This window comes from uncultured Shimia sp. (assembly GCF_947498095.1).
Lineage (GTDB): Bacteria > Pseudomonadota > Alphaproteobacteria > Rhodobacterales > Rhodobacteraceae > Shimia.
This window is the reverse complement of record NZ_CANMJE010000002.1, coordinates 562,281-618,813: the sequence shown is the minus strand read 5'-3', so window position 1 is coordinate 618,813 and position 56,533 is coordinate 562,281. Positions and strand designations below refer to the sequence as shown.

52 protein-coding genes (1 of these 52 running past the window's edge) are annotated in these 56,533 nt (G+C 56.4%); 24 read left to right on the top strand and 28 right to left on the bottom strand.

Features of this window, described 5'->3' with window-relative positions:
* Nucleotides 1-429 precede the first annotated feature (429 nt).
* From Q0932_RS06285 to zwf, 6 genes are all read right to left on the bottom strand, one after another.
* Complete coding sequence (locus Q0932_RS06285; RefSeq protein ID WP_299350611.1) at nucleotides 430-1,596, bottom strand: choice-of-anchor F family protein; 1,167 nt, start codon at nucleotides 1,594-1,596, stop codon at nucleotides 430-432.
* Between the two features lie 421 nt (nucleotides 1,597-2,017).
* On the bottom strand, nucleotides 2,018-2,806 hold the full coding sequence (locus tag Q0932_RS06280; RefSeq protein ID WP_299350610.1) for a thiamine pyrophosphate-dependent enzyme: 789 nt from the start codon (nucleotides 2,804-2,806) through the stop codon (nucleotides 2,018-2,020).
* A gap of 9 nt (nucleotides 2,807-2,815) precedes the next feature.
* Nucleotides 2,816-3,181: a hypothetical protein gene (locus Q0932_RS20545; RefSeq protein ID WP_366141391.1), complete on the bottom strand. Its 366-nt coding sequence runs from the start codon at nucleotides 3,179-3,181 to the stop codon at nucleotides 2,816-2,818.
* A gap of 790 nt (nucleotides 3,182-3,971) precedes the next feature.
* A complete protein-coding gene (locus Q0932_RS20540) occupies nucleotides 3,972-4,064 on the bottom strand; it encodes a hypothetical protein (RefSeq protein ID WP_366141393.1) in 93 nt (30 codons plus the stop codon).
* 252 nt (nucleotides 4,065-4,316) lie between these two features.
* Nucleotides 4,317-4,991, bottom strand: coding sequence for a 6-phosphogluconolactonase (gene pgl / locus Q0932_RS06270; protein ID WP_299350608.1), 675 nt, complete (start codon nucleotides 4,989-4,991; stop codon nucleotides 4,317-4,319).
* Entirely contained in the window at nucleotides 4,988-6,436 is a 1,449-nt protein-coding gene (zwf, locus tag Q0932_RS06265) for a glucose-6-phosphate dehydrogenase (protein ID WP_299350607.1), read from the bottom strand. The genes pgl and zwf overlap by 4 nt, the downstream gene beginning before the upstream one ends.
* Nucleotides 6,437-6,589: 153 nt before the next feature.
* Between zwf and Q0932_RS06260 the strand changes: the two genes are divergently transcribed.
* Complete coding sequence (locus tag Q0932_RS06260) at nucleotides 6,590-7,531, top strand: radical SAM protein (protein ID WP_299350605.1); 942 nt, start codon at nucleotides 6,590-6,592, stop codon at nucleotides 7,529-7,531.
* Here Q0932_RS06260 and Q0932_RS06255 read toward each other — a convergent pair.
* Nucleotides 7,528-8,592 (bottom strand): DUF2855 family protein, encoded by a 1,065-nt coding sequence (locus Q0932_RS06255; protein ID WP_299350604.1) that lies wholly within the window; start codon nucleotides 8,590-8,592, stop codon nucleotides 7,528-7,530. The genes Q0932_RS06260 and Q0932_RS06255 overlap by 4 nt on opposite strands.
* Nucleotides 8,593-8,834: 242 nt before the next feature.
* Here Q0932_RS06255 and gyrA point away from each other — a divergent pair, with 242 nt between their 5' ends.
* From gyrA to Q0932_RS06235, 4 genes are all read left to right on the top strand, one after another.
* Nucleotides 8,835-11,579: a DNA gyrase subunit A gene (gene gyrA / locus Q0932_RS06250; protein ID WP_299350602.1), complete on the top strand. Its 2,745-nt coding sequence runs from the start codon at nucleotides 8,835-8,837 to the stop codon at nucleotides 11,577-11,579.
* A 9-nt stretch (nucleotides 11,580-11,588) separates the two neighbouring features.
* On the top strand, nucleotides 11,589-12,158 hold the full coding sequence (locus Q0932_RS06245; protein ID WP_299350601.1) for a hypothetical protein: 570 nt from the start codon (nucleotides 11,589-11,591) through the stop codon (nucleotides 12,156-12,158).
* Nucleotides 12,159-12,185: 27 nt separating this feature from the next.
* Entirely contained in the window at nucleotides 12,186-12,542 is a 357-nt protein-coding gene (locus Q0932_RS06240; protein ID WP_299350600.1) for a hypothetical protein, read from the top strand.
* A 61-nt stretch (nucleotides 12,543-12,603) separates the two neighbouring features.
* Entirely contained in the window at nucleotides 12,604-13,323 is a 720-nt protein-coding gene (locus Q0932_RS06235; RefSeq protein ID WP_299350599.1) for a hypothetical protein, read from the top strand.
* 9 nt (nucleotides 13,324-13,332) lie between these two features.
* On the opposite strand, the gene Q0932_RS06230 is transcribed toward Q0932_RS06235, so the two are convergent.
* The 3 genes from Q0932_RS06230 to Q0932_RS06220 are packed head-to-tail and all read right to left on the bottom strand — an operon-like array spanning nucleotide 13,333 to nucleotide 16,767.
* Nucleotides 13,333-14,808 carry a carboxypeptidase M32 gene (locus tag Q0932_RS06230; RefSeq protein ID WP_299350597.1) on the bottom strand — a complete coding sequence of 492 codons (1,476 nt, stop codon included), beginning with the start codon at nucleotides 14,806-14,808 and terminating at the stop codon, nucleotides 13,333-13,335.
* Between the two features lie 4 nt (nucleotides 14,809-14,812).
* Nucleotides 14,813-15,961, bottom strand: coding sequence for a heme A synthase (ctaA, locus tag Q0932_RS06225; RefSeq protein ID WP_299350595.1), 1,149 nt, complete (start codon nucleotides 15,959-15,961; stop codon nucleotides 14,813-14,815).
* 59 nt (nucleotides 15,962-16,020) lie between these two features.
* Nucleotides 16,021-16,767, bottom strand: a complete 747-nt coding sequence (locus tag Q0932_RS06220; protein ID WP_299350594.1) for an RNA methyltransferase — start codon at nucleotides 16,765-16,767, stop codon at nucleotides 16,021-16,023.
* Nucleotides 16,768-16,899: 132 nt separating this feature from the next.
* Between Q0932_RS06220 and Q0932_RS06215 the strand changes: the two genes are divergently transcribed.
* From Q0932_RS06215 to Q0932_RS06190, 6 genes are all read left to right on the top strand, one after another.
* Nucleotides 16,900-17,229 carry a TfoX/Sxy family protein gene (locus Q0932_RS06215; RefSeq protein WP_299350593.1) on the top strand — a complete coding sequence of 110 codons (330 nt, stop codon included), beginning with the start codon at nucleotides 16,900-16,902 and terminating at the stop codon, nucleotides 17,227-17,229.
* A 67-nt stretch (nucleotides 17,230-17,296) separates the two neighbouring features.
* Nucleotides 17,297-17,917 (top strand): thiamine phosphate synthase, encoded by a 621-nt coding sequence (locus Q0932_RS06210; RefSeq protein WP_299350591.1) that lies wholly within the window; start codon nucleotides 17,297-17,299, stop codon nucleotides 17,915-17,917.
* A gap of 43 nt (nucleotides 17,918-17,960) precedes the next feature.
* A complete protein-coding gene (locus Q0932_RS06205; RefSeq protein ID WP_299350589.1) occupies nucleotides 17,961-18,854 on the top strand; it encodes a PfkB family carbohydrate kinase in 894 nt (297 codons plus the stop codon).
* Nucleotides 18,851-19,783, top strand: a complete 933-nt coding sequence (locus Q0932_RS06200; RefSeq protein WP_299350587.1) for a pseudouridine-5'-phosphate glycosidase — start codon at nucleotides 18,851-18,853, stop codon at nucleotides 19,781-19,783. The genes Q0932_RS06205 and Q0932_RS06200 overlap by 4 nt, the downstream gene beginning before the upstream one ends.
* Nucleotides 19,784-19,856: 73 nt before the next feature.
* Nucleotides 19,857-20,549 carry a DUF502 domain-containing protein gene (locus Q0932_RS06195; RefSeq protein ID WP_299350586.1) on the top strand — a complete coding sequence of 231 codons (693 nt, stop codon included), beginning with the start codon at nucleotides 19,857-19,859 and terminating at the stop codon, nucleotides 20,547-20,549.
* Nucleotides 20,550-20,553: 4 nt separating this feature from the next.
* On the top strand, nucleotides 20,554-21,015 hold the full coding sequence (locus Q0932_RS06190) for a hypothetical protein (protein WP_299350585.1): 462 nt from the start codon (nucleotides 20,554-20,556) through the stop codon (nucleotides 21,013-21,015).
* Here the strand turns inward: Q0932_RS06190 and Q0932_RS06185 are convergent.
* Nucleotides 21,009-22,046 (bottom strand): patatin-like phospholipase family protein, encoded by a 1,038-nt coding sequence (locus Q0932_RS06185; RefSeq protein WP_299350649.1) that lies wholly within the window; start codon nucleotides 22,044-22,046, stop codon nucleotides 21,009-21,011. The two genes, Q0932_RS06190 and Q0932_RS06185, sit on opposite strands and share 7 nt — an antisense overlap.
* Nucleotides 22,047-22,139: 93 nt before the next feature.
* The gene (locus Q0932_RS06180; protein WP_299350583.1) at nucleotides 22,140-22,913 is read right to left on the bottom strand and encodes a 3-hydroxybutyrate dehydrogenase; all 774 of its coding nucleotides are present in this window, start codon (nucleotides 22,911-22,913) and stop codon (nucleotides 22,140-22,142) included.
* Nucleotides 22,914-23,309: 396 nt separating this feature from the next.
* On the opposite strand from Q0932_RS06180, the gene Q0932_RS06175 reads away from it, so the two are divergent.
* Nucleotides 23,310-25,022, top strand: a complete 1,713-nt coding sequence (locus Q0932_RS06175; RefSeq protein WP_299350647.1) for an extracellular solute-binding protein — start codon at nucleotides 23,310-23,312, stop codon at nucleotides 25,020-25,022.
* A gap of 85 nt (nucleotides 25,023-25,107) precedes the next feature.
* Here Q0932_RS06175 and Q0932_RS06170 read toward each other — a convergent pair whose 3' ends face one another.
* The 4 genes from Q0932_RS06170 to Q0932_RS06155 all read right to left on the bottom strand — a co-directional run bounded on the left by Q0932_RS06170 (nucleotide 25,108) and on the right by Q0932_RS06155 (nucleotide 29,697).
* Nucleotides 25,108-26,070, bottom strand: coding sequence for an HAD family hydrolase (locus tag Q0932_RS06170; RefSeq protein ID WP_299350581.1), 963 nt, complete (start codon nucleotides 26,068-26,070; stop codon nucleotides 25,108-25,110).
* A gap of 196 nt (nucleotides 26,071-26,266) precedes the next feature.
* Nucleotides 26,267-27,634: a cytochrome P450 gene (locus tag Q0932_RS06165; protein ID WP_299350580.1), complete on the bottom strand. Its 1,368-nt coding sequence runs from the start codon at nucleotides 27,632-27,634 to the stop codon at nucleotides 26,267-26,269.
* A complete protein-coding gene (locus Q0932_RS06160) occupies nucleotides 27,627-28,841 on the bottom strand; it encodes a hypothetical protein (protein ID WP_299350578.1) in 1,215 nt (404 codons plus the stop codon). Before Q0932_RS06160 ends, Q0932_RS06165 begins: the two co-directional genes overlap by 8 nt.
* Nucleotides 28,842-28,944: 103 nt before the next feature.
* Nucleotides 28,945-29,697 (bottom strand): cytochrome c biogenesis protein CcdA, encoded by a 753-nt coding sequence (locus Q0932_RS06155; protein WP_299350576.1) that lies wholly within the window; start codon nucleotides 29,695-29,697, stop codon nucleotides 28,945-28,947.
* 93 nt (nucleotides 29,698-29,790) lie between these two features.
* Between Q0932_RS06155 and Q0932_RS06150 the strand changes: the two genes are divergently transcribed.
* Nucleotides 29,791-30,015 carry a sulfurtransferase TusA family protein gene (locus tag Q0932_RS06150; protein ID WP_299350575.1) on the top strand — a complete coding sequence of 75 codons (225 nt, stop codon included), beginning with the start codon at nucleotides 29,791-29,793 and terminating at the stop codon, nucleotides 30,013-30,015.
* A 164-nt stretch (nucleotides 30,016-30,179) separates the two neighbouring features.
* Here Q0932_RS06150 and Q0932_RS06145 read toward each other — a convergent pair whose 3' ends face one another.
* Nucleotides 30,180-33,104 (bottom strand): Rne/Rng family ribonuclease, encoded by a 2,925-nt coding sequence (locus Q0932_RS06145; protein WP_299350574.1) that lies wholly within the window; start codon nucleotides 33,102-33,104, stop codon nucleotides 30,180-30,182.
* Nucleotides 33,105-33,636: 532 nt separating this feature from the next.
* Between Q0932_RS06145 and Q0932_RS06140 the strand changes: the two genes are divergently transcribed.
* Entirely contained in the window at nucleotides 33,637-35,079 is a 1,443-nt protein-coding gene (locus Q0932_RS06140) for an arylsulfatase (protein ID WP_299350572.1), read from the top strand.
* Nucleotides 35,080-35,088: 9 nt separating this feature from the next.
* On the opposite strand, the gene Q0932_RS06135 is transcribed toward Q0932_RS06140, so the two are convergent.
* The 6 genes from Q0932_RS06135 to purC all read right to left on the bottom strand — a co-directional run bounded on the left by Q0932_RS06135 (nucleotide 35,089) and on the right by purC (nucleotide 41,603).
* Nucleotides 35,089-36,567: an adenylate/guanylate cyclase domain-containing protein gene (locus Q0932_RS06135; RefSeq protein ID WP_299350570.1), complete on the bottom strand. Its 1,479-nt coding sequence runs from the start codon at nucleotides 36,565-36,567 to the stop codon at nucleotides 35,089-35,091.
* 152 nt (nucleotides 36,568-36,719) lie between these two features.
* The gene (locus tag Q0932_RS06130) at nucleotides 36,720-38,054 is read right to left on the bottom strand and encodes a sigma-54 dependent transcriptional regulator (RefSeq protein WP_299350568.1); all 1,335 of its coding nucleotides are present in this window, start codon (nucleotides 38,052-38,054) and stop codon (nucleotides 36,720-36,722) included.
* A gap of 5 nt (nucleotides 38,055-38,059) precedes the next feature.
* A complete protein-coding gene (locus Q0932_RS06125) occupies nucleotides 38,060-39,823 on the bottom strand; it encodes an ATP-binding protein (protein WP_299350566.1) in 1,764 nt (587 codons plus the stop codon).
* 36 nt (nucleotides 39,824-39,859) lie between these two features.
* Nucleotides 39,860-40,528 carry a phosphoribosylformylglycinamidine synthase subunit PurQ gene (gene purQ / locus Q0932_RS06120; protein ID WP_299350564.1) on the bottom strand — a complete coding sequence of 223 codons (669 nt, stop codon included), beginning with the start codon at nucleotides 40,526-40,528 and terminating at the stop codon, nucleotides 39,860-39,862.
* Complete coding sequence (gene purS, locus Q0932_RS06115; protein WP_299350562.1) at nucleotides 40,528-40,758, bottom strand: phosphoribosylformylglycinamidine synthase subunit PurS; 231 nt, start codon at nucleotides 40,756-40,758, stop codon at nucleotides 40,528-40,530. The genes purQ and purS overlap by 1 nt, the downstream gene beginning before the upstream one ends.
* Nucleotides 40,759-40,847: 89 nt before the next feature.
* The gene (purC, locus tag Q0932_RS06110) at nucleotides 40,848-41,603 is read right to left on the bottom strand and encodes a phosphoribosylaminoimidazolesuccinocarboxamide synthase (protein ID WP_299350560.1); all 756 of its coding nucleotides are present in this window, start codon (nucleotides 41,601-41,603) and stop codon (nucleotides 40,848-40,850) included.
* Between the two features lie 157 nt (nucleotides 41,604-41,760).
* Here purC and Q0932_RS06105 point away from each other — a divergent pair, with 157 nt between their 5' ends.
* The 3 genes from Q0932_RS06105 (at nucleotide 41,761) to Q0932_RS06095 (ending at nucleotide 43,762) form a co-directional block, all read left to right on the top strand.
* Entirely contained in the window at nucleotides 41,761-42,075 is a 315-nt protein-coding gene (locus Q0932_RS06105) for a DUF1476 domain-containing protein (RefSeq protein ID WP_299350558.1), read from the top strand.
* Nucleotides 42,076-42,273: 198 nt separating this feature from the next.
* Nucleotides 42,274-43,287: a betaine--homocysteine S-methyltransferase gene (bmt, locus tag Q0932_RS06100; protein ID WP_299350556.1), complete on the top strand. Its 1,014-nt coding sequence runs from the start codon at nucleotides 42,274-42,276 to the stop codon at nucleotides 43,285-43,287.
* 211 nt (nucleotides 43,288-43,498) lie between these two features.
* Complete coding sequence (locus Q0932_RS06095) at nucleotides 43,499-43,762, top strand: hypothetical protein (protein ID WP_299350554.1); 264 nt, start codon at nucleotides 43,499-43,501, stop codon at nucleotides 43,760-43,762.
* Here Q0932_RS06095 and Q0932_RS06090 read toward each other — a convergent pair.
* On the bottom strand, nucleotides 43,759-44,841 hold the full coding sequence (locus tag Q0932_RS06090) for a PA0069 family radical SAM protein (protein WP_299350553.1): 1,083 nt from the start codon (nucleotides 44,839-44,841) through the stop codon (nucleotides 43,759-43,761). The two genes, Q0932_RS06095 and Q0932_RS06090, sit on opposite strands and share 4 nt — an antisense overlap.
* A gap of 208 nt (nucleotides 44,842-45,049) precedes the next feature.
* Here Q0932_RS06090 and Q0932_RS06085 point away from each other — a divergent pair, with 208 nt between their 5' ends.
* From Q0932_RS06085 to Q0932_RS06075, 3 genes are all read left to right on the top strand, one after another.
* Nucleotides 45,050-45,748 carry a B12-binding domain-containing protein gene (locus tag Q0932_RS06085; RefSeq protein ID WP_299350551.1) on the top strand — a complete coding sequence of 233 codons (699 nt, stop codon included), beginning with the start codon at nucleotides 45,050-45,052 and terminating at the stop codon, nucleotides 45,746-45,748.
* A 65-nt stretch (nucleotides 45,749-45,813) separates the two neighbouring features.
* Complete coding sequence (locus Q0932_RS06080; RefSeq protein WP_299350549.1) at nucleotides 45,814-46,452, top strand: DUF1638 domain-containing protein; 639 nt, start codon at nucleotides 45,814-45,816, stop codon at nucleotides 46,450-46,452.
* A gap of 132 nt (nucleotides 46,453-46,584) precedes the next feature.
* On the top strand, nucleotides 46,585-47,562 hold the full coding sequence (locus Q0932_RS06075) for an oxidoreductase (RefSeq protein WP_299350547.1): 978 nt from the start codon (nucleotides 46,585-46,587) through the stop codon (nucleotides 47,560-47,562).
* A 31-nt stretch (nucleotides 47,563-47,593) separates the two neighbouring features.
* Here Q0932_RS06075 and Q0932_RS06070 read toward each other — a convergent pair whose 3' ends face one another.
* On the bottom strand, nucleotides 47,594-48,217 hold the full coding sequence (locus Q0932_RS06070) for an XRE family transcriptional regulator (protein WP_299350545.1): 624 nt from the start codon (nucleotides 48,215-48,217) through the stop codon (nucleotides 47,594-47,596).
* Between the two features lie 66 nt (nucleotides 48,218-48,283).
* Here Q0932_RS06070 and Q0932_RS06065 point away from each other — a divergent pair, with 66 nt between their 5' ends.
* Genes Q0932_RS06065 through Q0932_RS06050 form a run of 4 tightly spaced genes read left to right on the top strand, consistent with a single transcriptional unit; the run spans nucleotide 48,284 to nucleotide 52,009 of the window.
* Nucleotides 48,284-49,807, top strand: a complete 1,524-nt coding sequence (locus Q0932_RS06065) for a class I adenylate-forming enzyme family protein (protein WP_299350543.1) — start codon at nucleotides 48,284-48,286, stop codon at nucleotides 49,805-49,807.
* On the top strand, nucleotides 49,804-50,445 hold the full coding sequence (locus tag Q0932_RS06060; RefSeq protein ID WP_299350542.1) for a DsbA family oxidoreductase: 642 nt from the start codon (nucleotides 49,804-49,806) through the stop codon (nucleotides 50,443-50,445). The genes Q0932_RS06065 and Q0932_RS06060 overlap by 4 nt, the downstream gene beginning before the upstream one ends.
* Complete coding sequence (locus Q0932_RS06055; protein WP_299350541.1) at nucleotides 50,442-50,804, top strand: potassium channel family protein; 363 nt, start codon at nucleotides 50,442-50,444, stop codon at nucleotides 50,802-50,804. The genes Q0932_RS06060 and Q0932_RS06055 overlap by 4 nt, the downstream gene beginning before the upstream one ends.
* Nucleotides 50,801-52,009 carry a multidrug effflux MFS transporter gene (locus tag Q0932_RS06050; protein WP_299350540.1) on the top strand — a complete coding sequence of 403 codons (1,209 nt, stop codon included), beginning with the start codon at nucleotides 50,801-50,803 and terminating at the stop codon, nucleotides 52,007-52,009. Before Q0932_RS06055 ends, Q0932_RS06050 begins: the two co-directional genes overlap by 4 nt.
* A 23-nt stretch (nucleotides 52,010-52,032) precedes the next feature.
* Here the strand turns inward: Q0932_RS06050 and Q0932_RS06045 are convergent, their stop codons facing one another.
* From Q0932_RS06045 to mfd, 3 genes are all read right to left on the bottom strand, one after another.
* Complete coding sequence (locus tag Q0932_RS06045) at nucleotides 52,033-53,229, bottom strand: peptidoglycan-binding domain-containing protein (RefSeq protein WP_299350539.1); 1,197 nt, start codon at nucleotides 53,227-53,229, stop codon at nucleotides 52,033-52,035.
* Nucleotides 53,230-53,239: 10 nt separating this feature from the next.
* On the bottom strand, nucleotides 53,240-53,995 hold the full coding sequence (locus Q0932_RS06040; protein WP_299350537.1) for a DUF2092 domain-containing protein: 756 nt from the start codon (nucleotides 53,993-53,995) through the stop codon (nucleotides 53,240-53,242).
* Between the two features lie 92 nt (nucleotides 53,996-54,087).
* On the bottom strand, nucleotides 54,088-56,533 hold the 3' portion of the coding sequence (mfd, locus tag Q0932_RS06035; protein ID WP_299350535.1) for a transcription-repair coupling factor. It continues 1,016 nt past the right edge of the window; only the last 2,446 of its 3,462 coding nucleotides appear in the window; its start codon lies off the right edge, out of view; its stop codon occupies nucleotides 54,088-54,090.

The window sequence follows — 56,533 nt, the reverse complement described above, 5'->3', positions numbered from 1 at the left end:
GCCATGCTACTTCTCCTATTTGCAGAAATAGGCTCAGCCTAACCTGCTGGGTGAAGCAGCCGGTACATCCCATTAGCGGACATTGCGCGGATCGTTTTGGTAGCAGTAAGATTCCTAGAGCAACACGGATCCCGCGTACGGCAAGAGTTGTTTCGAGCCTCTGCAGCGCCGAAAAGGGCGGCCGTTGGCAATTGGAGCGCTACTGCCTCTGATTAGACTCGGATTTGCCATTCACTCACTTCAGCAGTGTGGTCTTGCCATCGAGTTGGTTATCCAGTCTGTTCGGTCTTCGGGGACACCTTCCAAGTTCGAATAACGAGAGGGTGTTCTGTGTCGATCACAAAGGGCTGGGCGATATCTATGATATTGGCCCCGCACAACCCTTAGTTTCGAGTGCGGGACCATAGCTTGTCTCTGGATTGTGATCCGTTAGTTGGTACGGCGCTTGCGACGACGCCCAACCATCGCTAACAATCCAATCCCAGCCCCCAAAAGAGGCGCGGAAAGAGGAAGCGGAACTGGTGACACAGTTGTTCGTAATGTGAACGAACCACTTTCAACAGAACTCGATAGGTTAAACGCAAAGTTGAGGTTCAGGTTCGCCAAATCCTCTACATCATCGTCAAATAGAGCATAGCCTGAGCCAAAGTAATCCGAAACTTCGCTGAAACTTCCGAAATACTTAACATCCGATCCGGTTAAACTGTACGCAACACCATATTCGTCAATGTCACGGCGCATTTCCCATTGCCCCGAACTGTTGAGATAGGCCATCAACAGTGCCTCGGTTGAATCATCGAAATCATGATCCCAGAACGCCCCTTCGGGTACACCTTCGCGCGTTATCCATGATCCGAAGATGTCGTTATACGGTCCGAAAATTCCGGAGCTGGTAATCGATGTTGCCGTTTGCAAAACGTCCATGCCCGACCGTTCGGGTGCGAAGAATCCATCAAGATCAAAATTCGGGTTGGTTGATGCATCTCCAAAAAGGCCAAATGGATATTGCGTCGTGACGGATGCATTGGCTGTCGAAGGCTTCGCCATAAAATCAGTGGAAAATGTGATGCCATCACTTGCAGTCGCCTGAACGAATTCGTTTCCGACTCCAAAACCAATTTCGAGGGCAAACCCTGCAAGAGATTTACTCGTCGCGTTGATAAGACGGTAAAACATCTGATAATTGGCTTCTGCACCAGCTTGAACGTCGAACACCAAATCAAGGGGCTCTGTGCCAGTTACCTGAGTTTTCACTCGTTTACCGCTTTGGAAATCGCTCGTGCAAATAGCGCCCGGGTTTGACGTCATAATACAGCCATCAAGTGTAAGACCGCTGCCGCCAGAGCCGCCTTGAGTGTATACCTCGGGCTGAACTTTGATGCCTGGGGCGTACGCCTCTGGGGGCGTAAAAGTAATTTGGCCGTTACTCGTAGCGCCCGTATTTGACGGATTTTGATCATAAACTACGCTGGCCCCTGTGATTCCGTCCACAGGCGCTGAGTTGTCAACTACTACGTTGTCAGTGTTCCATCCAGTAATCGTGGCTGCACTGGAAAAACCGGCATTTGACAATGCCATGCCGGAGATGGCCGACATCAAAATCATTCTACTAGTTTTCATGTTACCCCCGTAACTTTTATTCAATTTCAGCCACCCGATTTCGATGGCAGTTAATGAGAATGCCGATAAGTGAAGGCTGAAAAGTACAGATAAGAATAGAAATTATAGCAACGGCATATTCACATGCACATATTAGAATATTACTTGTGAAAAGAACTTGATTTACATCAAAGTCAAGAATATCAACTTGTTTCCGTTCTGGAGACAATCGTGGATTTGGTCGGTTCTTGGCGAGGCCGTTCTGAAATCTTTGATAAAATTCCGGCTAACGAACTCTGGCGCTAACCCCAGAGAATGACCGCTCCCCCGCTTTTTCGAACGTGCTAATTGCTGCATTTGTCAGTATGGGCTCAAACCTGCCGTTTTTCTGCGTTATGAATAAATGACCCTTTCTGGCTTATGCCGGTAAAGGGCAGGCAACTTCGATCAAGGATGGACCATTGTCAGCGAGCCCAGCAGATAGTGCTTTCACAAAGCTGTCGATATCTTCTGCTCGTGTCCCGGGACCGCCATGTCCCTTGGCCAAAGACACCCAACCCAGAGTTGGGTTCTCTACGTCAAACAAAGCCTGAGCATTCTGACCAAATTGCGTAACACCTACATTGGCAAGTTCATTACGCAAAATCTGATAGCCGCGATTGGCAAACACAATCACTGTTACGTCCAAATTCTCGCGCGCCATCGTCCACAGCGATTGCAGGGTATACATCGCGGACCCATCACCTGTTAACGCGATGACCTTCCGCTCCGGGCATGCGATGGCTGCGCCCGTTGCGCAGGGTAAACACAGACCGATTGCGCCGCCGGTTCCCGCCAGCATTTCATAAGACCGCGCCGTTGCCGTAGCAGGCAGGACCTTCAATCCCGAAGTTACGGATTCATTGCACAAAATGGCGCCTTCCGGAATGAGAGCTGCCAGGGCCAAACCCACTTTTTCCAAAGTCAGCCGAGGTAGATCAAGCTGGAGAGCGTTCACCTTGGTTTTGTTTGTAACGCCGACAGCATCCGCCAGGGATTGCAGCGTCCAGTTGATGTCATCTGTCCGCGAACACAAACTTACCATCGCGCAGTCCGATGGCTCGGGAACACTTGGCTTTCCTGGGTGTGCAAAGAATGCAACCGGCCTGTCCGCGCCGACCAGGGTGATCGACGAGGTTCCGACCAGTTGCGCGATTTTTGGTGTCACCGGACATACCTATTGGTCCAGTTTTGCGGCGCCCGCGCCCCTTGATATCCGGGGTATCAACGTGTCAGCCAACAACCGGCATCCTGTTGCCGCGGCAATTTTGCCAGCCAGCTCGCGAAGCGGTCCGAAAAGAGCGGAATCACCAATCAAAAGCGCCGCCCCCGGTGTCTTCAAGCGGGCGGCGGCTGCCTCAATATCCTCGGGGGACGGCTGATGGAGCTTTGGGCTGTGCGTCAGCTGTTGCGCTGCGCCATCCGCTTCGTCCCCACCAACTACGCGGCCAAGGGCCGTTTCAGCCACTTCTCGAGGAACTTCGGTTGCATCCGCACGCCAGTCACGGAAGCTGGATCGGAAACCATGTGGCCTCTCTCCCATACCCCTACGCTCCATAAAGCGCGCCATCGTCGCGTCGGAAATAACACCCTTCGAACAGACGGAAAAAGATAGCCATCTCGGGCATTTGGCTTGGCTTCTTCAATTACTCGTTGAGCTTCTTTTTATAGCGGCACCGCGAAATCTGTAACGGTGCCCTTATCGCCCTTCATCGCTTCTGCAGGAGTGGCCCAGATGTCTCCATCGATTTGCTCAAGACGCAAGAAACGAAGAGGATGTGAACGAACTGCAGTGAGTATTAACAATTTCAAAGCTAGTTGTGTGGGTGTGCCTTCGTCGAGACTATCAAAAAAGCCGGGACCTTTTTCCAATGCAGGGCGGGAATGTGTTTCACTATGTGGCGCTGCTTCCCAAGGTGAGCTTTAGCTTTGCTAACGGCCTGCAAGTCCACATCTAGACCCAGCGCAGCTGCGTGCTTCACGCAAACACCCAATCTGTCGATGGCTTTTTGTGCTGTACTGGCCTTCTCATGCCAAATCGGGGCCAGTGTATCTCTAATGTCTCTCTGGTCGATTTGAGAAACCGGCATTTTCCCTAGTTTCGGCAACACGTGAAGTTTCAAGGGACTAAACCAGTTACCGGCCTTACCGTCTCCCTTTAATTACGCTTTTAGGCTTTCAAAAGCATCAACGGCAATATCATTCAAGATGTTCATGTTCCGCTCGGCTTCTCGCCGCAGAAGTTCACACTCTTTAATCGGGTCCACCCCCTTACGTGCGAGTGACCGCCAGCCTTCAGCTTCCTCTCGCGCCTCTTTAAGAGAGACGTCCTTTTAAGCGCCCAACCCCATTTCACGGCGCTTTCCAAAGACCGTCACACGAAGCACCCATTGGGCTCCTCCGTCGGAACGTTTGTAAAGCCACAAGCCGCCACCATCAGAGTATTTGCCCGGCGGGGCATTTCTTACCCTGGCTGCAGTAAGCTTGTTCAATGCTTTCAACTTTTAGTCCCCCTTTTCAGTCCACCTCAATATATAGTATTGGATTCTATCATTTGCGACAGAATGAAACAAGAATATCATGTGTTTATTAAGGAAAACGTGACCTGTACGATTGATTGCAACTACATGATATAGGTATTCAATTCCCGTTACCCGCTCCAGAATACACCAATCCTCTTAGGACGGCGCCCAGTGCACCGTGGCGCCGTTCAGAACGGCCGCGACCGGGGCGTCTTCGGGCTCCATGTGCAGGGCTTCTTGCAGAGCCTCGCGCTTGGCGTCGCCTGTGATCAGCAGGTGTTTGGAAATCGCCCGATCCAGAATCCGCGCCGACAGCGTGACGCGGGCCTCGGGCTGATCTTCGGGGTAAACCGGCACGAGGATGGGCGCGTCGGATGCCAACGCCTTACTCAGGCCCGGCGCATTGGGGAACAAAGAGGCGGTGTGCATATCTGCACCCATGCCCATCAGCGCAACGGCGATGGGCAGTTCCGGAACAATCATCGATTCAAGATCGGCCAAAACGTCTTCGGGGGCGTGCGCTGGAGTGAACAGCGGGATAAAGCGGGCAGCGGAGGCGCGGTGCACCAACAGTCTTTCCTTGATCAGCCGCGCGTTTGAGCGGGGATGGTCTTCGGGCACCCAGCGCTCATCGGTCAGCACCACATCAACGCGATCCCACTCAATGTCGGCCGCGCAAAGATCGTCGAATACCGGTCCCGGCGAGGTCCCTCCAGGAACCGCGAACAACACGCGATCTTCGTTGTGCAGGGCTTCGGTCAACTCGTCGGCAAGGGTGTTTGCCAGATCAATCGCGAGCATCTCTGAATCTGGATATGATTTTAGATTCAAGGGTCTATTCCTCTCCATTCACGCCCATCCCGGCGCATCAGTTGTTGGGCCGTGTCTGGCCCTGAGGTAAACGAGTCATAAGGTTTTGGCACATCACCCCGGGCTTCCCAGCCCTTGATAATCGGATCGGTCCACGCCCAGGCGGCCTCAACCTCATCATCACGCATAAACAGGGTTTGGTTGCCTCGGATCACGTCCATGATCAGGCGCTCATAGGCGCCGGGCGCATCCGCATCAGGCCCCAAGGCTTCGGCAAAACTCATGTCCAGCGGCACGTCGATCAGACGCATACCACCCTGCCCCGGTTCCTTGATGGTCACGTCCAGCGTGATGCCCTCATTCGGTTGCAGCTGGATGGTCAACTCATTGTTGTGGCGTCCGGCATCCGGGCCAAAGATCGAGTGTGGCGCATCTTTGAACACCACGGTGATCTGGCTGTCACGTCCTTTGAGGCGCTTGCCAGTGCGCAGATAAAATGGCGTGCTGGCCCACCGCCAATTCGACAGGTGGCATTTCAGAGCAATGAAACTCTCGGTTTTCGAGCGCGGATCATCGACATCCTCGCGGAACCCCTGAACACCGTCTCCTTGCGTGTACTGTCCGCGTACGATGTGGTGCGGCTCAACCGAACTTAAGGCGCGGATCACTTTCAGCTTTTCATCTCGCACTGAATCCGGTTCGAATTGTGCCGGAGGCTCCATCGCAATGAGGCACAACAGCTGCATCAGATGGTTCTGCATCATGTCGCGCATGGCGCCGGCTTTGTTGTAATAGGCCCCGCGCCCGCCGACACCGACCGTCTCTGCCACCGTGATCTGTATGTGGTCGATGTACTGCGCGTTCCAAAGCGGCTCAAACAGCATATTCCCAAAGCGCACCGCCATCAGGTTCTGAACGGTCTCTTTGCCCAAGTAGTGGTCAATCCGATAGATTTGGCCTTCTGCAAAATGTCGACACAGCACTTTGTTCAGCGCACGCGCAGTCTCAAGATCACGGCCAAAGGGTTTTTCAACGACAATTCGGCTGGCCGGGTCTACCAGACGGTATCCGTGCAGTCGTTCAGCCAGATCTTTGAACAGTCCTGGCCCAACCGAGAAATAGAAGGCCCTTATCCTGTCGTGCCCTTCGAGCAAGGTAGACAGTTCCTGCCAACCGGTGCTGCCTCGCGCGTCAATGGTCACATATTCGATCTGATTTAGAAATGCCTCGAGGGATGTGCCTTCCTCGGCCTCTCCAAACTCTTTGAGGGCCGGGCGCACAAAATCCCGGTAGTCGTCAGAGGTAAACTCGGATCGCGCGGCTCCGATCAGGCGGCTTGGACCCGGCATTTGCCCTGCACAATAGCGCTTGAACAGGGCAGGAAGAATTTTGCGACGAGCCAGATCTCCGGTACCACCGAACACAACCAGATCAAATGCTTCTACCGGAATGACACGCGACGCCATAATGCCCTCTTAGTCTTTTTGTCCCGACGAATTGCCGACTCCGCGCGCAACTCTATCACCTCAACGCCGCTTCACAACTCTGTCAGTGACCAGATCGTGGGTTTTCCCCAACACCCTGCTCGGCTAGCAAGGAAACAACACAGGAAGGCGCGTATGAAAGACCAGTCCAATATCGGTAAATTTTCGGATCCGTTTGTCACAGCTGGCGGGCAAACTCGTGCACACGTCGCGCTGAATGACCCACAAACCTTGTGGTTCAACACCGGAACACTCTGCAACATCGAATGCGAGAACTGCTATATTCTGTCGTCTCCAAAGAATGACACTTTGGTCTATATGACCGCTGATGAGGTGTCGGACTATCTAGATCAGCTTGAGGCACGGAACTGGGGTGTGCGTGAAATAGGCTTCACCGGTGGTGAGCCGTTCATGAACCCCGAAATGGTCGAGATGGCACGCCGTTCATTGGCCCGAGGTTATGAGGTTTTGGTCCTTACCAATGCGATGCAGCCGATGGTGCGTCCTTCTGTAAAACAAGGGCTTCTGGACTTACAGGCAGAGCATGGTGCGCGACTTACGCTCAGAATCTCTGTGGATCACTGGAGTGCCGCTTTGCACGACAAGGAGCGTGGTCGTGGCAGCTTTGATCGTACGGTCACAGGCATGCAGTGGCTGCGCGACAATGGCATTCGCATGACAGTTGCAGGACGTACGGTTTGGGGTGAAACCGAGGTTGATGCCCGCGAAGGATATGCCCGGTTTTACGAGGCCCATCGCTTTGACATTGACGCGATGAACCCCGGGACAACCGTGCTGTTTCCCGAGATGGACGGAACTGTTGAAGTTCCTGAAATAACAACCGCTTGCTGGGGCATCCTCAACAAATCCCCGGCCGAGGTTATGTGCTCAAACTCGCGTATGGTCGTCAAGCACAAAGGCGCCGACAAACCGTCGGTGATTGCCTGCACTCTGCTGCCCTATGAACCTGAATTTGATATGGGCCCAACCTTAGAAGACGCAGAGCGCCCCGTGCATCTAAACCACCAGCATTGCGCTAAGTTTTGCGTTCTGGGCGGCGCCAGCTGCTCTGCTTAGAGCGCGATTACATGCCCGTCACGTGGAGACGCCTGCCCCTTGGCCAGCGCTTCATACACTGGCAATGCGGCTTCTAGGCCCTCATGCTCTTTCAGATCCAGCCAGCTTTGCGCGTCGGCAGCAATGCGCTTCCATGCTGAGGTGATCTGGCGTTCAATTTCTCCCGGTCCCCATTCAGCACGGCGCTTTTCAATCTGGCTGGGGGCAAAGAAGAACTGCGGTTTGGGTCCGGCCAGGTCTTGCTTTGGCTGAAACTGATCCCAATGGCTGGTGCCCACGGCACTAGAATGATGCAGCAGATCGCCCAGATGGTTATGAAGTCGCGCTTTGACATCGGCATTGCCGGCCATATCCACATAGACAGAGGGGCGTTTCTCAAGCGCGTCCACATCGTCATATGCCACCACGGCATCGCATCCCGACTGTGCATCGACAAAGGCCTTGTTGCCGGCAGACGTCAGACCAATAATTTGCACTGGCTTTTCCGTCAGTTCGGACAGAAACTTACATAAACCCAACCCTGTTTTGGATGAGGCACTTCCAACAATCACTTGTTTTGCATCAAAAAAATTATTGTCCTGCAGCCAATCACTCAACAGGAAAGACGTGGCCAGAAGCGGCTGCAGCAACGATTGCAACCCCTCCCATTCCGGCGCCTTGGCATGCGTGCGCGTGTAGCGATTGTAGACCACAGGTAGCTTGGCTCTGTGCGGCGCTGCGTCCATGACCACCCTTTCGCCCTGTGCCTGTGGGGTCATGATGATTTCGTCAGCGAGCGGAAAGAACCCGTAGAACCGCGCGCCCACTTCTGCGTCTCCAGACCGGCTTTCGACCACTTCGGCAAAACCCCAGACAGGCACAACGCCCATCCCATCGATCCCCGAGGGGAAGAAATGCCAGTACCCAAGGACAAACCCCGTGGCGGCGTAGGTCACATTGTTGGTCGTCAGAGCAAAGCGCTTGATCCTCAGTCGCGCCTGACCGGGGAGCAAGTCAGCATTGGCGACCTCGTCCAGAGCAATTTGTGTTATGTCCTTTTGATCCACCAGCAAACGTTTCATTATTTCCTCCCGCGTTTGGTTCAGCCTATCCGTTTTTTGGTTCGACCCAGCGGAAACGTGACGTCATCTGTATCGAGGGCGTTGCCCCCTTGGTTTCGCGACATTGAGCAGGCTGAATTTCTCCCTGACCATCCAATCCTCCAAAGGCGTTCTAAATACGGAACAACCATTGCCCCAATATGCTGTGGCTGATATAACTGTGACAACAACATGAAGACCGCGCAACAGAAGCGAGCCACCACGTGAGCGACACGCCAGAAACCCCTGAAAACGAAGAAGAAACCCCGCGCGAGTATATGCAGCACGAGGGTCCTTCGGTCACCATCGAAGACGAGATGCGCACAAGCTATCTCGATTATGCCATGAGCGTGATCGTGAGCCGGGCGATTCCTGACCTGCGGGACGGTTTGAAACCGGTGCATCGCCGCATTCTTTATGCCATGCATGAGACCGGAAATGCCCACGACAAACCCTATCGCAAATCGGCGCGTCCGGTGGGTGATGTCATGGGTAAATACCACCCGCACGGTGACAGCGCGATCTATGATGCCTTGGTGCGGATGGCACAGGATTTCTCGATGTCGCTGCCTTTGCTGGATGGGCAGGGCAACTTTGGTTCGATGGACGGCGATAACCCCGCCGCGATGCGCTATACCGAAGTGCGCATGGACAAACCGGCCGCCTTTGTGCTGGCTGACATCGAAAAAGATACGGTCGATTTTCAAGACAACTATGACGGCAAAGACAAGGAACCCACGGTTTTACCGTCACGCTTCCCGAATATGCTGGTCAATGGTGCTGGTGGTATTGCGGTTGGTATGGCCACAAACATCCCGCCCCATAACCTCGGCGAAGTTGTTGATGCCACCTTGGCGCTGATTGAAGATCCGGACCTCACAAGCGAACAACTGATCGACTATGTACCCGGACCTGATTTTCCGACCGGAGGCATCATGCTGGGCCGCTCAGGCGCTCGCAAAGCCTATCTTGAGGGTCGTGGCAGTGTCATCATCCGCTCAAAAACCCGCGTCGAGGAAATCCGCAAAGACCGCTATGCCATCGTCATCGACGAGATCCCCTATCAGGTGAACAAAGCATCGATGATCGAAAAGATCGCCGAACAGGTGCGTGACAAAAAGATCGAGGGCGTGAGCCACGTTCAGGATGAATCCGACCGTAACGGTGTGCGCGTTGTTGTAGAACTCAAGCGCGATGCCACGGCCGAAGTCGTGTTGAACCAACTGTTCCGCTTCACTCCGATGCAGACCTATTTCGGCTGCAACATGCTGGCGCTGAATGGTGGCCGGCCGGAGCAATTGACCCTGCGCCGCTTCCTGACGTCGTTCATCGACTTCCGTGAAGAGGTTGTCGCCCGCCGCACCGCGTTTGAACTGCGCAAAGCCCGTGAACGCAGCCATATTCTGTGCGGTCTGGCCGTCGCCGTGACCAACATCGATGAAATCGTGACCACCATCCGTCAGTCACAGGATGCCGCCGAAGCGCGTGAAAAACTGATGACACGTCGCTGGCCTGCGCAACCGATCCTGCAATACATCGCGTTGATCGACGATCCGACCCACACCGCCAACGACGATGGCACCTATAACCTCTCTGAAACTCAAGCCCGCGCCATCTTGGAACTGCGCCTGCAGCGTCTGACCCAGATCGGGGTCAAAGAGGTTACGGACGAATTGGAAGAACTGGCCGGTAAGATCAAGGAATACCTTGAAATCCTGGGGTCGCGCGACCGCATCATGGGCATCATCACCGATGAGCTACAAGAGGTCCGCGAGAAATTTGCCGTGCCGCGCCGCACCGAGATTGTCGACTGGTCCGGTGACATGGAAGACGAAGACCTGATCGAACGCGAAGACATGGTCGTGACGGTCACATCCGGCGGCTATATCAAGCGCACGCCGCTTGCCGATTTCCGTGCTCAAAAGCGCGGTGGCAAAGGCCTGTCCGGTATGCAAACCAAAGAAGAAGACGTGGTCACCACGCTTTTCGTGGCCAACACTCACACCCAATTGTTGTTCTTCACAACAGATGGCATGGCCTACAAGCTGAAGACATGGCGCTTGCCACAAGGGGGTCGTACGGCCAAAGGCAAAGCCATCGTCAACATCCTGCCTATCCCAACCGGGGTCTCGATCGCCGCTATTATGCCGGTTGATGTGCCCGAAGATGATTGGGCAAATCTGCAGATCGTCTTTGCGACATCTGCGGGAACTGTGCGTCGTAACCGACTGTCAGACTTCACAAATGTGAAATCCAACGGCAAGATCGCCATGAAGTTCGAAGACGATCACGCCGACACGAAACTCATCAATGCGCGCATATGCTCGGAAGAGGATGACGTGATGCTCGTCACCTCCTCGGGCCGCGCAATCCGCTTCCCCACCACCGAAGTGCGCGTATTCAACAGCCGCGCCTCGGTCGGGGTTCGCGGCATCAAGCTGACGGGCAAGGACGAGGTCGTGTCAATGTCGGTCATCCGCCACTTTAAGGCCGAAGCTGAAGAACGCGCCGCCTATCTCAAGATGCGCCGTGCCGTGGCAGGTCTCGCCGATGACGCGGAAATCGATGACGAAGACGCTGACGTCCCGGCAGGTGAACTCAGCCAGGACCGTTATGCTGAGATGTCCGCGGTTGAGAACCTGATCCTGACCATCACATCAGGTGGCGCGGGCAAGCTTTCGTCCAGCCATGACTACCCTGTGCGCGGACGTGGCGGCATGGGCGTTGCAGCGATGGACAAAGCCATGCGCGGCGGCAGCCTTGTTGCTTCCTTCCCGGTCGAGCTTGACGATCAGATCATGCTCGCGACCTCCAAAGGTCAGTCGATCCGGGTACCGGTTGAAGGCATTTCCTTCCGGTCACGTAGTGCTGGCGGTGTCAAAGTCTTTAACACCGGCAAAGGCGAAGTGGTCGTGTCTGTGGCAAGGATTGCCGAACAAGGCGATGAGGATGCTGAAACCGAAGAGTGAGATGACGAAATGAAGAAGATTGGTGCGCTTGTCGCGATCGTAGTGTTTTGTTTTGGTCTTTATTATCGGTACGATGTTTATCAAAAAAATCAGCGTGTTGAGCGTCTGAATGACCGTATCGCGGTGATGAACTTCATGACGGACTTGTCCAACAAGGCGTCTTCGTATGACCAAGACTGTGTCAACTTCATCGTCAAATGGTTTGAGGAAACAGTCGCGGGCAATACCGCCAAAGCCAACTCGGCTGAGTTCTTTGCTGAAGGCTGTGGAGAACAACTGCGCGCAGTCCATGCCGAAGCCAAAGCCACCGTTAACGCCGCGCGTGAAAAGGCGCCTGACTCACAACTGAAAGAAGCTTTCATCCAGAGTGCCTTGGATTACATCGGTGCCTATGCCGACAAGGGCCGAGACCATGACGACATCTATTCCATGTTAAAAACCGCAAAGGACCGTGGAGAACCGTTTGGTCCCCTGGCCGACAAAGTCAACGAGTTGTTGGAAGATGACGTGGACCGGGTGACCGATGCTTATAACGCGATCGAAGCCGCCAAGACCGCCTATTGGAATGACCATGACTAAGGCACCTGCAGCCAGTCAGGAGATATGATGACCTACCGCGTTTCTCTGTTGACGTTGGGCCTTCTGGCCATGTCGGGTCCGACTTTGGCACAAGAGCTCAAGGGGCCAGACCTGCTCTCCACCATCAGCGGACAGCATTTCGACTGTAAAATGGGTCCGGTACCACTGGAATGGATCATTTCAGAGGTGGATCCAGAGGCAAGTGTTGTTCCCTATAATGCGATTGTGGGTGGCAAGACGGTCGAAGCAGAATACACTTTGACCGAAGACGGGAAGCTTAGCTCGGACGGATATGGCGATGCCCGCACGGTGACGCCGTCAGAAGACGGTACATTGTCTGTGGCACGATCAGACGGACGCGTCATGGTTTGCACGCAGCGTTAAGTCAGCATTTGACCTCCCAAGGTCGTCCAAAACCCTACAAAACCCAATTGGCTGCCAGCGCTTGGCCGCATCCGTGACAAATTTTCGTCAAATTTGCCGCCTATCGTTGGAATTACAACAAAGATGTGCACGCGGGGGCTGTGCCGTTCACTTCAGACTGGCAAGGGTCGAAATGGAAAGAACAGCTCCGGAGTCTCCCGCCTCCCGTAATTTCAAACTCCTCGTGATGCGGCTGCTGATAGCGGCCTATCTGATGGCCTGTAGCGTCGGTATTGCACCTGGTCCCAACCTTGTGCCGACCTTGTCACGCCTGATCCCCGAGACCTATGCCCTGGCGTTGGGCACGGCGATGATGTTCTTGCCTGCTTATACGATGATGGCTGGGATTTGGTTGCGTGGAAGCATTCATATTCTGGCAATGATGATCGCCTTAAACACCATTCTAGAATTGTTCGTCTTTAATGCTGTGCCGAAACCCGGCGTCCTACTGCAAGAAATCGTCACGCTTTGTGCCATGCTGCAATGCCTGATGCTGCTGAAAGGGCGTCATTTCCGCCACGAATCCATTGTGAAGAAAAAGGTGCCGGTGCGCCGTCTTGATCCCAGCGTCAGCGCGCCCTCAAACACCGCATCGCTCAGCACGAAGCCGGTTAAAATCGACACCAGCTTCTTGCCAGAGCCACGGTTGCGCACCCCTGGAGTGGCCTTTGGGCACTCTGCCCGACAACAAAACCGCGCCCCTGAAAAGGACGCCGATGTTGTGAATATTTTTGCGACCTGACGGCGAAGCTCAGAGCTTATAGAGATCTGTAAATTTGGCTTCGAGATAGGCCAACAGAGGCTCGGGACTGGGGGTAACCCCGGATGCATGCACGATCGTGTCATGAGGCGCACGCACCCCCCCATGTTGTTGCAGCGCATCGCGCAACCAGCCCGTCACCGCTGAGGTATCACCCTTGGCCAATTGCGCATCCAGATCAGGCACCGCAATCCGCAACGCATCGTTCAGGCATCCCGCATAAACGTTGCCCAGCGAATAGGTCGGGAAATAACCAAACAAGCCGACTGACCAATGCACATCTTGCAGACACCCGTTTGAGGGCTTGTCGACCGCATAGCCAAAATCTGCCTTGAACCTGTCGTTCCACGCAGCTTCAAGGTCACCAACGGCCAGATCGCCTTGCATTAATGCCCGTTCCAGATCAAAGCGCAGCATGATGTGCAGGTTGTATTGCACCTCATCAGCCTCGGTGCGGATATAGCCGTCATGCACACGGTTCACGGTGCGATAAAAACTCTCGGCGTCCGCGACACCAAAGTCCCCAAATGTTTCGACCATCTGACCATAAAGCCAGCCGGTAAACGCACGGCTGCGACCCAGTTGGTTTTCGTAAATACGGCTTTGGCTTTCATGAACGCCCATCGACACACCCTGCCCCAAGGGAGTCAGCAGATAGGCCTGGTCAATATTTTGCTCGTATGCGCCGTGGCCGACCTCGTGGATCGTTGAATAGAAACAGTTGAACGGATCATCCTCGCTGGTGCGGGTGGTGATGCGCACATCTTGCCCCGAGCCGGACGAGAACGGGTGAACAGCCTTGTCGACGCGGCCGTGGCTCATGTCATAGCCAAAGGTGCGGGCCAGTTCGCGAGTGAGCTGCATCTGTTTTTGTGCAGGAAAGCTGCCCGACAGAGCCTTGGGGGCCTCTACGGCCAGAACCGCGGCACGCAAGTCCACAAGTCTCGGGCGCATGGTATCAAACATGGCTGCCAGTTCAGTCGCAGTCATGTCCGGTTCGTAGTCATCAACCATGGCGTCGTAGACGTCACCGCCATCTGCCAACGCCTGTCCTTCCTGACGCTTCAGGCCGACAACCTCTTCCAGGACTGGTAAAAAAGCCGCCACATCTTCATCCGCACGCGCTTCAGCCCATTGACCCTGTGCGCGGCTGGTGACCTTGGCGATTTCGGCAGCCAGTTCGGCAGGCACTTTCATCGTCCGGGTGTAAGATCTGCGAATATGGCGCATCTGCGCCTGCCCCACGTCATCCAGTGTCGTGTCGTCGATGGCGGCCAGCCACTCGCCAACTTTTGGATCTGTTCGGCGCGCATGCAAGGTGGCCTCAATCGCGGCCATTTCTTCGGCACGCTGGGGTGCGGCCCCGCGCGGCATCATGGTTTCCTGATCCCATCCCAAACGGCCCGCAACCTGCGCCAGCGCCTGTGTGGTGTGCTGGAACGCCATCAAATCATCATATGCACTCATGAACTTAACCTTCTCGGATAGACCGGGTTAGGGGGTAATGCGCCAGGAAACGGGCGCGCAGGATCAGGGTCCAAAGCAGAATGGCCATGCCCTGATGCGTGATCGCAATATGGACCTGAGCGACGTAAAGCACGGTCACAATGCCCAAGACCACTTGTAACACGACGGCCGCAAGCACTGCGTTAAACGCAAACTGCGTGGCGCCATGTGCCGAAGCGCGTCCAGCGCGCCAGACGACAACCGCGAAGATCACCAGAAGGTATCCCCACATCCGGTGCATGAACTGCACCAGCCCGGCATTTTCAAAAAAGTTCACCCAAAGGGGCGCTTTCGAAAACGCATCAGGCGGAAAGAACTGACCGGCCATCAGCGGCCAGTCAACAAATGAGCGCCCCGCATCAATACCCGCCACAAGCGCCCCGAGAAGGATCTGAATAAAGGCCATATGCATCAGACCGGTGGCCATTGAAAAGGGTTTAGCCTCTTTGCCCCGACGTGCCTGCATCAGGTCACGCTCTTCCCGGCCCAGCAAAAGGATGTACCACGTGATGAACCCAAGGATAATAAAGGCCAGGCCCAAATGCGTTGCCAAACGGTAAGAGGCCACGGTGGTCACATCTTCGCCCGAGGTTACGCCACTGGCCACCATCCACCACCCGACAGCGCCCTGAAGCCCGCCAAGTGCCCCAATCAGGAACAATCGCCCCGTCCAGCCCGTTGGAATTTTTCGCGCCACGGCAAACCCGGCAAAACCAAGCGCCCAGATCAGACCAATCACGCGGCCAATCTGACGATGGCCCCATTCCCACCAGTAAATTGCTTTAAAATCCGCCAGTGTCATCCACTGATTATCAAGGCGCCATTGGTCAATTTCTTTGTATTTTTCGAACTCGGACTGCCATGCGGCCTCGGACATTGGCGGCATAGCTCCGGTCACAGGGCGCCATTCGGTGATCGACAGACCGCTTTCGGTCAAACGTGTCAGCCCACCGACGACAATCATCACCACAACAAGCGCAAAAAGCACCATCAGCCACGCCCGGATACCCCGGCGCGCGCCCTTGGTGCCGCTGTCGATCACACCCACCGCTTTGGGGGCCTCTTTGGGGCTGCTCTCGCCCACCTCTTCGAAAATGTTGCGCTTCTGGCTCATGGTTCGTCCTTTTCGCGTTTCACGAGAGATTAGGGCGCCCCCAACAGGGCTTCAAGCAATCAACGCCCGCGTTCTTTCCAACGCACCATTTGCCGCAGGACACCGTGCAGCATCTGCACGTCAGCGCGTGTCAGCGGCATACGGCTCCACATATTGCGCAGGTTGATCTTCATACCCTCTGCCTTGGCTTCGGGGAAAAAGAACCCAGCCTCATCCAGCCGCTCTTCGTAATGTGTGGTCAGGGCTTCCATGTCGAACTGACTGGCCCAGTCGGTCTTGGCCATATCGACTCGTTCCGCCACCACATCCGCACTGGCGCGACGCCACTCATATGCGGTCAAAAGCACGCATTGCCCAAGGTTGAGCGAGGCATAATCCGGGTTCACCGGCACATTGATAATGGCGTTGGCCCGCGCGATGTCATCATTTTCCAGACCAGACCGTTCGGGACCAAAAAGCACGGCCACCTTTTCCCCTGCCGCGATCTTTTCTGCCGCCATTTGCATGGCGCGCTCAGGCGTCACGACGGGTTTGGTCAGACCACGGGCACGCGCGGTGGTGGCAAAAACAAAGTGACAGTCTTCCAGCGCGGCGGGTGTGTCGGCACATAACACCACATCGTCCAGCACTCGCCCTGCCCCGGAGGCCATCGCCACGGCGCGCTGGTTCGGCCAGCCATCGCGGGGATCAACAATACGCATCCGGTCCAACCCAAAATTCAGCATCGCCCGCGCAGCGGCGCCTATGTTCTCACCCATCTGTGGGCGCACAAGCACAAAGGCAGGTTGTGGGGTTCCGGTTGGCATCACGCACTCCATCAAAAATCACCGCCGCTGATACCCCCGCACCCGGAAACACACAACACCCCTACTTCTTTTGGCTATAAATATCCCCGCCAGAGGCCTAGAATCCATCACACACCAAGAAAGGAACAGAGCATGGCGTATGACGAAGGACTGGCTCACATTCTGCGGGACGACCTGACCGAGGTCGCCGGCATCGAAGAGAAAAAGATGTTTGGCGGCCTCTGTTTCATGCTCAACGGCAATATCCTCTGCGGTGTACACAAAGGCGGTGGCATGTTTCGGGTTGGCAAGGACAATGAGGTGGCAGCACTTGCGATCAACGGCGTCAGTCCGCTGGCCTTCACCGGCAAGAAAATGGGCGGCATGCTGGATGTTGACGAAGACCTGATGGCCGACGACGGCCACCGCGCCCAAGTGCTTGGGTTGGCGATGAATTTCGTGGGCAATCTGCCCGCAAAGTAGCCAATCATGGCCAAACGTGGCGATCCACGCTATCACGGCGCAACGCTGACGAATCCGGAGCCCTAAAATGGCCGACCAAGAGCTGCCCCAGATCTATCTCATCACCCCACCCGAGATCGAGCTTAGCCGCTTTCCAGACCAATTGGGCCGCGTCTTGGACGCGACAGATATCTCCTGCGTCCGGCTGGCCTTGGCCACACGAGACGAAGACCGGATCAGCCGTGCTGCAGATGTGGTGCGTGAAACCTGTCATGCGCGCGACGTGGCAATCGTGATTTCCGAACATCTGGTGATGGCGGAACGGTTGGGGCTGGACGGGGTCCACCTGACCGATGGGGCGCGCTCAGTGCGCAAAACCCGCAAAGATCTCGGCGACGACGCCATTGTTGGTGCCTTTTGCTCCGCCTCGCGCCACGATGGCATGAGCGCGGGTGAACAAGGCTGTGACTACGTCAGTTTTGGCCCTGTTGGCCCGACGCCACTCGGCGATGGCACAATCGCCGAGCATGAACTGTTTGAGTGGTGGTCACAGATGATCGAAGTTCCAGTAGTGGCCGAAGGCGCGTTGGACACAGAGATCGTCCGCAGCCTTGCGCCGGTGACAGACTTCTTTGGCATTGGCGAAGAAATCTGGCACGCCGAGGATCCGGTTGCCAAACTGGCAGACCTGCAGGCCGCCATGCGCTAAGCCGCGCTTGCCAAGCCTCGGACAAAGCGCCACAACACTTTGCATGACTCGTACCCATGACATTCTTTGTATCGGCTCGGTCCTTTGGGACGTGATTGGCCGTGCACCTGTGCATATGCGACAGGGTTCGGACGTTCCGGGCCGCATCACCCGCCTGCCCGGTGGTGTCGCGCTGAACATCGCTATGACGCTGGCCCGCTTCGGCCTGCGCCCCGCATTGCTGACGGCGATCGGACAGGACGCCGAGGGAACAGAACTGATCACGGCCTGTCGCGAGCTTGGGTTGATCACCGACTATGTCTATCGCAGTGAAGATCTTCCGACAGACAGCTATATGGCCGTTGAAGGCGCCAACGGGTTGATCGCCGCTATTGCTGATGCCCATTCGCTTGAAGCCGCAGGCGACAAGATCCTGCGCCCCTTGAGCGATGGGACATTGGGGAGCACCACTGCGCCTTATGACGGGTTTATCGCGCTGGATGGCAATCTGACCCAGCGGCTGTTGGAAAACATTGCCCACAGCGACCTCTTTGCCAGCGCGGACCTGCGTGTGGCGCCCGCCAGTCCGGGCAAGGCAGAACGGCTGTTGCCGTTTCTCAACCATGATCGCGCCGTGCTCTACGTCAATCTCGAAGAGGCGGGCTTGCTATGCCAGACCAGCTTTGACAGTTCAGCGCAGGCCGCTGCCGGGTTGATTGCCCGCGGTGCGCGCCGGGCACTTGTGACCGATGGTGGCAACTCTGCCAGCGACGCGACACCAGATGGCATCCTGACCCAAACCCCGCCTGCAGTTCTGGTGACTCGTGTCACAGGTGCCGGAGATACCTTCATGGCCGCCCATATCGTGGCCGAAGCCCAGGGCTGTAACCGCGACGAAGCCCTGACCCGCGCCCTTTCAGCAGCCGCCAACTACGTTTCCGGAGGAAATGCCAAATGAGCCTTGTGACCCTGTCCCCCGAAGTGGCTGAGGCCAAGGCCAATGGCGCGCCGATCGTGGCGTTGGAAAGTACGATCATCACGCATGGTATGCCATTTCCGCAAAACGTTCAGGTCGCGCGCAAGGTTGAAGAGACTATTCGTGCAAAGGGTGCCACCCCGGCCACCATCGCCGTGATTGATGGCACGCTCTTTGTCGGGTTGACCGACGAACAGTTGGACCAATTGGCGCAAGCCGAGACTGTCGCCAAACTATCGCGCGCTGATCTGGCGGTTTGCATGTCGAAAGGCCTGACTGGTGCCACGACTGTGGCCGCGACAATGATCGCTGCAAACCTTGCCGGGATCGACGTCTTTGCCACCGGCGGCATCGGCGGGGTGCACAAGGGTGCCGAAGACACCTTTGATGTCTCTGCCGATTTGTCCGAGTTGGCGCAGACCTCGGTCACCGTTGTCGCCGCAGGCGCCAAGGCCATCCTCGATATCCCCAAAACGCTGGAAGTCTTGGAAACTAACGGCGTGCCGGTCATTGGCTATCAACAAGACAGTTTCCCGGCCTTTTGGTCCTCGCATTCGCCACTCGACGCGCCGCTGCGTATGAACAGCCCCACCCGCATTGCCCGCGCGCATATCTTGCGCGGTCAAATGGGCATATCCGGAGGTCAGTTGATCGCCAACCCCATTCCCGTGGCCGACGAAATCCCGTCCGACGTGATGGACCCCGTCATTGCACAAGCGACCTCTGAGGCCGCCGCCCAAGGGATCGCTGGTAAAGAGGTCACGCCCTTTCTGCTCGCACGGATCTTTGAGCTGACCGACGGACGTTCCCTCACCGCCAATATCGCCCTTGTGCTCAACAATGCGCGGCTGGCGGCGCAAATTGCGTCAGAAATCACCAAACTCAAGGCGCAATCTGCAAATTCAACCTAAAAGCCACCCAGCAGGCGTTGATCGTTCTCGGTCCATTCCTTAACTAGTCATCAGGACCAAAAAGTGAGCCACCATGACAACGCCCTTTGACGACGACCCTCATCCTCACCGCCGGCACGGGCGGTTCGCAGGATTGCGCGCGTCATTCCTGACGGGAATCGTGGTGATTGCACCTGTGGCCATGACCATCTGGTTGATCTGGACGTTGATTGGTTGGTTCGATGGTTTTGTGCTTCCGCTGGTGCCTGAAACCTTCCAGCCAAAACAGTATGTCGGCAACAATCTACCCGGCGTCGGCGTGGTCATATTCCTGATTTTTACCGTCGTTGTCGGTTGGATCGCCAAGGGTCTGATCGGTCGGTCGATGATCGGCTTTGCCGAAGGTCTCGTCGACCGGATGCCGATTGTGCGGTCAATCTATTCCGGCGTGAAACAAATCGCCGAAACCGTATTTGCACAATCGGACAGAAATTTTGAAAAGGCCTGCCTGATTGAATACCCGCGCAAGGACATCTGGGTTGTGGGGTTTGTCTCGACCAGTGCCAAAGGCGAAGTGGCGGACTCGGACAGTACCGGCGAAGAACTGATGGGTGTCTTTGTTCCAACCACACCCAACCCCACGTCGGGCTTTTTGCTGTTCCTGCCCAAGAAAGACATTATCGAACTGGAGATGTCCATCGAGGAAGCTGCCAAACTGGTGATTTCCGCAGGCTTGGTCTATCCGAACGCCAAAGACCCGACCGCGCCTCCCGATACAGAGGACTGATCGGATGTATTGGCTGGACGGAGCGATAAAACGTGACCCTGTCCGCCGCTGGAACCTACCTGACAGGATCTTCTTTGGGCGCGGCGCATGCCACATCCTTGCCGGAAGCTACTTGAAACAAGGGATCGGCCCACATTTCTACGCCGAGCATATCGTCCCGGCGCTCGGCTTTTCTGGCAGCCACATCTATGTCACCGACGGCCGTATAAGCTTTGATTTTCACGGCTATGCACTGCGTGAGCGCCTGCTGGCGCATCATTGGCGCGGTTGGCGCAAACGGTATCCAACATGGTCCGGTTCAGTCGAACGTGTGGCCTTTGATCTCTTGGACACCAAATCCCTCAACGCGCGCAAAATGCTGGGGCCAGATCAGTATGGCGGCAGTGCGCTGGCCCGCGCCCAAGCCTATCTCGCGCGCATTGACCATTCAAATGCCTACGCACGCACGGCACATCGCGCCTATTGATAGGTCGCCTGTAAATCCACGGTACTGCGCTGACCCAGGTCGGCCTTGTGCGTCGCGAGGAACGCTTTTGCCGCGCCCTGCCCGGCTGCAAACAGTTCTTTTAGGATATACCCCGTCGGCACCGTTTTTGTGGCCGAGGACAACTCGTTCATCAACGCATCGTCAGCAATCATATGCACTTTGACAGCCTTCATATCGCCCTCGGCAATTACGCCACGGGCAATCAGGCGTTCGACAAAGGAAATTGCCCGCAACTCGCTCAGTAACGCCGAGTTAAAGCTGATTTCGTTGATGCGACTTTGGATTTGCTGCGGCGACACGGGTTTTTCGCTGCGCTCAATCGGATTGATGTTCACAATGACCACGTCGTCGGGCAAATCCTTGTCAAACAGCGGGTACAAGGCCGGATTGCCGGTATAGCCGCCATCCCAATAGGCCTCGGTTTGGCCGGTTTCTGGGTCGTCGATCTCAACCGCCTGAAACATCGTCGGCAAACAAGCCGAGGCCAAAATCGCGTCTGTCGAGATTTCCTCGCGCGTGAAGATGCGTGCCTTGCCAGTGCGCACGTTGGTGGCACAGACAAACAGGCGCGGCCCCTCGGAAGAACAAACCGAGTCGTAGTCAAAAGCCTCAACAACCGGGCGCAACGGGTTTTGGTAAACCGGGCCATAGGCATAAGGCGACATCATGCGCGACAGGGTTTCTCCCATCGCATAGGGCAACGAGTATTCCAGTGCCCGCGCAACATTGCCGGGGCCAAGCTCTTGCAACCAGGGTTGCAGAAATGCGCTGAGGTGATCCTCGCGCATGGCGCCCATGCGCTGCCAAAGCGACTTAAGGTTTTCCAACGCTCCGGCCCGACCCGCGCGGATCATGCCCGATTTCACTGCAGCTCCGTTCAGCGCACCCGCCGACTTTCCGGTAATACCCGCAATTTCAATCTCAGGATCCTGCAACAAGACATCCAGTACCCCCCAGGTAAAGGCGCCATGCGCGCCACCACCTTGCAAGGCCAGATTGATCCGTTTCATCTCAGCCATGCGTCACGCCCATGTTTCTTTTGGCCACAAATATCCCGGGGGAGTCGCCCGTTTGGGGCGACGGGGGCAGCGCCTCCAAAAGACCTACAATGCCGTCCACCCCCCATCGACACTGATCGTCGTACCGGTGATCTGGGCCGCCGCGTCTGTACACAGGAACACAGTCGTGCTACCCAACTGCTCAACCGTGGCAAATTCTTTCGACGGCTGTCGTGTCAGCATGACATTCTTCACCACGTCTTCACGGCTCATGTTGTATTCGCGCATTGTGTCGGGGATCTGGGCCTCGACCAGAGGTGTCAGCACATAGCCCGGGCAAATCGCATTACAGGTGATGGGCTCTTGCGCCGTTTCCAACGCTACAGTCTTGGACATGCCCACAACGCCATGCTTGGCGGCAATATAGGCGGCCTTGAACGGTGACGCCGTCAGCCCGTGCGCCGAGGCGATATTCACGATCCGTCCCCAACCACGTTCGCGCATCACCGGCAAGGCTGCGGCCATCGTATGAAAGGTTGAGTTCATGTTGATCGCAATAATCGCGTCCCACTTTTCAACCGGAAACTCATCAATCGGCGCCACGTGCTGAATTCCCGCGTTGTTCACAAGGATATCACAGCCACCTGCCTGTGTTATCAGGTCCCGGCACTCATCACCTTTGGACATGTCAGCTTTGATGTAGCGCGCAGACACGCCAAATTCTGAACCGATCTCGGCGGCCAAGGCGTGATCTTCGTCGCGGTCCGTGAACGAGTTCAAGACGACATCCGCTCCGGCCCGTGCCAACTCCCGAGCGATTCCCAAACCGATGCCTGAGTTCGACCCGGTGATGATGGCGCTTTTTCCTGCAAGTGTCATGTGATGCCTCTGATCGTTATGTCCCTTGCATCATATCATGCTGCACGCGCAAAATAAGGGGTCAAAGCCGCGACACGTATTCCTACCTATGCCCATTCTCAGGCCAAAAAAAACCCCGGCCGAAGCCGGGGTATAGTCATTGAGGCAGGTTTCATACAGGCAAGAAACCTATCGAGCAGTGCCACCTTTATAAGCAATCCTGCGCCGGTCTCCAAGCTAAAAGTTTGATAAGGTTAAAAACCCTCGCTAGCTTGAGGGTCAATAAAAACAGGCACAGGCAGGATTGTCCCAATTATGCGACCAGTATGTTTCCACGCTTTGGTCCAAGGTTTTCTGGGCGCGAGCCTGTTTTCCTTGGCGTTCATGGCCCATGCCGAACCCAGCCACGGAATCGCGATGTATGGCGCGCCCGCGCTGCCTGCGGATTTTGCCGTCCTGCCCTATGCCTATCCAGACGCGCCAAAGGGGGGACGAATCGTCACCGGCAACACCGGAGGATTCGATTCACTCAACCCGTTTCAACGCAAAGGCACCGCGCCATGGCAGCTGCGATTCCTGACCCACGAATCACTGATGGGTCGAAACTGGGATGAACCCTTTTCGCTTTATGGGCTTTTGGCCTCTTCTGTTGAAACGGCTCCTGACCGGTCATGGGTTGAATTCAATTTGCGCCCCGAGGCCAGGTTCTCGGACGGCACCCCGGTCACGGTCGAAGATGTGATCTGGTCCTTTGAAACGCTCGGCACCGAAGGACACCCTCGCTATTTGGGGTTCTGGACCAAGGTTGGGCGCATCGAGGCCACGGGCGCGCGCAGCGTTCGCCTGACATTCAACACATCAGACCGGGAACTGGCGCTGATCGCCGGGCTGCGCCCCATCCTCCAAAAGGCGCAGTGGCAAGAGACACCACTGGCCGAGGCTTCGCTGCCAGACATCCCAATCGGCAGCGCACCCTATGTGGTTCAGGATTTTGAGGCAGGTCGCCAAGTCACGCTGACCCGCAACCCCGATTACTGGGGACAGGACCTGCCTCTGCGCCAAGGCATCGCGAACTTCGATGAAATCCGCATCGACTTTTACGGTGACGGCGACGTGATGTTTGAGGCCTTCAAGGCAGGTGAAATCAGTTATTACCGCGAGTTCGACGCCGAGGCTTGGGCCAGCGACTATGCGTTTCCGGCGATCACCGATGGCCGGATGGTAAAATCAGAAATCCCCCATTCCAAACCTTCAGGCATCACCGGATTTGCCATGAATACCCGCCGCGCGCCGTTTGATGACATTCGTGTCCGTGACGCACTTTTGCACGCCTTCAACTACGAGTTTATCGCAGACACATTGGTCGGAGGTCGTCAGCCCCGCATCTCATCTTATTTCTCCGGCTCATACCTTGCGATGACTGACGGTCCTGCATCAGAGAGCGTTACAGCCCTATTGGCGCCGTTTGCCGACGCCCTGCCCGATGATGCACTCGGGCATTACACCTTGCCGGCCTCGGATGGCAGCAATCGCAATCGCAAGAACATGCGTCGCGCCATGAAACTGATGTCTGAAGCCGGATACGAGGTGGTTGATGGCGTGATGACAGGGCCAGACGGCACACCGTTCAGTTTTGAAATCCTGCTGCGTCAGGGTGACACCCAAGATACGGCGATCACCGATCTCTATCGGAAGTCCCTCGAGAAGCTGGGGATTTTCGTCACCGTATCCGCAGTCGACAACGCGCAATACACGCAACGGATCAACGAGTTTGATTACGATATGACCGATACACGGCGCGCACTCACACTGAGCCCCGGCAATGAACAGGCGCTCTACTGGGGCAGTGCGGCCGCAAACCAGCCGGGATCACGCAACCTCATGGGTATTCGCAACCCTGCGATCGATGCATTGGTATCAACGCTCACAGCCTCGACCAGCGCGGAAGACTTTCGCACGACGGCTCAGGCCCTCGACCGCGTCCTGACCACCGGGCGCTATGTCATCCCGATCTGGTCCTATGCGGTTGGTCGTGTTGCCCATAATGCCAAGCTTCACTATCCCGAAACCCTGCCCCTCTACGGTGACGGTGTCGAATGGCTTCCGGGCGTGTGGTGGCACGAAGAGTAATCCAGCCTTCATTTTGGCAAAAATACTCCGGGGTGAATGGGCGCTTCCTAAAGAAGCGCCCAGAGGGGCAGAGCCCCTGCCCTGATCACTTCCAGATACGCGACCAATCGTTTTTCATATCGACCAGGACCCAGCCCCGGTCGGGACCTTCATCCAGCCCCCGGTTCAGCACACCGATATGTCCTTCTCGGTCATAGGCCCATTCCCGGTCGCCATCCGTGTGCCAGACCAAGATCCCCAACCGCGGACCTTCGCCGGACGTGACCCATTCCAGCATTTGGAAATCCCCATCCGAGTTCCCCCCGGCCAAAATCGGGCGCTTGCCGATATGATGTTGAATACCGACGGGCTTGCCTGCTTTGTCATCAACAAAGAACAACTCTTGCCCCTTCACAATGGTTGGCACACCATCGATCACCTCATAGGTCGAGGTCGTAGAGCTGCCAACAACCTGCTGCGGAGGTATTCCATAAGCGTCTTCGGCAAAGACTCTCATGAACTCAATGCCACCGCCTGAAACGATGTAGGTCAGAAATCCCTGATCCCGCAGATACCGCAAGAGTTCCAGCATCGGCTGGTACAGCATCTCATCATAAGGCTGCCCTGTCTTTGGGTGCCGTGCAGTTTCCAGCCACGCCGCGACGTCCGTCGCAAAGGTGTCCAGAGACATATTGGCATGCGAGGCTTTCAGGATCTCGACCAAGCCTTCCTTGCCGCTGGCCAACACAGCTTTCATGTCACCATCTGCCGCGGCCTTGATTGCCGGCGATGTCAGCATCGAAGGATCACTCGCTGCCATCTTGGCAACCTGATCGATGGCAAAGATCAACTGGAAATACACTGGCTGTTCGGCCCAGAGCGTGCCGTCATTGTCAAACACCGCGATCCGGTCGCTCTCGGTCACATAGTCGGGTGACGCCGGATCGGATACGGCTTCAACAAATTCGATAATACTGGTTTTGTTCGCGCCCTCAGTCCACGAGGGCAACGGGTCGGCATTCACGGTAGACGCTAGAAAAACAGCGCCTATTACCAAGCGAAATAGCATGAAATCCTCCTATTCGAAGCCAGCATAAACACGTTCAAAGACGACTGGCTTTACAAAATGCAATACGGCGCGCATGCCGCTTTCTATAGTTACCATCAGACAATCTAAGGCGCAGGTTTGGCAAGGTAATGTCGACTATTTTGCCAACCCGGCGAAAACCGGCTTGTGGGAATACGCCGGATCCGAGTGTCGAGGGTCAACGACGTGTCAGAGTCAGCCAAATCCCATCTTTCGCCCGCACGGTCAGATGCGCCTGCGGCACAGGCTCGTGCCCCTCAACCACCTCAAATCGAAACGCCCTGACCAGCAAAGACAGGATCAGCGGCCCCTCGATCATGGCAAATGCGGATCCGGGGCATACCCGTTGTCCGGCGGAAAACGGGAGATACGCCTTGCGCAGACCTTCCTTGCCGTTCTCGGTCTGGAACCTTCCGGGGTCAAATTCGTCAGGGCGCTCCCACATGCGATCATGGCGATGCAGATGCCAGGGGCTTAGCACGATCTGACTGCCCTTTGGCACCTCGCGCTCCCGAAACCGTTCTGGACAGGCTGCCTCGCGCACCATCATCGGCACCGGCGAATAGAGCCGCATGGCTTCACGAAACACATCTCGAGAGACCCGCAACTTGCTGACCGCCGAAAAGTATATCTTGCCCGGATCCATGACCTCGCGCGCCTCTTCGGCCAGTTTCTCCTGCCACTCCGGGTAACGCGCCATGAGGTAAAGCGCCCAGGCCAAGGCAGAGGCGCTGGTTTCATGCCCCGCCAAAAAGAAAATCGCGACCTGATCCACCATTTCTTCTGTATCAAATACATCGCCGGTCAGCGGGTCTGCGGTGGTCATGATCTTGGTTGCCAGATCATCCGGTGCGGTTCCGGCCTTGATCTCAGCCATCCGCTCTGCGGTTAACTGTTCGATCAACCCTCTGATCTGTTTTGCAGTCTCTTTCGTTTTGCGGCTGTGAAACCGCGGCATCCATTTTGGCAAGGGCAAAAGTGCGCCAAGATTGACGACAGGCTGTGCTATCTGATGCTCACGGAATGTCGAAAACACAGCGCCCGCAACCTCATGCTCAATGGGGATTGAAAACAAGGTGCGAAAAATCACATCTGCCGCGGCGTGGCTGGTCTGGGCCTCAATCTCAACAGGCCCCTGATCGGCAAACTTGTCCAGCCGCTCGACAGCTGCAACACCCGCATCCCACATTGCCGGGAACGTGTCGCGCAAACGACCGCCCTCAAACGCCGGATCGATAATGCGGCGCTGGCGCTTCCATGTTTCACCATTGGTGATGAATACCGAATTGCCCAAAAGCGGAAATAGCCCCTCGCGCACACGGTCTGATTTCGGAAAATCATCCGGACTCCCTTTGAGAACCAAATCTACCAACTCCGGGTCATTGCACATATAGCTGCGGAAAAACGGCGTTCGAAACTCGGCCATCCACGCGTGGTACAGCCGCGATGGCTGCGCCGACAAGATATCCTTGCGAAACAGCCGAAAGTACTTCCACAGGCTCACTTTGTCGGGCCTTGAGGCCGGTTTTGGGGGCAGATCAGGCATCAGTCACCTCAGTAAACCTATTGACCGCTTTTTCGATCCGGCTTGCCGAGGGGGATCTGCCCTCAAACCGTTCACCAAGAGTTTTTGGCCCTGCAGTGATGCGGAAATAGTCATAGTCTCCGGGAGTGTCGAAAGCGCAAAGATACTGGAAATGTAGCCTGAAAAAGCGCCAGCGCAGCTCTTTCCAGCGGTCAGGGCTGAGGGTTTGTGTAAAGGCTGCACTGAGCACCAGCGGCCAGCGTTTGCCAGCCTCCGGCGCAACACCGGTGACCGACACAGGGTCACACAGAGCAAAGGCACAGCCATCCCCCGGCGCTGTAACGTCAATCCAAGGCATGGATTGGGTCGACAGAAATTGCAGATCACCGCGCAAACGATGGGCCAATGGCAAAAACGACACCATCGGTACGACCTGCCCTAAAGACAGAAAGCTTAAGACCGGCCCCTGTTCCGGCACCCGACCGTCCCGGATTAAGTCGGCCAGGATCGATACCGCCAGATGCGCACCCGAGGAATGGCCGATGACCAGCACCTCATCTGCGTCGCCTTGCAATGCGTCGGCAATACGGACGGCAAATTCAGCCATCCGCGCCTCTAGCTCCGGCGGGTTGGCGCCTTTGGATTGCGCCGAATAGGCATAGTCGTGCATCAGATAATAGGCGAAAAACTTGTTGTCTCGCTTGCGAAACCAATTGAGCAGGAACGGCACAATCACCAGTCCACCCCAGGCGGTCCAATCCGGCAACCAGATCGCCGCCGCCTGTCCCAGCCCATAGGTCACCAACAACGACAGCAGCAATTGCACCAACAGAAACACAACCGGGTAAAGCGCTGCGATCACGGGACCTTTGCGCAACCTCATCAGCCGCCCCAGCGTCCCGCTGGCAATGTACGTCCAGGCCGTGCGCGCCAGCTGTACATATGTCGCCGTAATGCCCAACCCCATGCTGTCGCGCACAATATCAGACCAGACCAACACCTCAAAATCGGCCTGCGTCACGCCACCTTCGATCTGGCCTTCGACATGCCAACCATAGGGACCGCCAGCCTGTTTGGCCGACAGGGCAATCTCATAGTCCGATATCCCGGCCTGCGCCGCGCCCTCTTTGCGGTAAAGCTCGCGGTAACGCCTTGGGTGAATAGGGTCATAACCCGGAATGTAAAACACCCGGCGGCTTTTCACGGAAATATGTGCAGCCTCAGCCATCTGACCTCTCGAACCTGAGGATCACATTAGCCGCGCTTTCGGGCTGAAGTAAGTCTAAACAGCGACGTGAAAGATACCGATTTGCTGCGCCTTTTCAGGCCTGTTAGCCGATCTCGGCCAGTGCCGGGAAGGTTTCCAGCAACCAATAGGAAAACGCCGCGAAACCGCCGGTCAGCATCAAAAGCCCAATGGTCCACAACAAGAGGCCCATGACCCGCTCAATCTGTTGCATATGGCGCTTCATCCAAGACATCACACCGGTCATCTGCGGCAAGAAGGCTGCCACCAAAAGGAACGGAATCCCAAGTCCGATGGCGTAAACCCCCAGCAACAACGTGCCACGGGTTAGAGAGGCCTCAGATGCCGCCAGAGACAGGATCGCACCCAGTTGCGGGCCAATGCAGGGGGTCCAGCCGAAAGCAAACGCGAGCCCCAGAATATAGGCCCCAAATGCACTGCCGCCCTTTTCACCGACGTCCAAACGCGCTTCACGATCAAGAAATCCGATCCTGTAGACGCCCACGAAATGTGCCCCAAAGATCATCACCACGACACCGGCAATGGTGTTCAAAGTGCTCTGAAACTGCAGGAACATCGTGCCAATCGCCGAGGCGGTAAACCCAAGGAAAAGAAACACTGTGGACAGGCCCAGTACAAAAAACAGTGCCGCCATCACCACCTTGGACCGCTTTGCGGCCCCTTCGGACATGTCGTTCAATGACACCCCGCTCATATAGGCCAGATAAGGCGGAACAACCGGCAAAACACAGGGGCTGATGAACGAGACCCCCCCGGCCAAAAGTGCCACGAGCATCGCAGGCAGCAACCCCGCGTCGATGATTTCGATTCCAAACATATCGCCCTCTTACTGCATCGCGAAACGAAGGTCACGATGCCCTCCTGTCACATCTTTGTGGACAGGCCGCCGTGCCGCGCATATGTGACGGATATGACCCAAGATCTCGACGCCATCGGCCTCTTGTGCCCCCTGCCCGTTCTCAAACTCAGGAAGCGCTTGCAAACCTTGAAGGCTGGCGACCGAATCCGGCTGATTGCGGATGACCCTGCGGCCATCGTTGATGTTCCACATTTCTGCAACGAAAGCGGCCACAGGTTGATTGAAAGCACTGACCTAGACGGAAGGCTGGTCTTTCTGGTCGAAAAACGCAGCTGATATCTGTCACGTCCAACCTTCATTTTGGCACAAATACTCCCGCCGGAGGCTTCCAAAGTTTCCGTGAGCGATGACGTTGCCAACGGGCGAACACCGTCACCACAATTCCCAAAAGAAAAGGCCGGGGGTCGATCCCCCGGCCTTTTCTACATCTGTTCAAACAATTAACGGCCTGCAGACCACCAACCTTTGCGTTTAGGCTTGGGCGGGGCTTCCGGGATCGGCTCAGCCACAACTTCGGGCTCAGGCGCTGGCTCAGCCACGACTTCGACCTCTACAGCCTCGGGAGCCGCCACGTCTTCCACAACCGCCTCAGTGGGTTCCGCGACAATGGTCTCTGCTGGTGCAGTTTCGACAACTTCACCGTTCAGCTCAGCGCTATCTTGTGCTGCAACCTCTGCCGGTGCCGCTTCAGCGTCAGCTTCTACAGCAACGTCGTCAGTCTTTGCTTTCGAACGGCTGCGCGAGCGTGACCGACGTGAGCGGGTTTTCTTGGGCTTTTCTTCAACGCCATCTGCCGCCTCAGCCGCTTCCGCCGCCTCACCTTCCGCATCTGCGTTTACTTCTGCAGATGTCTCACTCGTGGCTTCGGCCTGAGACACGCTTACGTCACCATTCTCTGCGTTTTGCTCTTCGCCGTTTCCACCGGATTTGCGACGACGGCGACGACGACGACGGCGCTTGGGTTTACCCTCGCCATCCTCTTCAGCAGTCGACGCAACACTGGGTGCCGCGGGTGCTTCTTCTTCGTCAACTTCGTCCATGATCGACGTGTCAACCGACACCACAGGTGCGGCAACCTCAGCCACTGACCGGGTCGCAGTTTTGAACTTCTCAAGCGTAAAGTCTGGTGAAACCAGATGCGGTTCACCTTCAATCCGAACCGACAGACCATAGCGCGCTTCGATCTGCGCGACGTGCTCGCGTTTCTGGTTCATGATGTAGTTGGCAATCGCAACCGGACATTTGACCAACACTTCGCGTGACCGGCGACGAGTGCCTTCTTCTTCGATCTGGCGCAGGATCGACAGCGCTAGGTTGTCATCCGAACGGATCAGGCCAGTGCCATGACAGGCCGGGCATGGCTGTGTCGTCGCCTCGATCATACCGGGGCGCAGACGCTGGCGCGACATTTCCATCAAGCCAAAGCCCGAGATGCGACCCACCTGAATGCGGGCGCGGTCGGTCTTGAGCTTGTCTTTCATGCGCTTTTCGACGGCGGCATTGTTCTTGCGCTCGTCCATGTCGATAAAGTCGATCACGATCAATCCGGCAAGGTCACGCAGACGGAGCTGGCGGGCCACTTCTTCGGCGGCCTCGAGGTTGGTCTTGAGCGCGGTTTCTTCGATCGAGCCTTCTTTGGTGGCACGTCCTGAGTTGACGTCGATCGCCACCAGCGCCTCAGTGACACCAATCACGATGTAGCCACCGGATCGCAGTTGAACCGTCGGGTTGAACATCGATGACAGATAGCTTTCCACCTGATAACGCGCGAACAACGGCAGCCCGTCTTCGTATTTCTTCACGTTCTTGGCGTGGGACGGCATGATCATCTTCATGAAGTCTTTGGCGATGCGGTAGCCGCGTTCGCCTTCGACAAACACCTCGTCGATCTCACGATTGTAAAGGTCGCGGATCGAGCGTTTGATCAGGTCGCCTTCTTCATAAATCTTGGCCGGCGCGATAGACTTCAGTGTCAGCTCGCGGATCTGTTCCCACATGCGCTGAAGGTACTCATAGTCACGCTTGATCTCGGCCTTGGTGCGCTTGGCCCCTGCCGTGCGCACAATCAGACCAGCGCCCTGTGGCACGTCGATCTCGTTGGCGATCTCTTTCAGCTTCTTGCGGTCGACTGCGTTGGTGATCTTGCGGGAGATCCCGCCACCTCGCGCCGTGTTCGGCATGAGGACGCAGTAGCGCCCGGCCAATGACAGGTAGGTTGTGAGAGCAGCACCCTTGTTGCCACGCTCTTCCTTAACGACCTGCACCAGCAGGATCTGGCGCACTTTGACCACTTCCTGGATTTTGTAGCGACGCGGACGTGGTTTGCGCGGTGGACGAATGTCTTCGCTGTCGTCCTCATCGGCTACAGACTCAATGGTTTCGTCCTTGGACGACGCTTTCGAGCCCTTGGCTGCGGGTTCATCGTCTTCGTCGGGCGCTTCGGTGCCATCGTCGCTTTCAACAGCGTCATCGGCGGTATCCTCAGAAGCTTCGACCTCGACCTTGGCGTCGACCTCGGCAGGAGCGTCCGTTGCTTCTGTGTCGGCCTCCACGGGTTCAGCAGGCGCCTCTTCGGCGGCCGCGTCCTTGGCCTCGGCTTCGGTTTCTTCACCGGTTTCCGGATCCTTGGTCGCAACTGCGTCTTCGCCTTCGGTCTTGGCAGCAATGGTTTTGCCGCCTTTGTCCTCGGCGTCTTTGTCCTCGGCGTCTTTGTCCGTGTCACCATCAGCGTCTTCTACAACATCAGGTGTCGCGACAGTATCTTCTGACACGTCTTCAGCAACAACCACTTCCGCCTCAACAGCTTCCGCAGGTTCTTCAACAGGCGTTTCCTGCACCAATTCCATCGGCGACAGGCCTTCGGCGGTGTCATTACCCAGATCGATGGTTTCCATACCGTCAATCTGTTCCGGCGTTGCCTCCTCGGTGGACGCGTCTGTTACATCCGTCGCATCAACCGCCTCGGTTGCCTTGGTGTCTTTCTTGGTCTTCGAACGCGACCGGCTGCGCGAACGCGAGCGGGATGGTTTCTTTTTCTTGTCGTCTTCCTCGTCGTCGCGCGCCTTCATCGACTCGGCATAGGCGCGCTCTTCCTCCATGAGCGCTTCGCGATCCGCGACCGGGATCTGGTAATAATCCGGGTGAATTTCCGAGAACGCCAGGAATCCGTGCCGGTTTCCACCATAGTCCACAAAGGCCGCTTGGAGCGAAGGCTCCACTCGGGTGACTTTGGCGAGATAGATGTTTCCTGCTAGCTGACGTTTGTTTTCAGATTCAAAGTCAAATTCGTCGACCTTGTTTCCGTCGACCACCACAACGCGGGTCTCTTCCGCGTGGGTGGCATCGATGAGCATTTTCTTAGCCATGTTATCCGTTTGCACCCGCGCAATCGACCGTGCCCCGGTGGGGCATTGAGGCTGTGTTGGGCGGGGTGTCTTGTCTGGGCGAGGACAAGCGCGCGGCCAAGAGGGACGCGTACGGCCTCTGCTCGGTCTATCAAATGTATCGCGCGCTTCATCGCGTTTCTTCTCCGACGCATGGGAATAAGAATGTCCCGGCGCCTGTTACATGCCCTCCGCGGAGCGGTTCGGGCGTCTCTCTAGCCCTAGATACAAGGGCTCAATCGGTCTGAACGGGGCGTCTGGCGCTTTATCTGGCCGCGTGTCACGTTCAGCGAAACTCATGTCAGAGGCCCCAATTGGGGACTCTCTACCGTCCTAAATAAGACCACGTTGTGGATAATTACAATGGCAAAATCCCTGACCATTCGAAAACGCATGGAAATCTTACACCTTTCGCGCAGTCTTACTGGCTTGCTCTTACAAACTCAGAGGATTTGTACGATCTGGCGACGTGGGCTAACCTTCAACCTATTGAAGAAAAAAAAGGGATCTCCTCATGCGTCTAATATTGCTGTTATCGCTCATAGCGACCTTGTCGCTGTTCTCTGTCACGACCGCGGCGCATGCGGACGACAAACCCAACGTTGTTTTCATCTTTCTGGATAACTTCGGTTGGGGTGAACCCGGCTTTAATGGCGGTGGCATCATTCGCGGTACGCCCACTCCTGAAATGGACGCGCTTGCCGCCGAAGGGCTGCGCCTGACAAATTTCAATGTTGAAGCACAATGTACCCCATCGCGCGCGGCCACCATGACCGGTCGCTACGGCATCCGCAGCGGCAACCACACCGTACCCTTGGGCGGAGGTGTCTATGGCCTTACCCAATGGGAAGTCACCATGGCCGAAATGCTGAAGGATGTCGGCTATGATACTGCAATGTATGGCAAATGGCACCTTGGCTGGTCCGAAGGACGCTACCCTAGCAGCCAGGGATTTGACGAATTCTACGCGGTTGAAACCACGGATGTCACGGTATGGCCCACCCTCAGCGGCTATGCCGATCAAGGCATGGAAGAGAATGTTGTCATGCAGGGCGTCGCAGGAGAACCTGCGACAGCCGCACGCGCATATGACCTGGAGTATCGCGCAGAAATCGATGGCGATCTCACCGAAAAGGCGATCGACTTTATCAACCGCAAATCGGGCGAAGACAATCCATTCTTTGTTTATCTGGCTTACACGCAGACCCACTACCCCAACATTGCGGCCAAGGAATTTGACGGCGCAACGGGCAACGGTGTCTGGGCAGATATCCTGTTGCAGGTCGACACCTATATCGGTCGTGTGAACCAAGCCCTGGAAGACGCAGGGGTGGCAGACAATACCATCGTGATCTTTACGGCCGACAACGGCCCCGAAGCACTGCAAGTAGGCAGTTCGAATGTCTCTCCCGTTCCCGCCGTTCAAGGCATCGCCGGCCCATGGCGCGGAACTCTCTTCACCAGCCTTGAAGGCAGCATGCGCGTGCCCTTTGCGATCAAGTGGCCGGGCAAAATTCCTGCCGGATCGGCCAGCAACGGCGTCGTTCACTCGATGGATCTGTTCCCGACTCTGGCGGCTTTTGCCGGAGGCTCCGTGCCCAAAGACCGTCCCTTCGACGGCATCGACCAGTCGGCATTGTTCCTTGGTAATCAGGATTCCTCGAACCGCGAAGGTGTGATTGTTTACATGGGCTCACAGATCTTTGGCGTGAAGTGGAACGACTGGAAGGTCATGTTCAAGGAAAACTCCGGCGTCTTCGGCGCCACCGAGACCTTTGACACACCGCGCATCTACAACCTTCTGAACGACCCGCACGAGCGCGACAATGTGTTGTTCCCCTACACATGGGTCGCCGAAAGAGCGATGCCACAGCTATATGAGCACGCGGCGTCGTTCAAAGAACACCCGCCGATTCCGCCGGGCACACCGGACCCTTATGTGCCAGCAAACCAGTAAGGTTTTAAGTTAAGTCGACCGAAGCCGCGCCAGTGCTTTTTCCAGCGCCTGCGCGGCTTCTTCTTTTTGTTCTTCGGCAATCCGGTCCAGATCGATTTCCACCGCTACGCCCTCGGCGGCATGGCTCACCAGATTGCTCTCAACGCCCTCTCCATCTTGCACCCCCTTCACACTGAAGGTTTTCACCGGGCGGGGAAAGCCTTTGACCGTGATCGGCACGCCCTCTTCTGCCACAACCCAATCGCTCACCAGGGAATGTGTCTCATTGGCCAAGAGAATACCTCCAACCTCTGCTGCACTCTCCAGTCGCGCCGCGAGGTTCACCTCTGAGCCGATGATGGTGTAATCCATCCGGTCTTCGGAGCCAAAGTTGCCAACAGTGCAATAGCCAGTGTTGATCCCGATCCGCAGCTCGAACGTCCGCTCCAATCCCATATCCAGCCATTCCTGCCCCAGTGCCCGTACCCGTTTCTGCATCGCCAGCGCCATGCGCACGCATTGATAAGCATCTTCTTTCACACCCCGGCTCGCAGGATCACCGAAATACACAACGATGGCATCGCCGATAAACTTGTCGATTGTGCCGCCATGCTCCAGCGCGATCGTGGACATCTCGGTCAGATAACGGTTCAACAGCGCGGTCAGTTCTTCGGACTCCAACTGGTCCGTAATCTCTGTGAAATTTGCGATGTCCGAGAAAAACACAGTCAGTTTCTTGCGTTTTGACGAGACCTCCACCTTTTGGTCGCCACTAAAAATCGACGCATAAAGCTGGGGCGACATGTATTTGCCCAGTTCGCTTGACAATTTTTCCAGCAATTCCGCACGATCTGCCTGTGCCTGGACACTCATCAACCTCAAGCGCGTGTTCGACAGCGTGACGCGCCAGCCTTCAAGTATGAACCGCGTCACACCGAGAATTCCGGCAATGCCAACTGTCACCAGCCAGCCCGTCGATGCTACTTCGTTCAAGATAGCCGCAACAAAAATTGTCGCCATCAATGGTACAAAGAACCCCAAAGCCCCGCACGGAAGGGACACCAGTGTCAATGCTCCGGTGATGCTGATGGAAATCAGAATCATCATCAATAGCGCCGCTTTTTCCGGGCTCAAAGCCCCGATCATCAGCCAAGCCGTCACCGACCAGATCACCCCTAAGACAAGGGCAGACCCCCACAGGATGCGTATGGTGCGTGGACGCACGAACTTGGGGCGGGGCTTTCCAAGTAATAAGTGGTAGCGGTGCGCAAACGTTCCCAGAAGAATAAGCTGGCAGGCCATGGAATAGACGGCGCCAGATGAAATAACGGCTCGCCAATCCAGGCTTAGCGTGAGGAAAATAACCAGAAGATTACCACCTATGACCCCCGGCAAGGCGGCTTGGTTCTGCACAGTCTGAACGATGCGAATCTCATCGCGCACCCGCGCTTCCAATTCGGGGTCAATCATCTGCTCTGCACTTTGGCCTGAAGCGACAGTCGATGCCATGAGGCGCCCTCCTCTATCGCTGATACAAGGGCTGTCATGACCGCACAGCAGACCCCGTTGCGTCAATGCCTAGTTGAACAAAGCGCGCCGTTCAGAGGCCGCTCCAAGCGGCGAACGACACTGCCTCCGCATCTGGATCTCCCTCTCTGACCCTAGAGGTAATCCGCCCGCTGCAACCCGTACTTGGCCATCTTCTCGTTCAGCGTCCGACGCGGCAGGCACAGCTCTTCCATGACACTGGCAATCGACCCGCGATGCCGGCGCATGGTGTTATCGATCAGCATCCGCTCAAAGGCGTCGACGTATTCTTTCAAAGGCTTGCCTTCGGTCGTCATCACAGGCTGCATTTCCTCGTGATCGGACATCAACAGTGATGCGATGGTCCCTTCGCCGCGGCGGCTTTGCAGCACCGCGCGCTCTGCGAGATTGATCAGTTGGCGTACATTCCCCGGCCAAGGCGCTTGCAACAGTTGCGCGGCTTCTTGCGCAGAAACCTTTGGTGCTTCGCAACCGTAATCATCCGCAAATTGCTCGGAAAGCCGTGTGAACAGAGTAAGGATATCTTCACCACGCTGACGCAAAGGAGGCACCGTGATGCGCAATGCAGCTAGGCGGTAGAACAGATCAGAGCGCAGCGCGTCTTCGGCGGTGCGATCCTGTTCCTGCAAGTTGGAAATCGCGACGATCCGCGTTTCAGATGGGCTGCCTTGCTCGTTGATAATGTTAAGTAATTTTCCCTGAAGCGTATCTGGCAGACGTTCAATGTCTTCCAGCACCAATGTTCCGCCACGCGCTTCTTCAATCGCTGGCAGCTGGCTGTCTTCGGGTAACATGGGCCCGAACAACCGCCGCGCCAGAGCCTCTTCTTCAAAGGCACCACAGCTGACCAGCACAAATTTCTTGCCTGCACGACTGCCCACCGCGTGTAACGCATGCGCCACCAGCGTCTTGCCGGTGCCGGTCTCTCCATCGATCAGCACATGGCCGTCTGCCTGCCCAAGATCAAGGATGTCTTCTTTCAGACGGTCCATCACCGGGCTGGAGCCGATCAGCTTCTTCATCAATTGGCCACCGTCGCTCAACTCGCGTCGCAAGGCGCGGGCATCCAATGTCAGACGGCGGGCGTTGGTGGCTTTCTTGGCCAATTGGCTCATGCGGTCTGGGTTGAACGGCTTTTCAAGGAAGTCATAGGCCCCCACCCGCATCGCTTCGACCGCCATAGGAACGTCACCGTGACCGGTGATCATGATGACCGGCAGCGTGCTGTCCGAGCCCATCAATTTCTTCAGGAATTGCATTCCATTCATGCCCGGCATGCGGATGTCCGTGATCACGATCCCTGGATAGTCCGGCCCCAAGGCCTTTAGCGCGTCCTCGGCGCTGGCAAAGGTTTCCGTGTCGTACCCTGACAATGCCAGCCACTGGCTGATCGACTGCCGCATATCCTGTTCGTCATCGACGATGGCAATTTTCATACCCTGAGCCATACCCGTTACTCCGCTGCCTCAATGTCTTCACTCAAAATAGGAAGCTGAACTTCGAAAACAGCCCCCCTGCTCTGCCCATTTCGGGCTGTAAGTCTGCCACCTAAGTCGCTTATAATCCCTGAAGAAATTGCCAAACCCAATCCAACACCGTCACCCGGTTGCTTCGTGGTGAAGAATGGTTCGAAAAGGTCATCGAGATTCTCAATACCAGGTCCATTATCACGCACTGTCAGCGTGGCGGTTTCTCCGGCGGCAAGGATGATCTCAATCTCGGGATCACGCTCGCCTTTGATGGCATCCAGTGCATTCCTCAGCAGGTTGATGATAACCTGCTCAATACGCATCCGGTCCCCCATCACACGCACAGGTTCATCCGGGAGAATGCGGCTGATACGAATGTGACCTTGCCGCAATTGCGGTTCCATCATCGACAAGGCCGAGTTCAGCGCCTCGGCCATATTGACCGGACGAAAGTCATCGCCTCCCTTGCGGGCGTAAGACTTCAATTGCTTGGTGATGGCGCCCATACGTTCAATCAGATCGTCGATCCGCTGAAACGACGACAAGGCCTCGTCTGGGCGATTGCGTCGCAACAACAGACGCGCGCCTGCCAGATAGGTTTTCATCGCCGCAAGAGGTTGATTTAACTCGTGACTTACGGCGGCCGACATCTCACCCAAAGCGGCCAGCTTTGAGCTTTGGGCCAGGGATTGCTCGGCCACGGCAAGGCTTTGCTGCATACGCTCACGTTCCGAAATCTCACGTTGGAGACGCAGGTTCAACGCCCGCAAGCTGGCACTTTCGCGCTGGAACAGGATCATGCGCAAAGTGTTCTTGCGGTTCATCACGTAGAACCCCAACGCGATCAGGACCGCAAACGCCATGATTTCCAAAGCCAATACGGCATTCACCCGTTCGCGCACGCTGGTGTAGGTCGTGAAAGATGTAATCCGCCAACCTCGGAACGGAATGCGCGCATCTTCGCGCATCACGCCTTCGCCTTGAATATAGGCATCTGCGGGCAATTGCGTCCAATCTGCTGTGGCTTGGATTGCGCGTTCGATCGCCCCTTCGGCAGGTTGACGGGCCAGAGCCGCCTCTTCGCTCAAGCCCCGCCAGCGCGGTTCCGTCGTCAGAATGATGGTGCCTTCGCTGTCGGTTACGAACACCGCATCGGATATCCCGGCCCAGGCCCGCTCAAACTTGCGAAGGTCAACCTCTACAGCAATGACCCCAATGACCTGACCCTGAAAATCCAATCTCTTGGCATAGGTGAAATGATAGGCTCCGGTGTCCTGACGCGCGCTGGAAAAGACTGTAAGATTGGATCGCATCGCGTTGATAAAGAACTCATTTTGGCGATTTGGCGCGCCAATCTTTGTGCGGTCAGTCGCAGCCACGGTGCGGCCATCAGAATCCAGCAACATGATCGAAGCTGCGCCGATCTCTTCAACAAAAGAGATCAACCGCGCGGTAGATTGTGAAAAGTCAGCGGATGTCAGCGCGGTGATCAGCTGCGGGTCTTTCGCCAAAAGCTGTGGCACAATGGCATTGCGGCGCAGTTCAGATTGCAGGTTGCCTGAATAAAGCGCCAATCGCAGTTCGGCGCGGTTGCGCGTGTTTTGGGTGAAGCGATCTGTCAGGAACGAATTGGTAACCCAGATCGTGACCCCTGCCATCACAACAACAAGAGCCAACGCAAAGCGCACGCGCCAAGTGGACCGGCGCGGTTCTTCGTCATCCTGTATGTGAAGCGGTTCGCTCTCCATGCCCCGAGACTACGCGCCCCGGGACAGGGTCTCAAGTCAGGCGCTGGCCAGTTGGTCTACAAGCGAGCGGAACATTGCCACCCCGTCGGTACCGCCGTGACCTTCGTCAGCTGCACGCTCGGGATGCGGCATCATTCCCAGAACCCTGCGGTTCTTGGAAATCACACCGGCAATATCCGCCACGGATCCATTGGGATTGTCATCGTAGGTAAAGGCAATGCGACCTTCCCCTTGCAACTGCGCCAGCTTTTCGTCGGTCACAAAATAGTTGCCATCATGGTGTGCGATTGGCACGTCGATGACCTGCCCAACTTCATATTGGCTGGTAAAGGCGGTTTCGGCGTTTTCAACGCGCAAGCCCACGGTCCGGCAGATGTATTTCAGCCCGGCATTGCGGCGCAGAGCACCTGGCAGAATGCCTGTCTCGGTCAGAATCTGGAACCCGTTGCACACGCCAAGGGCAAAGCCTCCGCGTTCGGTATGCGCGATCAGGGATTTGCAAATCGGCGAGTTCGCAGCAATTGCCCCGCACCGCAGGTAATCTCCGAAAGAAAACCCACCCGGAACCCCAACGATATCAAGACCCTGAGGTAGTTCGGTGTCCTTGTGCCACACCATCGTGACATCCATGCCGGCCTGTTCGAACGCCACCGCGAGATCGCGGTCACAGTTTGATCCGGGAAAAACGATGACGGCGACTTTCATCACATGAGCTCCACGCGGTAGCTTTCGATCACGGTGTTGGCCAGAAGCTTTTCACACATGTCTGTCACTGTATCTTCGGTGGTGCCCTCTGCGAGGTCCAGCTCAATCACTTTGCCCTGACGCACACCTTCAACGCTATCAAATCCTAGACTGCCAAGCGCGTGGCGCACGGCCTCGCCTTGCGGATCCAGAACTCCGTTTTTCAGCATCACATAGACACGCGCTTTCATCAGTCTTTTCTCCGGTATGACAAAGACACCTCATGGCGTCTTGTTTGTAATAGTACTCAGGTTCTGGCGCCCTTTCCGAGCGCCCTTGATCAATTCACCAGCGTTGGTTTCGGGCCAGTGCCCTTTGGCAGAACACCCAGACGGCGCGCAACTTCGGCATAGGCATCGGTCAAGCTTCCGAGATCACGGCGGAACACGTCTTTGTCCAGCTTTTGATTGGTTTCGATATCCCAAAGGCGACAGCTGTCAGGGCTGATTTCATCGGCCACGACCAGACGCTGAAAATCACCTTCATATACGCGGCCAATCTCGATCTTGAAATCGATCAGTTTAATGCCGACGCCATACATGACACCGGACATGTAATCGTTGACCCGCAGTGCGAGGCCCAGAATGTCGTCCATGTCCTGCTGACTGGCCCAGCCAAAGGCAGCGATGTGCTCTTCCGAAACCAGCGGATCACCCAGCGAGTCATCCTTGTAGCAGTACTCCACGATCGGGCGCGGCAACTGGGTGCCCTCTTCGATTCCCAAACGTTTGCTCATAGTGCCTGCGGCAAAGTTCCGCACGATGACTTCCAGCGGAATAATCTCGCAAGAGCGTACAAGCTGTTCGCGCATGTTCAGACGCTTCAGGAAATGTGTCGGCACACCGATCTGGTTCAGCCCCAGCATGAAATACTCACTCAGGCGGTTGTTCAGCGCGCCCTTGCCGTCGATCACGTCTTTTTTCTCAGCGTTAAACGCGGTCGCATCGTCCTTGAAATACTGGACAATTGTCCCCGGCTCCGGGCCTTCGAACAAAATCTTAGCCTTGCCTTCGTAAATCTTCTTACCGCGCGCCATCGAGAGTCTCTTTCTTGTCTCGCGGGGGCGAGTCCCCACTTCATGGCGCCCTCTTAAATCATGGGCGGCATTGTCGCAAGCGCGCCTCGCCCCTTGCGGCGAGAGGTCCTCCCGTGCATACAAGGGCCAACGTCAACATTTGCAAGGACATGAGCAGATGACCACTTTTGATGAACGCGAAAGCGCCTTTGAAGCTAAGTTCGCCCACGATGAAGAAATGACCTTCAAAGCCGATGCCCGGACCAACAAATTGTTGGGCCTGTGGGCAGCGGAAATGCTGGGTAAATCGGGCGACGATGCAGACGCATATGCTAAGACTGTCGTACTCGCCGATTTCGAAGAGGCCGGCCACGAAGATGTCGTGCGCAAGGTCGTAGCAGACCTCGAAGGCAAGATCACCTCGGATGAGATCCGTGCAAAACGCGCTGAGATCCTGAGCCAGGTCAAAGAAAAGATGATGCAAGAAGACTGATCCGCAGATCGGAAAAACCAGTCTTAAGGCGCGGGTTTCGGTCCGCGCTTTTTCCGTGAGCATTCAGATTTGGGCAAACTTGCGCCGCTCTCATGATGTCCATGAGTGTTTTGAGATTGCCCTTGCGGGCGCGTCATGACACATCTGCCCGCGATTTGGGCCTCTCGGCCCTGTGCCTCATGCAAAGGAACTGATCCCATGACCAATGCCCTGTCCAAAATGCTGGAAACCCGCGACTGGATTATGGCCGATGGCGCGACCGGAACCAACCTGTTCAACATGGGGCTCAGCTCGGGAGACGCGCCTGAACTGTGGAACGAGCAGGAACCTGCCAAGATCAAAAAGCTTTACAGCCTTGCGGTCGATAATGGCTCGGACCTGTTTCTGACCAACTCGTTCGGCGGCAACTCTGCACGGCTAAAACTGCACGACGCTGGCCACCGCGCCCGCGAATTGTCACGCATGTCAGCGGAATTGGGACGTGAAGTGGCTGATGCGGCGGATCATCCTGTGATCGTCGCCGGTTCGGTCGGCCCAACCGGCGAAATCATGCAACCGGTTGGGGCGCTCAGCCATGCAGACGCCGTTGAGATTTTTCATGAACAGGCCGAGGGCCTGAAAGAAGGCGGCGCAGACGTTTTGTGGCTTGAAACCATCTCGGCGCCCGAAGAATACCGCGCAGCCGCCGAAGCCTTTGCGCTGGCAGATATGCCGTGGGTCGGCACCATGAGCTTTGACACTGCAGGACGCACCATGATGGGCGTGACCTCGTCCGATATGGTGCAGATGGTCGAAGGCCTCGCCAACCCTCCTCTCGGCTTTGGCGCAAATTGCGGCACCGGCGCCTCAGATCTCTTGCGCACAGTCCAGGGTTTTGCGGCCCAAGGCTCGGAGCGGCCCATCGTTGCTAAGGGCAACGCCGGCATTCCAAAATATGTCGATGGCCACATTCATTATGATGGCACCCCGGAACTGATGGCAGAATATGCCGTGATGGCCCGTGATAGCGGCGCGACGATTATCGGCGGCTGCTGCGGTACAATGGCCGAACATCTTTCTGCAATGCGCGCAGCACTTGAAACCCGCGACCGTGGACCACGCCCAACGCTGGAACAGATCACGGATGTTCTTGGGCCTTTTTCATCCGCTTCGGATGGCACTGGCGAAGATGTGGCAGCACGGCCGGCACGGCGCAACCGTCGTCGCGGTTAAGGACAAAAGCATCATCATTTAAGAGCCAAAACGCCTAAATCCTGCACAGTTGCGGGCTTTTTCGCGTATTTGGGCGCGACCCACTGACGCCATTTGACCTAGATCAGTGTAGCCCTTTGCTTTGGTGCCGCAAATTAAGGTCGCCGGGGCATCGGGACCCTAAATCGGATCAATGATGACCTGCTTTGTCCCGCCCGGCATGGAGACAAAGATGAGCATTCTTTTTGAGAAAATGACCCCCGAAGCCCGCGAAATCGCAGAAGAGAAACTACGCGCCGAGGGCGTTTTGGCCCCAGATGCACCGCTGGAATATGCCTTTGAAGTGCTGGCTTCTGAAATGCCCGCTCTTGATCAGGCCCGCGCCGAATACGATGAAAAAATTGCCGCGTGCGGCGCCAAGGACCACGCCGCATTGGCAGATCTGGCGATTGCCAAAGCCCGCCGCGTGCAACAAGGCATCGCTGAACTGGCCTAAAACAGGGCTAACTGATCCGCCGTTGCCAATGGCGGCTGAAACAGGTCCTGTCGTAATACTGGCAGGTTTGGTGAAAGACCCTGTCGGCGCATGGCCATATTGAACCGTGCCGCAATCATGCTGGCGTAATGGCCTTCGCCGCGCATACGCCGCCCCCATTGGGCATCATAATCCTGTCCGCCGTGCATTTCGCGCACCCGTGCCATCACCCTGTCGGCCCGCAGTGGAAAATGCTCTTGCAGCCATTCCTGAAACAACGGAGAGACCTCTTGCGGAAGACGCAACATGATCCAGCTGGCGGCCTTGGCGCCGGCCTCGCGCGCGGCACCCAAAACAGCCTCAATCTCGTGATCTGTCACCGAAGGCACCACCGGCGCCATCATGACCCGTACCGGAATCCCTGCATCGCTTAGACGCCGGATCGTTTGAAGCCTTCGAATTGGGGCCGGAACCCTGGGTTCCATCAGTCGCGAGAGTTTCGCATCCAACGTCGTGACTGAAATGCCTACATGCACCAATCCGCGTTCCGCCATCGACGCCAGAATGTCGATATCGCGCTCAATCAGGCTGCCCTTGGTGACTATGCCAACCGGGTGCTGAAAATCAGCCAACACCTTAAGACACTTGCGCATGATCCCCAGATCCCGCTCGGCTGGTTGATACGGATCGGTATTTGTTCCAATTGCCAAAGTTGCGACATCATATGACTTGCGGCGCAATTCTTTGTCGAGAAGGTCAGCTGCATTGGGCCGTGCCGTGATCTTGGTTTCGAAATCCAATCCCGCAGAAAGCCCTAGGTAGCAATGCGTTGGACGCGCAAAGCAATAGACGCACCCATGCTCGCATCCTCGATAAGGGTTAATCGAGCGGTCAAAAGGCAGGTCAGGTGACGCATTTCGCGTGATGATACTTTTGGCCGCTTCCTGTGTGATCTCGGTCCGAAACGCCGGTCGCTCTTCGTCGATCTCCCAGCCATCGTTTTCTTCATAGCGGTCCAGATCAAATCGCCCGGCCTGATTGCTCAGCGCACCGCGCCCACGGCGGCGGGTGTCGGAAATGGTTTGAGTTTGCGTTTCCATACCTCAAATTAGAACAAAAAGGGAACATATGCAATCAACCCCAAGATTATCCTGAAAATTTTTCACTCATGTCCTGCGATTTCCGTGTGATAAGTCGGTCTCAGCGCGGCCCATGTCGCTATTTTGACAGTAGGTTGGACCCAAATTGAACAAGTGTAGTGAAAACCACGATCCCGACCATACGTGTCGGCCCTATTGAGGAAAGCTCATGTCGGAAGAAGACGATATCATCCTGTCTGAACTGGACGACGAAGAACTGGTTCAACAGATGTTCGACGACCTCTACGACGGTCTCAAGGAAGAGATCGAAGAGGCCGTGAACATCCTGCTTGAGCGCGAATGGGCGCCCTACGACATCCTGACCAAGGCTCTTGTCGGCGGCATGACCATTGTGGGTGCGGACTTCCGCGACGGCATTCTGTTTGTACCAGAGGTTCTTCTGGCTGCTAACGCCATGAAGGGCGGCATGTTCATTCTTAAGCCGCTTTTGGCCGAAACCGGCGCCCCGCGCGTTGGCAAGATGGTGATTGGCACCGTCAAAGGCGACATCCACGACATCGGCAAAAACCTTGTCGGCATGATGATGGAAGGCGCCGGCTTTGAAGTTGTCGATCTGGGCATCAACAACGCGGTCGAGGCCTATCTTGAGGCCCTTGAAAACGAAGAGCCTGACATCCTGGGCATGTCCGCCCTGCTGACCACCACGATGCCCTATATGAAAGTGGTTATCGACACGTTGGTCGAACAGGGTCGTCGCGATGACTACATCGTTTTGGTTGGCGGCGCGCCACTGAACGAAGAGTTTGGCAAGGCGATCGGCGCTGACGCCTATTGCCGCGACGCCGCTGTAGCGGTGGAAACAGCCAAAGATCTGGTGGGTCGCAAGCACAACCAGATGAATGGTTGATCTGGCCCACATGACATGAACAAGGCCCGTCAAGACTTTGGCGGGCTTTACTTTTTAGGTGAAACATGACCCTTCCCAGCGACACAGACCTGACCGAGACCGGCTATGTGACCGCGTCCAAGTCCGGACGTATCCTGTTGCTGGCCTGTGGTGCTTTGGCACGGGAAATCCTGGCCTTGAAAGAGGCCAATGGCTGGGATCACATGGATCTGACATGCCTGCCCGCCAAGCTGCACCTTTACCCTGAGAAAATCCCCGAGGCTGTGCGCGAGGCCGTGCACAAGCACCGCGCTGACTATGACGACATCTTTGTGGCCTACGCAGATTGCGGCACTGGTGGGCTGTTGCAGGTGGCTTGTGATGAGTTGGGCGTCGAGATGGTCGAAGGTCCACATTGTTACAGCTTCTTCGAAGGCAACGACACGTTTGCAAAAACCAGCGAAGACGAGTTTGACGCCTTTTACCTTACCGACTTCCTGACCCGCCAGTTTGATGCCTTTGTCTGGAAACCCATGGGACTGGATCGTCATCCGGAATTGCGTGACATGTATTTTGGCAATTACACCAAGCTGGTCTATCAGTCGCAAACGGATGATCCGGAGTTAATGGCCAAGGCACGTGAGTGTGCCGAACGCTTGGGCCTCGCGTTTGAACATCGCCACACGGGATATGGTGACCTCAAGACGGTTTTGAGCACGCTCTAGGCGTCTCACACCCCGCATCCCCGTCAATTCACTCGCAATTCACGCCAAAATACAACTGAGGCGTTTCAAGGCGCGTTGGTGCTCCCTACCTTGTGGTCAACAAGAGCCACGAGACAGTACAGGAGAGAGCCCATGTCCATCGCAGATCAAGTTCCCACGCAGTCCGGATTTCATGCCAAGAGCACTGGCAAAGAGGTTCTGGAGAACATCGACCTCTCAGGAAAAACCGCAATCGTGACAGGTGGTTACAGTGGGCTTGGCCTCGAAACCGTGCGCGCGTTGGCGGACAAGGGTGTAAAGGTCATCGTGCCGGTGCGCTCGCCTGAAAAGGCTCAAGCAGCCTTGGCGGAACTGGCCGGTGACATCACCACCGCGCCGATGGATCTTGCCGATCTGGCGTCCGTTCGCAGTTTTACCGACGCGATGCTCGACGACCTGTCCGCGTTGGATCTCTTGATCAACAATGCCGGGATCATGGCCTGCCCCGAGGCGCGTGTAGGTCCAGGTTGGGAATCGCAGTTCGGCGTCAACCACATGGGGCACTTTGCTTTGACAACAGCCCTGATGCCACTCTTGACCAAGGCCCCGGGAACCCGTGTTGTAGCGCTATCGTCAACGGGCCACAAAATCTCTGACATCCTGTGGGATGACGTGCAGTACTCAGATACCGCTTACGATAAGTGGCAGGCCTATGGCCAAGCCAAGACCGCCAACGCCCTGTTTGCAAACGGATTGTCCCGCCGACTGAAGCCCTCAGGCGGTCTTGCCTTTTCGGTGCACCCGGGCGGCATTTTCACACCTCTGCAGCGTCACCTGCCACAAGAAGAGATGATTGCGCTGGGTTGGCTGGACGAAAGTGGAGAACCGTCTGAACTGGCCAAACAAGGCTTTAAGACGCCGGAACAGGGCTGCTCAACCACGCTTTGGGCGGCAACTTCGCCCAAACTCGAGGGCAAGGCCGGGGTTTACTGCGAGGATGCGGATGTTGCCGCACCAACCGATATGGACAGCCCAACGGCACGCTTTTTCGGTGTAAATGCACATGCCTGTGACGATGAAAGCGCTGAACGGCTTTGGGACATGAGTGAAAAGCTCTTGCAGGACGCCTGATCCTGCCATGCTGACATAGGTCGGTCACGGCCTATGTCAGTGACGTGACCCAAAGCACCAAAGCGTCTTCGTCCGAGACCGACAACAGATTGTGCCCCATCGACCCGTCATAATAGGCGCTGTCGCCACGGCGCATCTCAATCGGTTCGTAAAACTCGGTGAAAAGCCGCACAACCCCGGTCAGCACATACAGGAACTCTTCGCCGTCATGGCGGACCCAGCCATCAAAGTCGTCCATAGACCGCGCCCGAACACGCGCGCGATAGGGCAGCATGGTCTTCTTGGTCAGGTTTTCCGCCAGCAGTTCATGTTCGTAGGTGGTGGTGGCCTGATGCACACCCTCACCCGAGGCGACAACTGACAATCGCCCGTTGACCTGCCCCTTTTGCGGCGGTGTGAACAGCTGCGGCACTGAAATCTCTAACCCGATCGCAAGCTTTTTGAGCGCGTCGAAGGTCGGAGACATCTGGCCGTTTTCAATCTTGGACAGGGTAGACCGCGCCAGACCAGCTTGCTTGGCGGCCTGTTCCAAAGTCCATTTGCCTGCTTTGCGCAATTCGCGCACACGTTGGCCAAGGTCTATTGGCTCAAGATGATCCTTTTGGCCGTTTTCACGAGCCACCCGGATCAAGGACTTTGGGTCATTGTCGCTCATGTGGCGCTTTGTAGACCGCGCCCTATCGGACTTGCAACTCATTGAACCTCACAATACCTAGATCGCATGTTGTCTTTATTCGATCAGGGCGCGCATCCAGCCGCGCCGCGCGCCTTCAATATGGCCGCACATGTTCTGGCGCAGGCTGATGTGCTGGCCGACAAAACCGCATTGTCAGTCATGTCGCATGACACCTCGCAGGATTGGACATTTGGCGCCATCAAGGCGGCGGTTTTGGGCACCACTACGGGATTACTGGCACATGGGCTGCAGCCCGGAGATCGCGTGTTGATGCGACTGGGCAATACAGTAGAGTTTCCTATTGCCTATCTCGGCGCAATCGCCGGAGGCATGGTGCCTGTACCAACCTCGTCACAGTTGACAGAGCCCGAAGTCGCCAAGATGGTTGCAGAGCTTGAGCCAGCAGCCATTCTGCGCGACCCCACCATTGCCTGCCCGGATACACCGACGATCCCTCAAATCACGCTGGATGCACTGGAAGATATGCGCACCCTGTCCCCGGCCGCCTTTGATATGGGTGATCCTGACCGGATGGGTTACATCATTTACACCTCGGGCACGTCTGGCGTGCCGCGTGCCGTGTGTCACGCGCACCGCGCAATCTGGGCGCGCCAGATGATGCATGAGGGCTGGTACGGGTTACGCTCCGACGATCGCCTGATGCATGCGGGCGCCTTCAACTGGACCTATACGCTGGGGACCGGCTTGATGGATCCTTGGTCCATTGGGGCCACTGCGCTGATCCCGGCCAAGGGCGTGGACATTCAAGACCTGCCCAAACTGCTGAAACAACACAAGGCGACGATCTTTGCCGCGGCCCCCGGTGTTTACCGCAAAATGCTGTCAGATCACCCTGATATTCACCTTCCAGACCTGCGCCACGGGCTGTCTGCAGGTGAAAAGCTCTCAGAGACCATTCGCGAAGATTGGTTTGAGGCAACGGGAACAGCGCTGTTTGAAGCTTATGGCATGTCAGAGTGCTCGACCTTTATCTCAGCCAGCCCTGCTTCGCCGGCGCATCCCGACACTTTGGGCAAGCCCCAGCCCGGACGGAGGCTGGCTTTGGTGGACGAGGATGGCAAACCTGTGCAACTGGGCGAGGAAGGCATAATTGCCATTGATCGCCGCGATCCGGGGCTGATGCTGGGCTATTGGCGCGCGCCTGAGGACACTGAATCCCGGTTTTCCGGCGACTGGTTCCTGACCGGAGATCGGGGCCAGATGGAGAGTGATTTTTATGTCAGATATGCCGGACGAGCGGATGATATGATGAACGCTGGCGGCTACCGTGTGTCCCCACTCGAGGTTGAGGCCGCACTTTCGCGCATGCCCGGCGTTATCTCGGTCGGTGTAACGGATGTCGAAATCAAAAAAGACACGCGCATCATTGCGGCATTTTATACCAGTGAAAGTGAACTGGACGAAACCGCCCTGAGGACGTATGTGGAGACAACGCTGGCACGATATAAACAGCCGCGCCTGTTCCGGCGTTTGGATGCGCTGCCCACCAACCCCAACGGCAAACTCAGCCGCCGCGCCCTGCGCGACCAATTCGAGGCGACACCATGATCAAGCTTGACGTTCTGTCTGACCCTATCTGCCCGTGGTGCTACATCGGCAAAACCCGCCTTGAAAAGGCGATGGAGGCCGAGCCAGATCACCCGTTTGCCATTGAATGGCATCCCTTTCAGCTGAACCCCGACATGCCAGCAGAAGGTATGGACCGACGCGAGTATCTCGAGACCAAGTTCGGCGGCAAAGAAAACGCCGTGCGCGTTTACGGTGAGATCGAGCAGCATGCGCGCGACGAAGGGCTGGACATCGATTTTGCGGCGATGAAACGCACGCCAAACACCATCAACGCCCACCGCCTGATCCATTGGGCGGGGATCGAGGGCAAACAGAACGCCGTGGTCGACGCCCTGTTCAAAGCCTACTTCAAGGAAGGCCGCGACATTGGCAGCGACGATGTTCTGTGTGACATCGCAGATGGCGCAGGTCTGGACGCAGCCGTCATCGGCAAACTTCTCAAAACCGACGAAGATGTTGCCAGTATTCGCGAACGTGACGCCCATAGCCGCGAGATGGGTGTGAACTCTGTCCCGACCTTTATCGTCGACAACCAACATGCCGTGCCTGGCGCGCAGCCTGTGGAACTTTGGGTTAAAGTGATCCGCGAGTTGAACGAGACACAGGCCGCCTCATGACACCGGGGCTGCGTCTGCTGTTTCTGGTTCTGTTGCTGGTGCCAGTGGTCATTTCAGGCACAGTCTTTTTTCACTTTGTCGAAGGCTGGAACTGGATCGACAGCTATTTCTTTTCAGTGATTACACTTTCAACCGTGGGCTATGGCTCACTCGTGCCCGCCACAACGCTCGGCAAGATCGGCACGACAGTTTTCATTTTTTTGGGTCTTGGCATTTTTGCCTTCGTGATCCAGCAGTTCGGTGCTTTTACAGCTGAGCGCCACAAGGCGCATTCCGAATGGCTGATTGCGCGTTTGGGCCATCACAAAGCCGCGCATCCGCCGCAGGCCGATAATACGGACGATCAGCCCGCAGAATGACCCAAAGCCACCCCTTGTCCCGCGTCGAGTTCGTCGCACTATGTGCGATGATGTTTGCCACCATCGCATTTTCGATCGACGCCATGCTGCCTGCCCTGCCCGAGATCGGGCGCGAGTTGAGCCCGGACAACGTGAACAATGCACAGATGATCCTGACCAGCTTTATGCTGGGTATGGGGATCGGCACGTTTTTTACAGGCCCCCTATCGGACACCTTTGGCCGAAAGCCTGTGATCGTCGGTGGCGCTGTGCTCTATATGATCTGCGCCGCAATTGGCTGGGCTTCGCAATCTTTGGAATTGGTACTTGTCGCACGCGTGTTCCAAGGCATCGGCGCGGCAGGACCACGCGTGGTGACACTGGCGATCATCCGCGACCTCTATTCCGGGCGCGAAATGGCGCGGCTGGTGTCGATCGTGATGTTGATCTTTACGCTGGTGCCCGCCATTGCACCGCTGTTGGGGTCTTTCATCATCGCCTTTAGTGGTTGGCGCGGTGTTTTTGTCGCGTTCATCCTGTTCTCGCTCATGTCGGTGCTTTGGCTTGGCTTTCGCCTTCCAGAACCCTTGGCCAAAGAAGATCGCCGCCCCTTTCGCCTGCCCGTCCTGATCAGCGCCGTGGGTGAGATGTGGGCCATCCCGGTGGTGCGTATTTCGATCCTGGTACAAACGCTGTGCTTTGGCATGCTGATGACCATTCTCACAAGTGTCCAACAGGTCTATGACATCACCTTTGACCGCGGTGACAGCTTTCCGTTGTGGTTCGCAGGCGTGTCATTGGTCGCAGGTACAGCCAGTATCCTGAACGCGTGGTTGGTGATGCGGCTGGGGATGCGTTTTCTGGTGACCGTCACTCTGGCCGTTCAGATCGTCTGTTCACTTGGCATGCTAACCGCTGCGCTAACCCCACCAATTGGTCCAGTGTTGTTCGGAATATTCGTGTTCTGGCAGACCACACTGTTCTTTCAGGCAGGCATGACATTGGGCAATCTCAATGCCATGGCGATGGAGCCTTTAGGACATATGGCAGGCACCGCCGCCAGTGTCATGGGCGCAATTTCAACAGTCATGGGGGCGGTTTTGGCCGTGCCGGTTGGGTTGGCCTTTAATGGCACACCGGTGCCTATCGCTCTTGGGATTGGGATTGAGGCCGCGCTGGGCTTTGGTCTCATGCTCTACATGAAGCGAGCCGAGGCGCTGAGCTAAGCCCGCGCCTCGACTCTTTAACGTCAATCAGATGCGCCTGTGGACGTGTCTGTGGCAGGCTCTGTTTCTTCAGCCTCACCTTCGGTTTCTGCATCGCTGAGCGAAGGAACGTCTCCCTCGGCAGCTGCAGGATCTGTGGTGGCAGCACCGTCTCCTTCTGCAGTGCCCGGATTGGTTGGCACTTCAAAGCCCAAAAGCTTTGTGGTCTCAATATCCATGATGCCTGTTGGCTCAAGCGCGTTGTCATACTGATACCACATCACTGCAGTCTCGGTTCCGCTACCAAAGACACCATCTGCGGTACCCACGTCATAGCCTTCGCCAATCAGGGCTTTCTGCAGGTCTTTGACAACCTCACCGCTCATCATCGGATCCGTCAGTGACAGGCCCAGAACGGCATCTGGCTCGGCCGCATCCGGCGGATCACTCACGATCTCATAGACGCGCTCGTCCTCGTAATAGGTTGACCGATAAAGAACGCCATCACAGAGATACAGCGTCTCGCCATCTTCCAAGATCTTCTCACACTCGTTGTCAGAGGGCAGATCGCTTACGAAGACCAACGTCGATGTGACCAATGCGGCGGTAAAGAACCAACCCCATGCCGAATGATAGTAGTAATTGCCCCAGTGATAGTGTGGGGGCCGGTAATACGGCGGGCGATGATACGGCGGGCGATAGTACGGCGGCCGTGTATGAGGCGGACGGTATCCCGGAGGTCGTGTTCCCGGACGATTTGGCGGCCTTGCGCTTGGAGGTCGCGCCCCCGGCTTACCCATGTTCGGTGGTCGCACACCATTGCCCGGTGGGCGTCGATTGCTAGGCTGTGTCGCAGGTCGTGTCCCCGCCGCCGGGCGCGATGCGGCCGGGTTGCTGGGTGCGACGCCCGGTGTAGGGCGTGTCCCAGTTGACGGACGTGTGCCTGTCGAAGGACGCGTCCCGGTTGAGGGACGTGCGCCTGTTGACGGCCGCGTTCCGGTTGAGGGACGTGTCCCCGCTGATGGGCGCGTTCCCGTCGATGGACGCGCACCTCCCGAAGGGCGTGTGGCCGGGCGCGCTTTGGCGCCGCCAGACGGTCGCGCACCGCCGCCGCTTCTCATGCCACCGCCACGCTGTTTGGCAAAGGCCTGTGACACATCAAACTTGAGCGACACAACCCCTTGCGGGGAGGTGCCAATTGCCAGAGCAGCCACCAGTAATCCTGTGAAAACCTGTTTCATTGCATGCTCCTCAATTGCCCGGAACCCGGGGCCAGATCATTTGTTCACTGTCTTCACCGGGCACATAGGTAAATGCGCCTTCGGCGATCTCTGGTGAAAAATTCCAGTCAGTGAAATAGGCACGGTATTGCGGCCATCCTTGGGTATAAGGATCCGTTCCAACCAACATTATCAAACGTGGGCTTTCGGGGTCATCGGCAATCCAGACCTGCCAGTCTTCATCATAATTGCTGAGAGCAATGTGGTGCGCCACCTCGCCACCGATGCGAGTCAGCCCGACATAGGCTGCCTTTTCGGCGGCGTCCAGATATCCTTCGCCATACTGCATCGACAACACCGACCAGATCGGCAGATCAAGATTGTATTCCTCTTTCGCCCGATCAACCAACCCTTCAAAGTCACCGGCAAAGGCGATCTGTGCGTAGGCGTCATTTTCGACGTCATTCACACTCAGACTTGCGCCATCAAAATAGAACTCCCGCGCTGCAAGGCCGCGTTCGAGATAGCCATAATATCCACCTTCACGGTCCAGCAGGCTATAACCGCTGCGGATTTGCGTTAGTTTCTCACGCCCCTCCAGAACCGTGTCATTTGACACGAACCATTTGACCGACAATGTGTTCTGCTCAGACAGGTACTTCGCTGCTGAGGTGAGGATTTCGACTGCCTGGGGATCCATCGCCGGTGGTGGAGCGTCTGACTGGGCCGCACTCATGCCCGCAAAAGACATGGTGCCAACGATCAGCGCGTATTTGAGGACATGCATGAGCATCCGTTCCCGATTGTTGCTATGCATTCAGCCTACGGCGGCCTATGGGCGTCTGGCAAGCACGGGAATCCTGACCTTAGGGCAATGGATCAGCTCTTGGCTTTATTTCGCTTGCGCTCTTCGACCAGCTTGGTCGCCAGATCGCGCGCAATTCCAAAGGCGCCTTTGATCTTGTCGCTCTCTTTCTTCCAGTCGCGACGAACGACGATTTTGTTGTCACGCACCTTGGCGAGCCCGCGTTGGTCTTGAATGAACTCAACCAGCCCCTGAGGCGAGGCGAATTTGTCATTGTGGAACTGGATTGTCGCGCCTTTGGGGCCGCCGTCCAGTTTGGAAATGCCCGCGCGTTTACACATGTCCTTGATCCGCACAACCAAAAGCAAGGTATTGACCTCTTTAGGCAATTTCCCAAATCGATCAATCAATTCCGCGGCAAACCCTTCCAGTTCAACCTTGGTATGCAGGCTGCTGAGACGCCGATACAGCCCCAGGCGGACATCCAGATCAGGCACATAGGCTTCGGGGATCAAAACGGGGACACCCAGATTGATTTGCGGTGCCCATTGCTCATCGGCGTCACTCAGACCTTCCATTTCGCCTGCGCGGATTTTGGCAATCGCCTCTTCCAGCATGGACTGGTAAAGCTCATAGCCCACATCGCGCATCTGGCCGGACTGTTCTTCACCCAAGAGGTTGCCTGCGCCACGAATATCAAGATCTTGAGAGGCCAGCGTAAAGCCGGCACCCAGGGTGTCGAGACTGCCCAGTACGCGCAGGCGTTTTTCCGCAGCGGGGGTCAAGCGCGCGCGTGGTTTGGTGGTGAGATATGCATAGGCGCGGGTCTTTGAGCGCCCTACCCGTCCCCTGATTTGATAAAGCTGCGACAGGCCAAACATGTCGGCGCGGTGAACCACCATGGTGTTTGCAGTTGGGATGTCCAAGCCGGATTCAACAATGGTCGTCGCCAACAGCACGTCATATTTGCCGTCATAAAAGGCGTTCATCCGGTCATCCAACTCACCTGCCGCCATTTGCCCGTGGGCGATGACCACAGAGACTTCGGGCACCTGATCGGCAAGAAATTCCTCGATCTCGCGTAAATCACTGATGCGCGGCACGACATAAAAGCTCTGACCGCCGCGATAATGCTCGCGCAAGAGCGCCTCGCGGATGGTGACCGCATCGAATTCACTGACGTAGGTGCGGATCGCCAGTCGGTCGACTGGCGGCGTGCCGATGATCGACAAATCGCGAACCCCAGACAGCGACAATTGCAGCGTGCGTGGGATTGGCGTCGCGGTCAGCGTCAGCACATGCACGTCCGAGCGCATCTGTTTCAGCCGTTCTTTATGGGAGACACCAAAATGTTGCTCTTCATCGATAACCAAAAGGCTGAGGTTCTTGAACCGGATACTTTTGGCCAAAAGCGCATGGGTTCCGATCACGATATCAACCGTGCCTCGGGCCATTCCTTCGCGTGTTTTCTCGGCTTCTTTTGCACTCACAAAGCGCGACAAACTTCTGACTTCAATTGGAAAACCGCGAAATCGTTCGGCGAAACTCTTGTAGTGTTGACGCGCCAGCAATGTCGTCGGGGCGATCACGGCAACCTGTGCACCAGACATTGCCGCAACAAAGGCTGCCCGCATCGCGACCTCGGTCTTGCCAAAACCTACGTCACCGCAAACCAGACGATCCATCGGTGTGCCATTGGTCAAATCCCCAATCACGTCCTCGATCGCACGCAGTTGGTCATCGGTTTCCTGATACGGGAACCGGGCACTGAATTCTTCCCAAGCGTGGTGCTGCGCCTCCATCACAGGCGCTTTGCGCAGGGCGCGTTCGGCGGCAACACGGATCAAGCGGTCTGCCATCGCGCGGATACGTTCTTTCAGACGGGCCTTCTTCGCCTGCCATGCTCCACCGCCAAGGCGATCCAGAAGCCCCTCATCGTGACCGTACTTCGACAGCAGTTCGATGTTTTCAACTGGCAGGTAAAGCTTTGACCTCTCAGCATATTCCAGGCTGAGGCATTCATGCGCCGCACCTGCTGCCGTGATGACTTCCAGCCCATGATAGCGACCTATGCCGTGATCGACATGCACCACAAGATCCCCGGGGCTAAGCGATTGGGTTTCCGTCAGAAAGTTTTCGGCACGCCGCTTTTTACGCGGAGCACGGATCAATCGATCGCCCAGCACATCCTGCTCAGAGATCACCGTCATTTCTGGCGTGACAAAGCCGTGTTCCAGCGCCCAAACCGCCAAGTAGAGCCCACGTTTTCCAATACGGGTTGCATCAGTGATCGGAATTGCTTCTGCCAGTCCCTCGTCTTCGATCAACCCTGACAGTCGTTCCCGCGCACCTTCGGAATAGCTGGCAATCAGGACCGGACCCTCTTGCAGACGGGCACGGATATGATCGGCCAAGGCGCCGAACAGGCTGACCTGTTCTTGTTGGCGTTCGGGTGCGAAGTTGCGGCCAATACGTCCGCCTGCATCAATCACGCCCGGTCCGCTGGCCTGTGGCAAGGGA

Excerpts from the sequence above, each read along its gene's own strand:
- Q0932_RS06260 (WP_299350605.1), top strand. The coding sequence starts at position 6,590 with ATGAAAGACCAGTCCAATATCGGTAAATTTTCGGATCCGTTTGTCACA.
- Q0932_RS06040 (WP_299350537.1), bottom strand. The coding sequence starts at position 53,995 with ATGCATGTCCTCAAATACGCGCTGATCGTTGGCACCATGTCTTTTGCG.
- bmt (WP_299350556.1), top strand. The coding sequence starts at position 42,274 with ATGACCAATGCCCTGTCCAAAATGCTGGAAACCCGCGACTGGATTATG.
- Q0932_RS06135 (WP_299350570.1), bottom strand. The coding sequence starts at position 36,567 with ATGGCATCGACTGTCGCTTCAGGCCAAAGTGCAGAGCAGATGATTGAC.
- Q0932_RS06190 (WP_299350585.1), top strand. The coding sequence starts at position 20,554 with ATGTATTGGCTGGACGGAGCGATAAAACGTGACCCTGTCCGCCGCTGG.
- Q0932_RS06090 (WP_299350553.1), bottom strand. The coding sequence starts at position 44,841 with ATGGAAACGCAAACTCAAACCATTTCCGACACCCGCCGCCGTGGGCGC.
- Q0932_RS06145 (WP_299350574.1), bottom strand. The coding sequence starts at position 33,104 with ATGGCTAAGAAAATGCTCATCGATGCCACCCACGCGGAAGAGACCCGC.
- Q0932_RS06085 (WP_299350551.1), top strand. The coding sequence starts at position 45,050 with ATGTCGGAAGAAGACGATATCATCCTGTCTGAACTGGACGACGAAGAA.
- Q0932_RS06065 (WP_299350543.1), top strand. The coding sequence starts at position 48,284 with ATGTTGTCTTTATTCGATCAGGGCGCGCATCCAGCCGCGCCGCGCGCC.
- Q0932_RS06200 (WP_299350587.1), top strand. The coding sequence starts at position 18,851 with ATGAGCCTTGTGACCCTGTCCCCCGAAGTGGCTGAGGCCAAGGCCAAT.
- Q0932_RS06185 (WP_299350649.1), bottom strand. The coding sequence starts at position 22,046 with ATGAAACGGATCAATCTGGCCTTGCAAGGTGGTGGCGCGCATGGCGCC.
- Q0932_RS06195 (WP_299350586.1), top strand. The coding sequence starts at position 19,857 with ATGACAACGCCCTTTGACGACGACCCTCATCCTCACCGCCGGCACGGG.
- Q0932_RS06130 (WP_299350568.1), bottom strand. The coding sequence starts at position 38,054 with ATGGCTCAGGGTATGAAAATTGCCATCGTCGATGACGAACAGGATATG.
- Q0932_RS06045 (WP_299350539.1), bottom strand. The coding sequence starts at position 53,229 with ATGAAACAGGTTTTCACAGGATTACTGGTGGCTGCTCTGGCAATTGGC.
- Q0932_RS06080 (WP_299350549.1), top strand. The coding sequence starts at position 45,814 with ATGACCCTTCCCAGCGACACAGACCTGACCGAGACCGGCTATGTGACC.
- Q0932_RS06055 (WP_299350541.1), top strand. The coding sequence starts at position 50,442 with ATGACACCGGGGCTGCGTCTGCTGTTTCTGGTTCTGTTGCTGGTGCCA.
- Q0932_RS06180 (WP_299350583.1), bottom strand. The coding sequence starts at position 22,913 with ATGACACTTGCAGGAAAAAGCGCCATCATCACCGGGTCGAACTCAGGC.
- Q0932_RS06170 (WP_299350581.1), bottom strand. The coding sequence starts at position 26,070 with ATGCTATTTCGCTTGGTAATAGGCGCTGTTTTTCTAGCGTCTACCGTG.
- Q0932_RS06255 (WP_299350604.1), bottom strand. The coding sequence starts at position 8,592 with ATGAAACGTTTGCTGGTGGATCAAAAGGACATAACACAAATTGCTCTG.
- Q0932_RS06095 (WP_299350554.1), top strand. The coding sequence starts at position 43,499 with ATGAGCATTCTTTTTGAGAAAATGACCCCCGAAGCCCGCGAAATCGCA.
- ctaA (WP_299350595.1), bottom strand. The coding sequence starts at position 15,961 with ATGAGCCAGAAGCGCAACATTTTCGAAGAGGTGGGCGAGAGCAGCCCC.
- Q0932_RS06050 (WP_299350540.1), top strand. The coding sequence starts at position 50,801 with ATGACCCAAAGCCACCCCTTGTCCCGCGTCGAGTTCGTCGCACTATGT.
- purQ (WP_299350564.1), bottom strand. The coding sequence starts at position 40,528 with ATGAAAGTCGCCGTCATCGTTTTTCCCGGATCAAACTGTGACCGCGAT.
- zwf (WP_299350607.1), bottom strand. The coding sequence starts at position 6,436 with ATGGCGTCGCGTGTCATTCCGGTAGAAGCATTTGATCTGGTTGTGTTC.
- Q0932_RS06245 (WP_299350601.1), top strand. The coding sequence starts at position 11,589 with ATGAAGAAGATTGGTGCGCTTGTCGCGATCGTAGTGTTTTGTTTTGGT.
- Q0932_RS06060 (WP_299350542.1), top strand. The coding sequence starts at position 49,804 with ATGATCAAGCTTGACGTTCTGTCTGACCCTATCTGCCCGTGGTGCTAC.
- Q0932_RS06105 (WP_299350558.1), top strand. The coding sequence starts at position 41,761 with ATGACCACTTTTGATGAACGCGAAAGCGCCTTTGAAGCTAAGTTCGCC.
- Q0932_RS06230 (WP_299350597.1), bottom strand. The coding sequence starts at position 14,808 with ATGAGTGCATATGATGATTTGATGGCGTTCCAGCACACCACACAGGCG.
- purS (WP_299350562.1), bottom strand. The coding sequence starts at position 40,758 with ATGAAAGCGCGTGTCTATGTGATGCTGAAAAACGGAGTTCTGGATCCG.
- Q0932_RS06155 (WP_299350576.1), bottom strand. The coding sequence starts at position 29,697 with ATGTTTGGAATCGAAATCATCGACGCGGGGTTGCTGCCTGCGATGCTC.
- Q0932_RS06160 (WP_299350578.1), bottom strand. The coding sequence starts at position 28,841 with ATGGCTGAGGCTGCACATATTTCCGTGAAAAGCCGCCGGGTGTTTTAC.
- Q0932_RS06240 (WP_299350600.1), top strand. The coding sequence starts at position 12,186 with ATGACCTACCGCGTTTCTCTGTTGACGTTGGGCCTTCTGGCCATGTCG.
- Q0932_RS06165 (WP_299350580.1), bottom strand. The coding sequence starts at position 27,634 with ATGCCTGATCTGCCCCCAAAACCGGCCTCAAGGCCCGACAAAGTGAGC.
- Q0932_RS06205 (WP_299350589.1), top strand. The coding sequence starts at position 17,961 with ATGACTCGTACCCATGACATTCTTTGTATCGGCTCGGTCCTTTGGGAC.
- Q0932_RS06220 (WP_299350594.1), bottom strand. The coding sequence starts at position 16,767 with ATGCCAACCGGAACCCCACAACCTGCCTTTGTGCTTGTGCGCCCACAG.
- Q0932_RS06070 (WP_299350545.1), bottom strand. The coding sequence starts at position 48,217 with ATGAGCGACAATGACCCAAAGTCCTTGATCCGGGTGGCTCGTGAAAAC.
- Q0932_RS06215 (WP_299350593.1), top strand. The coding sequence starts at position 16,900 with ATGGCGTATGACGAAGGACTGGCTCACATTCTGCGGGACGACCTGACC.
- Q0932_RS06210 (WP_299350591.1), top strand. The coding sequence starts at position 17,297 with ATGGCCGACCAAGAGCTGCCCCAGATCTATCTCATCACCCCACCCGAG.
- purC (WP_299350560.1), bottom strand. The coding sequence starts at position 41,603 with ATGGCGCGCGGTAAGAAGATTTACGAAGGCAAGGCTAAGATTTTGTTC.
- Q0932_RS06175 (WP_299350647.1), top strand. The coding sequence starts at position 23,310 with ATGTATGGCGCGCCCGCGCTGCCTGCGGATTTTGCCGTCCTGCCCTAT.
- Q0932_RS06125 (WP_299350566.1), bottom strand. The coding sequence starts at position 39,823 with ATGGAGAGCGAACCGCTTCACATACAGGATGACGAAGAACCGCGCCGG.
- Q0932_RS06075 (WP_299350547.1), top strand. The coding sequence starts at position 46,585 with ATGTCCATCGCAGATCAAGTTCCCACGCAGTCCGGATTTCATGCCAAG.
- Q0932_RS06285 (WP_299350611.1), bottom strand. The coding sequence starts at position 1,596 with ATGTCGGCCATCTCCGGCATGGCATTGTCAAATGCCGGTTTTTCCAGT.
- Q0932_RS06140 (WP_299350572.1), top strand. The coding sequence starts at position 33,637 with ATGCGTCTAATATTGCTGTTATCGCTCATAGCGACCTTGTCGCTGTTC.
- Q0932_RS06150 (WP_299350575.1), top strand. The coding sequence starts at position 29,791 with ATGACCCAAGATCTCGACGCCATCGGCCTCTTGTGCCCCCTGCCCGTT.
- Q0932_RS20545 (WP_366141391.1), bottom strand. The coding sequence starts at position 3,181 with ATGGGAGAGAGGCCACATGGTTTCCGATCCAGCTTCCGTGACTGGCGT.